Origin of the sequence: Burkholderia sp. Ac-20344, assembly GCF_017104975.1 — a bacterium.
In the GTDB taxonomy this organism is placed as follows: Bacteria; Pseudomonadota; Gammaproteobacteria; order Burkholderiales; family Burkholderiaceae; genus Burkholderia.
In genome coordinates, this window is sequence record NZ_JAAGPP010000032.1 from 1 (window position 1) to 55,918 (window position 55,918).

Sequence of the window (55,918 nt, forward strand, 5' to 3'; positions counted from 1 at the left end):
ACGACGGCGCCGGAGGCGGTCCCCGGTGCGGCGCCGGTGTTCGCGGGCAGCGCGGTCGTCGCGACCGTGCCGTTGCCGACCGGCGTGACGGTCGCGCCCGTGTTCTGCGCGACGGCCGCGCCACTGGCGAAGAGCCCGGCAGCGAGGAGGGCGGCGACGGCTGGCGAGAGGGCGGCCGAAAAGCGCGCGCGCCGGACGTGAATCGTGCGATGCATCCCGTCAGCCTCCGATGAACGCTTCGCGGAACGCGTCGATGGCGACGCGCAGCGAGAGTTGCGGTTGGTCGAGGTAGCTGACGAGCTTGCTGATCTGGTGATCGTTTTGCGCATGGGCGTCGATCCACTCGGGATCGTCGATGTCGATGTTGTGGGCGGCGTAGGTCTGCGGGTCGACGACGCTCAGCAATGTCTTTGCCGACGCGCCGTTGAAGCCGATGATGAGCCGTTCGCGCTCGGCGATCGTGCCGATGAAGATCGCGAGCTCGAAGTCGGCCTGCGCGACGAACGGCGCGATCAGTTCGAGCCAGAACGCGGCGACGAGGCTGCGATAGAACGGATCGACCGGCAACGGCAGCGTGAGGCCGCGCTCGATGTGCGACGAGCCGCTCTGCATCACCGGCCGCAGCAGCGAGCCGAGCGCGAGCATCGCGCCGCGCAGCCGCACGGGATGACCGCTTTCGAGCAGCATCTCCTGCAGGCCGTACAGCGTCTGGTGTTCGACGAAATCGTTGAAGGTGCCGTCATGCGACGTGCCGGGGCCGCCGACGTCGATCGGCACCTGCGTGTCGCCGAGCGCCTGCAGCGCGCCGGGCGGCTCGTCCTTGCCGAGCAGCGGCGGGATCTGCGTGGCGACGCGCGACCACAGCCGCGCGAACGCGAGCGGGCTGCGCGCGAGGAACGCGAGCGGCCGGTCGACCTCGAGCGCGGTTGCCCCGAGGAACGGGAAGCGGCGCATTGACACGTCGTGGCTCGCGACCATGTGGCCCGCGATCGCGAGCTTGCTGCGCGAGCCGAGGAACGCGAAGTGCATCGGCTTCGCATCCTCGTAGACGAGCTTCCAGCGCGGATCTTCCGCGAGCAGTTCGAGCGCCTGCGCGATCCAGCGGTCGAGCGTCTGCAGCAACTGCGGATTGTGCGGGCTCTTCACGAAGTCGCCGCGCGACGGAATCTTGCCGAAGTAGGCGATTTGCGCCTGTACGGTTTGCGTCATTGCGCCCCCTTTGCATTCGTTGCGTTGGCGGCCGCGACGGCCGGCGCTGCGCCCGGCGTGCTCGTGCCGGACTGGGTCGCGTTCTGCGCGGCACCCGCGCTCGCGTCGGCGACCGACGACGGCAGCTGCAGGCCGCGCAGGCTCTGCTGCTGCGGCTGGTCACCGCCACCGCCGGACGGTTGCGACGTGCTGATGATGCGCATCGTCACCGACACGTTCACGCTGCCCTGTGCCCACGTCAGGTCGAAGGTGCCGTCCGGACGGCGCTTGCGTTGCGCCGAGTTGATCAGCTTCTCGAGACCGTAGCGGCCCGGCTCGTTGACGAGCTGCACGGTGCGGCCGTCGAAGGTCGTCGCGGACAGCGTCGCGCCCGGCGAGCCCTGCGGGTTCGGCCACACGAAGTTGGTCCACTGCGGCGGCGTGTTGCGGTAGCGCAGTTGCTGGCCGTCGATCGCGATCGTGTATTCCGTCGTGCCCGTGCTCGGCTGCGGCAGGATCTGGAACACGGTCTGCGGCTCGGACGACGCGGCGGCACTGCCTGCCGCACCGCCGGCGAGCGGCGCGACCCAGCGTGCAAAGCCGCTCGTGAAGTCCGGCGTGAGCCCGATGCCCATGTCGCCCCACGTGCGGGCGGCGAGGGTGTCGCCGCGGCGCACCGCGAGCGGCCCGAGCGTCGTGCCGACGAACTTCGCGATCGAGCCGTCCGGACCGAACACCTGCGCGATTTCACCGGCGCCGGCCTCGACCTTCGCGCTCGCCGCGAACGGGTACTTCGTCGCGAGCGAGTTCTGGAACGGCTGGTAGACCTGCGCGTTCCACACCTTGTTGACTTCGGCGCTGGCCGGCTGGATCACGACCGCGAACGCCTGCATCAGCGGCCGCACGAGCAGCGGACGCAGCGACTTGCGTTGCGAATCGGTGAGCCCCGTCAGCATCTGCTCGTCGACGAGCTTCAGCGAATCGGCGAGTTCCGAACCGTTGCCGTCGAGCGTCTGCTGCATCAGCTGGCGTGCGCCCGGGCCCGGGTCGCCCTGGTTCTTGATCACGTTGAAGCGCGTGCGGACCTTCGACAGCGATTCCATGTAGCCCTTGAGCATCGACGTGCCGTCATGCACCGCGACGATCCGCGCGAGCCCGACGAACTCCTGCCCGATCGGACCCATCGGCACCTCGGCCGGATTGCCGTTGATGTCGATGTTGGCGGCCGCCACCTGGCCGGCCGGCGAGCGCGAGAACAGTTGCTTGACCCAGTTCACGACGCCCGTCTGCGCCTTCTTGATCGTCACGTTCGCGAGCGACGGGTTGTCCCACGACGTCTGGTCGTACGCGGTCTCGAGGATCTTGCGGATCGGCGAATCCTGCGGGTCGCCGAGGCGGTTCATCCCGTCGACGGCCTGGCCGAAGCTGCTGAAGCCCTGTACCGCGATGCCCTGCATGAACTTCTGCCAGTGCTGCGCGTACTCGGTCTTGTACATGCCGACGAGCGTCTTCTGGATCTGCTCGGGGCTGCCCTCGAGCGTCAGGTCGTCCTGCGTCGACGTGTTCAGCACCCAGTCCTTCGCCTGCAGTTCCTTGGTCGCCGCGTCGCGGATCGCCGGCTGCACGTAGTCGAACCACGCTTCGCGCGTGAACGTGCCCGGAATCGCGTAGCTGCCTGCCACGAGCGCCTGGTTGCCGTCGCCGACGATGCGCGCGATGGTCATCGGCGCGAAGCGGGTCGACGCGCGGGCCTTGATTTCCTCGTACACGCGCTGGCGGGCCGGCATCCCGCGCACGACGTGGCGCAGGTTCTCGCGGGTCTGGTCGACGAGCGCGAGGTTCGCGTCGATCATCGGCCAGTCGTCGTCATTCACGCGGGACAGGTAGAACGAGATCATGCGCTCCGCGCTCTTGATCATCTCGTCACGCGGCATGTTGCCGCGATTCGTCTCGAGCCAGCCGCGCCAGAAGCGGGCGAGCTGGTCGGTCAGGTGTGCCTGCTCGACGTGACGCTTGTCGGACAGCATCAGGTACGTCTTGAGCGCGTTGTACGCGTCCTGCACGTTGGTCGGCGACGCGTCGCTGTAGAGCCCACCCTGCGGTGCGGCCGGCTGTTGCGCTGCTGCTGCGGCAGCCGGCGCGGTGCCGGAGGCGGCCAGCGCGGCACCGGCCTGCGGCGCGGCGCCTGCCGCGTTCGTCGACACCGGAATCGCGCCACCCTGCACGGCGCCCGATTCGGGCGGGCGCGTCATCGGCACGAGCTGTTCGGGGTGCGCGTTCACGTCCTTCATGAACGACGCGAGGTTCTGGGACACGGGGGCCAGCAGGACCTGGCGCACGCCGTTGTAATACTCGGTCAGCAGGTGCTGCTCGAGACGGTCGCCCTGGTACAGGCCGAGCGACACCGACAGCGGCTTGTCGCGGCGGAACTGCTCGAGCTGCTCGATCCGGTCCTCGAGGATGTCCATCGCCTGCAGGCGCGACTGCAGGTCGTTGCGGCCCTGCTGCAGGCGCGTGACGTTGTCGAGGTCGGCCTGCACGTTCGCGACGAGCTGCTGGTTGCCGATCGTCGACCAGGTCCAGCCGCCCAGCGCGAGCGCGAGCGCGGCGACGAAGCCGAAGAAGGTCGCGTAGCGCAGCCGCGTCTTGGTCGGGCTCGCGAACTGCCGCACCGTCTGGCGGTCGGCAAAGATCACCTTCGAGAACAGGTCGCGCAGGAAGAAGCCGTTCTTCGAGAACGCACTGTGCGGCTTCGGCAGCGCGGTGCCGTCGAGGCCGAAGCGATGCGCGATGCGCTGCGCGGCCGCGCTGTTGGTTTCGCCTTCCTGCAGCGCGCTGGTGAAGTAGAAGCCGCGGAAGATCGGCTTGTACTGGAACGGGTTGTTCTCGAACAGCGTCGCGAGGAACGCGCGCAGCGACGGCTTGATCGTCGAGAATTCGAGCGGGAAGCTCAACTGGCCCGGCGACAGCTGGTTGCCGCGCGACAGCGACAGTTGCGCGACGCTGATCTCCTTCAGCCCTTCGTAGAGTTCCTCGAAGTGCGTGTCGAACTGCGCGACGACGTCGCGCTTGTCGTCGGGCTCGTAGGGCAGGGTGGCGCCCCACACGCGGTCGTACTCGTGCTTGTCGCTGCTGCTGAAGAATTCGGTGAAGCCGGTGATCAGGTCGGCCTTCGTGAACATCACGTAGACCGGCGCGAACACCTCGAGCTTTTCCGTCAGCTCCTGAACGCGCTGGCGGAGGTTTTTCGCGAGGTTGATCGCGAATTCGGGGCGGTTGCCGGTGAGTTCGGCGATGCTCGCGGTGACGATGATGCCGTTGATCGGCGCCTTCGGGCGATAGCGCTTGAGCAGGCCGAGGAAGCCGAGCCATTCGCTGCGGTCTTCCTCGTGCACCGAATAGCGGCCGGCCGTGTCGAGCAGGATCCCCTCGGTCGTGAAGAACCAGTCGCAGTTACGCGTACCGCCGATGCCGTGGATCACGGCGCTGTTCTTGTCCGCGAACGGGAACTGCAGGCCGGAGTTGAGCACGGCGCTGCTCTTGCCCGCAGCCGGGTTGCCGATCACGATGTACCACGGCAGTTCGTACAGCGCGGAGCCGCCCGATACCTGGCCGATCTTCGACGTCTTGATCGTCTTCACCGCGTCCGACAGGCGCGTGCGCAGCACGTCGAGGTCGGCCGTCTTCGCATCGGGGGCGAGCGCGGCGGCGGCGGGCGCGGCGATCTTGCCGGTTTCCGCCTGCTCTTCCAGCACCTGGCCGAGCTGCTGGTTCGCACGCTTCACGCGCCAGCGGCGCCACAGCGCGACGACGAGCCACAGCGCGAGGATCGCCGCGAACGCGATCGCCGCCCACAGGAGCGGCAACTGCAGCATGTCGGCGACGATGAAGAGGATGGCCGCTAGCGCGACGATCCCGACGATCGAGAGCGTACGCGGATGAGTCAGCACGTTGAGGATGCGTTGCATAGGACGTTCAGGTTCCGGTGCGATTCGGTGAGGCGACGCAGGCGCGCCGAGCGGCAAGGGTGGCGCCGCGATGTGTCGCCATGCTGTCAAACGGGATGAAGGGGGCTGGCATCAATGCGCCCGCGGCATCGGAGAAGGCGCGCGCATTAATGAAAGGACGCTGTGAGATTTAAAACGGAAGCGGCGGCCGGAAAGAATCGCGCACCGGAATGCATGATTTTTTGCGCCGCCCGTATCGTTTCCTGCCGGGATATTAAAAAGCCCCATGCCGCCCTCATTATTTCCTGTCCGGCAGCCCTGGCTAGCTGCCGCGTCCCAGTTTAAAACCGGGTTTATGGTATTCCACGTGCCCGAGATCCATCATTTTCCAGCGGCCCCCCCAGGTCAGGCCAACCTGTTCGGCGACCTGGCCATACAACTGGTAGCCGCGCATCGCCCACGGATCTTTCTCGGAAATGACCAGCTTGCCGTCGCGCAGGAATGCGTTGTCAGCAGCCAGCCCGAATTGGTGATAACTCTGGAAGGCGGCCGCGTTGGTCACATTGCTGCCCATCTGCGCCAGCCGGTTCTGCCGTTCCGGGCTCCGGTAACCTTCCAGCAACGCCATTTCATAACCATATTGTTCGTGCATGATCTTGTAGACCAGCAGCAAACGCGTACGGAAATCCGGATCCAGCAGGTTCCAGTCGCGGCTCGCATCCTTCAGCGCCGGGCGTATCTGCTCGACTTCCTTGGTGGCGAAGACTTCCGGCGGCAGCGGCGGCGGCGGCACGAGTTGCTCACCCTGCAGCAGCGCGGCGATCTTCTCGTCGGGCACGCGCGCCGTGTCGTCGTACTGGAACAATTGCCGGCCGCGTAACGCAATGGCGACCAATGGCGGCGTCGCAAGAATACCTGCCGATACCATAATCATCAAGCGCCGGCGAACCAGTAAATTTTGCACATCGTTTAAAGCGCCGCGTGTCACGCTTGCCGATTTAACAATCTGACTTCGCGTACGCGCGGCGCGATCGTTCGCGCGGCGCGTAAGACGGCCGTGAAACTGGGCGACGGATTCGAAAACGGTCGCCCGGATACCCGGTAAAAGCAACAGTGCCGCAACCGCGACGGCAAGGGCGAAATAGGCGACGAGTGCGACGGCAATCAAAGAAATCCCCGGAAATTGGAATTGATTGTGTTTTGCAATGCTTGCTCTTAGAATCAGGCTGCTTCGAGAGGCCGGGCTATATTATCGCGGTGAATTAAACCAGGATTCAATGAGACGCTGAATGAGTGCGCCGGAAAATTCAAATTCGAAAACTCCGCCCAGCCTGCTGTCCGATACTAAACCGGCAGGCGACGGAGGAGCTCAGCAGTCGCGCATTCTCGCGAATCTGGAAGGACGTGTCACGCCGCCGGCCGAACCGCCGCGCCGTTCGCTGAAGGCGCCGATCGCCGCCGTCGTGGCCCTGGTGGTTGCCGTCGGTGGTTGGGGCGCGTGGCGTATGCAGCATTCGGGCGAGCAGGCTCCCGTCGTCACGGCCGAGGCAGCGCCTGCAGCGGCTGCAGCAGCCGCACCGGCGAAGGCCGCAGCGGCCAGCGACGCCGCCGTGCAGGTCGCGCAGAATGCCGCGTCGGCCGCGTCCGCCGTGCAACCGGCCACGATCGTCAACGACGACGCGGCTTCCCGAACCGTTGCCTCCGCATCGTCCGCGTCCGCAGCGGACAGCAGCCGCCTGTCGCGTGCGCTTGCCAATGGCGCCGACGACGCATCGGGCGCGGCCACGGCCGGCGCGGCGGCCGCTGCGACGACCAAAACCGCGAAGGCCGACGACGCAAAGGGCGCGAAGGTCGCGGCACACGGCAAGACCGACACGAAGGCCGATGCAAAGGCCGACGCCCGCAAGCATCGCAAGGAACAGCAGGCCGAGCTCGCGCAGGCGAAGAAGCATCGCGACGCGACGTCGACCCGTACCGCGAAGGCGGCCGGGAAGGACGATCCGGATGCGGACCTGCTCGCCGCACTCGTCGCGCGAACGAAGCCGGCCGACAAGAAGCTCGCCGCGCAGAAGGGGCAGGCCGTGCCGACCAGGACGGCCGCGACGACCGGCTCGCTGGCGTCGCGCGTGAAGGAGTGTTCGGAGCGCGGTTTCTTCGAGGATCAATTGTGCCGCTGGCGCGTCTGCGAAGGCCACTGGGGCAAGGATCCCGCGTGCCCGAGCGCCGCGCAGTCGGAGACGCGGCAGTAACGCGTCTTGTGTCCGCCGCCATGCCGCACCTGCGCCGCCCGTTGGGCGGCGCGTTGTTTTTGGGGCACGGAATCGGCCGGTATGATGCGGCGTGACGCTGTCACGGGCGCGTCACGCCCGTCGGGCATACGTTTCCTTTCCTTTTCCGGCGCGGGCTCGCGACCCGCTATGCGCGGTGCGCCGCGCGCCGCACGACTTTCGACACGATGGACCTGATCGTACAGACTTACGGCGCCGATACGTCCGGCATGGTGTGCGGATTCCGCTTCGCTCCGGGCGGATCCGGCGCGACGCTCGATGCGGACGCGGCGGCCGCGTGGCTGCGCACGTGCCGCGAGCACGATGCCGCGTCGGACGATTTCGTCTGGCTGCATTTCAATCTCGCGCACGGCGCGAGCGAGCGCTGGATGCGCACGCATCTCGGGCTGCCCGACAGCTTCTTCGAATTCCTCCACGAAGGGTCGCGCTCGACGCGCATCGAGCAGGAAGACGGCGCGTTGCGCGCGATCGTCAACGACGTGATGTTCAACCTCGAGCTGACGCCGTCGGAGATCGCGACGCTGTTCGTCCACGTCGAGCGGCGCATCATGGTTACCGCACGGCTCAAGCCGCTGCGCTCGGTCGATACGCTGCGCGCGTGCGTGCGCGACGGCGAACGGTTCAGGTCGCCCGCGGAACTCCTCGTGCACCTGCTGCGCGACCAGGCCGACCTGCTGATCCAGATCATGCGGCGCACGAGCATCGACGTCGATCGCATCGAGGATCGCTTCCTGTCGCAGCGGCTCACGTCGAGCCGCATCGAGCTCGGCGCGATGCGCCGCACGCTGACGCGCCTGCAGCGCATGCTCGCGCCCGAGCCCGGGTCGATCTTCCGGCTGCTCGCGAAACCGCCCGCGTGGCTGCACATGGAAGACGTGCAGGAGCTGCGCGAGTCGACCGAAGAGTTCTCGCTGGTGCTCGCCGATCTGGCGGGGCTCAACGAGCGGATCAAGCTGTTGCAGGAAGAGATCGGTTCGCGTCTCGACGAGCAGAACAACCGGACACTGTTCACGCTGACGCTCGTGACCGTGATCGCGTTGCCGATCAACATCGTCGCCGGCTTCTTCGGGATGAACGTCGGCGGCGTGCCGTTCTCGGAGAACAAGCACGGCTTCTGGCTGATGGTGCTGCTCGTCGCGGGCTTTACGGCGCTTGCCGCGTGGTGGGCGTTCCGTCGGCGCGACGACCGCTAGCACCGGCGCCGCATCGACGCGTCGGCGCAGCGGCGCGATCGCACGTTCGCCGATCACCCTCCCGAGCAGGCCGACCAGCGCGACGAGCGGCGGGGCCGGCGAGCGCACGCGCGTCGTGGGGCCGACGACGCCGCGTATAAAAAAGGGCCTCGCTCGCGAGGCCCGTCAAAGGTCGGAGAAGCCGGTACGCCGGCCGGCAGCCGCGGGCTGCGCGGCACCGGCCGGGTGCGCACCGTTATTGCGTCACTACCTTGCGCGGCTTGAAGATGCCCTGGTATTGCCGTGCCGGGCGTTCCTTCGTCACCGGCTCGATGCCGCCGAAGGTCGGCGTCTGGCGCAGCTTCATCGCGGCCGGCGAAGCGACCGAGCCGATCGACGTCGAGCGCGATGCCGGCGCGAGGTTGTTCGCGACGAGCAGCGCGGCCTCGCTCTTCAGGTTCGCGAGCAGCACCGGATCGGTCGAGCTGTTGACCTGCGTGAGCAGCCCGCTCCAGGCCGCGTCGCTGTAGTTCACGACGTAGTAGTCGAGCCCGCTCGGATCGGCGACCACGCCCGTGCAGCCGTCGATCCGCGTTTGCGTCTGCGTATCCTTCAGCGCGAGCGTCGTGCGTTTCGCGAGACCCTGGCCGTACGCGAGCGTGATCGGCACCGTCCATTGCAGGCCCGGATACGCGTTCTTGTTCGGGAACGGCTGCTGTTTCAGCGTGATGACGGTCTGGTTCTTCGTCAGGTCGCACTGCGTGTCGAGCGAGATCAGCGGCACGCCGGTCTGACGCACGTAGCTGTCGCCGATCGGGCCGACCGACTGGCCGCTTTCCTTCGACAGTGCATCCCACAGGCGCTTCGGCGTACCGTTGCCGAACGAGTAGTCGACCAGGTACTGCTGCAGGCCCTTGCGCAGCGTCTGCTCGCCGAGATAGTTCTCGAGCGTCTTCAGCACGTGGCCGCCCTTGTCGTACGTGAACGCGCTGGCGCTCAGCACGAAGTCGTTCGACGCCCAGTCGTTGAAGTTCGGCGCGACCGGGAACGCGTTCGGGCCGATGTCGCGATTGATCACGCGGTACTTGTTCTTCACCTGGTCGAGCCAGCTGAACTCGTCGGGGAAGAACTGGATCGTCGTCTTCGTCTCGAAGAACGTCGCAAACGACTCGTTGAGCCACACGTTGTCCCACCAGTCGGTCGTGACGAGATCGCCGAACCACTGGTGCGCGACTTCGTGCGTCAGCACTTCGTTGCCGTAGTGCGACATCGGCTGGCCCGGCTGCGGCAGGATGTCGTCGGCGAACTCGAGGATCGACCCCCAGTTCTCCATCCCGCCGAAGTTCAGGTCCTTCTGCTCCTTGAACGCGTCGTTCGCGGCGACCGTGTCGAACTTCGTGAGCGGCAGCGGGATGCCCGTGTAGCGGTAGTAGTAGTCGAGCGCCTGCTTGGTGCGGTCCATCGCCGGCTTCGCCCAGTCGCTCATGCCCGGCGGCGTGAACACGCGCAGGTGCAGGCCGCCCTTGCCGCCCGGCAGCGGGCTCGAGAAATCGTCCTCGTAGGTGTCGAACAGGCCGCCGCCGAAGAACAGCAGGTACGACGGCATCGGCTGGGTCTTCTCGAACTGCACGAGCTTGTAGCCGCCGCCGACGTTGGTCGACGGCTTCTCGGCCGCGTTCGATACCACGCGCCAGCTCTGCGGCACTTCGGCCGTCACTTCATAGGTCGGGCGGAAGGCCGGCTCGTCCCAGCCCGGGAACCACTGGCGCGACAGGTTGGTTTCGCCCTGCGTGAGGATCGCGCCGCTCGTCTTGCCGTCGGTGCCCTTCAGGTCGACACGGAAGACGCCTTCCGCGGCCGAGCAGCCCGGATACGGATCGTCGCCGCAGCTGCCGCCGGTGTGGTTGACCGGATCGTCATACGACTTGAAGTTGATGATGCCCGACCATTCCATGTGCAGCGAATAGTTGCCCGGCGAGATCGTGCCGCTCACGGGGCGCAACTGGTAGAAGTCGCCCTTGTCCTGCGGCGTCGCGATCAGCTGGATGTTGCCCGGCTGCAGCGTGATGCGGCCGTTCGTGAACTTGATCCGGTGGCCGGCGATCACGATGTTGTTGACCGGCTTCAGCACCTTGATCTCGACGTCGGCGCGGCCGTCGAACGCGTTCAGCGCGTCGTTCGGACGGAACCACAGCCGGTAGTTCACGGGCACCACGGTGTCCGGCAATTCGACAGGCGACACGCTCTTGTCGACGTTGGATGCGGCCGGCGGCGGTGCGCTCGGCGGCGCGGTGACGGCGGGCGACGAGCCCGAATGCGGCGCGCCGGCGGAGCTGAGCGAGGAAGCCGAGCCCACGCCGCCGTCGTCGCCGCCGCACCCGGCGAGCGCGAGTGCGGCGACGAGCGGCAGGTAACGCATCTTGTGAATATTGATCGACATGACTGAAACCTCGATTGTTGAAAGAATCGTTCAGTGCTGCGAAAACGCCGGCAAAAGCAATCCCCTCGCCGTTAATCAACAGCGATGAAAATGCCAATGACGGATTATTCGAAAAGACGGTGGCCGACTACGTGAAGGTAATCATGGTTTACTGCCCCCTCTGGATTTCCGGATGTCGGTTAACTTGCCGGTTCAAAATGGCCGGGCGCGTGTTGTACTGAATTGATTTCGCGCGCACGACACGGGGCCGCACGCCCGGCGCGGGCGCGCAATCCCTTTGAACCGACGACCTACGGGGCTGGCCGGGCCAGTCCGCAGGACGGAAGGAAGGCGTGTCGCCGTCCTGTAAATTCGCCGTCATGCGGCTTCAAGGTTTGTCGGCTTGCTCCAAGGATGCGTAAATATACTTGATGGTTTTGGGTAAAGGAAACGAAAAATTTAGAACGAGCATCTATTGAATTTTCGGTGCTTCATTGAATGCTGGAAGTCATTAATTCGCTTTCCGTTTAGCTGGAGATTTCGTAGTTTTAATCTATTAACGATCTTGGGTGGCTGGAGAAACTACGAAGTCCGGCGTGACGCGGCGCGCTCGGTACAATGCAGCGACGATCCGCTCACCGATTGCCGCGAGGAGGCCCCATGCCACGATCCCTGTTCCGTATCGCGCCGCTTGGCGCCGTGCTGCTGCTGTTCGCCGCCGTGCTCCTGCTCGGCGGTTGCGCAGGGCTGACGCGCGACACCGTGCGCGTGTCGGTCGCCGGACTCGATCCGCTCGTCGGGCAGGGCCTCGAGATGCGTTTCAGCCTGAAGCTGCGCGTGCAGAACCCGAACGACGCGCCGATCGAATACGACGGCATCTCAGTCGCGCTCGACCTGAACGGCACGCCGTTTGCGAGCGGCGTCAGCGATCGCTCGGGCACGGTGCCGCGTTTCGGCGAGGCCGTGCTCGACGTGCCGGTTTCGGTATCGGCCTTTGCCGCCGCGCGGCAGGCGTGGAACCTGCCCGGCGCGGCCGCGAACGGCGAACTGCCGTATGCGCTGCGCGGCAGGCTCGCAGGCGGCGTGCTCGGTACCGTGCACTTCAACGATGCGGGCACGCTGCGCCTGCCCGCGATGCCGGGGTGGGGCAGGTAGGCGGCGCGTGCGCGATACCGGCTGCGATGCCGGACGAAGCGGCGCAATCGCGGTGTCGCCTGACGATTCCTGACGATTGGGTGACGTATGCCTTGCGTTCGCCGCCACGATCGCGTTTAGACTGCTCCAGTCCGGAGGGCCGGGCGACTTTTTCGAGAGGGGCACCATGGCAGCGAAATTCGTCATCAAGAAAGCGAGCGACGGGCAGTTCCTGTTCCACCTGAAGGCCGGCAACGGCGAGATCATCCTGCGCAGCGAGTTGTACAAGACCAAGGCATCGGCGGAAAACGGAGTCGCGTCGGTGCGCAAGAACGCGCCGGACGACGCGCGCTACGAGCGCAAGACCGCGAGCAATGGCCAGTTCATGTTCAACCTGAAGGCCGGCAACCACGAGATCATCGGCACGAGCGAGCTGTACAAGGCTGAGGCGGGTCGCGAGAACGGCATCGCGTCGGTGAAGCAGAACGCGCCCGACGCGGCGCTCGACGACGAAAGCTGACACCGCGCGAGCATCGCGCGGGCGGCGGCACCGACCGCTGCCCGCGCTTTGCTGCGCAGGCAAAGCGCGGTATGGTGTGATCCGCGCGGCGCGACGCCGCCCGTTGAAGCCAACCGTAACCGAGTTCGCGTGACCGATTTCCCTGTTTTCCACTGGACCGACGCCGACGGCGCCGATCATGCCGTGCGCTGGCGCTCCGAAGCCGGCGTGCAACCGCCGAAGCGCGCGGTGCCCGCCGACGACCGCCTCACGGCCGACGCGGCTTACCGCCTTGCATGCGAGGGCACCGCGCTCGTCTGGCAGGGCGATTTCCAGAATGCGCGCCAGCTCGTGCAGGCGATGGCGCGCCGTGTCGAGCGCAAGCCGAAGAAGGCGAAAGCCGCGGCCGGCGTCGACGCATTCAACCTGCATCGTCTCGCGCAGTCGCAGCGCGCCCGCACGCTCGGCCTGCTGCTGATCCCGCTCGATGCCGACTACACGATCCCGCTGCGCCGCGCGCCCGACGTGCGCGCCGCCTGCGAAGAGGCGTACGGGCCCGGCGGCGCGCCGTCGGTCGTGTCGTTGCGCGAACTGCTCGGCCTCGTCGGCGCGCATGAATGGCGCAAGAAGGGTGTGCCGGTCCCGGCGCTCGGCGGCGCGCCGATCCACCCGCACTACGGCGTGTTTTCGCCGGTGCGCGGCGAATACGTCGAACTCGTCGCGCGCGCGCCGCTGCCGGCGACGTCGCTCGCGTTCGACATCGGCACGGGCACCGGCGTGCTGGCGGCCGTGCTTGCATCGCGCGGCGTTGAGCGTGTCGTTGCGACCGACCAGGATCCGCGGGCGCTCGCCTGCGCGCGCGAGAACGTCGAACGGCTTGGCCACGCGAGTCGCGTCGAGGTCGTCGAGGCCGATCTGTTTCCAGCGGGCCGTGCGCCGCTCGTGGTCTGCAACCCGCCGTGGGTGCCGGCCCGGCCGAGCGCACCGATCGAATACGCGGTCTACGATCCGGACAGCCGCATGCTGCGCGGTTTCCTCGCAGGGCTCGCAGCGCACCTCGAGCCGGGCGGCGAGGGCTGGCTGATCCTGTCCGATTTCGCCGAGCATCTCGGCCTGCGGCCGCGCGACACGCTGCTGCAATGGATCGACGAAGCGGGCCTCGTCGTGCTCGGCCGTGACGACATCCGCCCCGCCCACCCGAAGTCGATGGACGCCGACGATCCGCTGCACGCGGCACGCCACGCCGAGGTCACGTCGCTCTGGCGGCTCGGCGCACGAGCCTGACCGCGCATTTTCGGTAAACTATCGCCATTCCTCACGAATTTCCGCCGCCGGGCCGTGGTCGACCGACCGTGGCCCGGCGGCGCTTCACGATGTCGAACAAGACCCACGAAATCCGCCCGGAGCAGTCCGTCGAGCTGCTGAAGGAACTGCACATCCTCACCCGCGACGGGAAGCTGAACCAGGACAGCCGCCGCAAGCTGAAACAGGTCTATCACCTGTTCCAGTTCATCGAGCCGCTGCTCGCCGGCGTGCAGGCCGACCGCGGCAGCGTGACGCTCGTCGATCACGGCGCCGGCAAGTCGTATCTCGGCTTTATCCTGTACGACCTGTTCTTCAAGCAGCAGCCGGGGCACGGCACGCCGGCGTTCGCGTCGCACGTGTACGGGATCGAGACCCGCGAGGAGCTCGTCACGCGTTCGGCCGAGCTCGCCGCGCGGCTCGGGTTCGGCGGCATGTCGTTCCTGAACCTGTTGGTCGCCGATTCGATCACGTCGCCGAAACTGCCCGAAACGGTCGACGTCGTCACCGCGCTGCATGCGTGCGACACGGCCACCGACGACGCGATCCGCTTCGCGCTCGCGAAGCGCGCGCAGCACATCGTGCTGGTGCCGTGCTGCCAGGCGGAAGTCGCGGGCGTGCTGCGCAAGAACAAGGGCAAGTCGCTCGCGAACGCGCTGACGGAAGTGTGGCGGCATCCGCTGCATACGCGCGAATTCGGCAGCCAGATCACCAACGTGCTGCGCTGCCTGCAGCTCGAAGCGCATGGCTACCAGGTCAGCGTGACCGAGCTGGTCGGCTGGGAGCATTCGATGAAGAACGAGCTGATCATCGCGCAGTACAAGAACCTGCCGCGCCGGCGGCCCGGCGAGCGGTTGAACGAGATCCTCGGGATGTTCGGGCTTGCCGAGCTGAACGCACGCTTCTTCGTGCCGGAAGCCGCGGCGGCGGGCGACGAGGCCGTCGAACCGGCCGCTAGCTGACCCGCACGTGCGGGCGTCGGCCGCGCTGCGCGGCGCACGTTGCACACCGCGTCAGACGTCGTCGCCCGGCCGGCGCATCCATTCGCGCCAGCCGTCGTGGCCGAGGCGGCGCAGCGTTTCCTGATTCTTTTCGTAGATCGCGGACGCGTCCGGGAACGCGTCGACCGCGCGCGCAATGCTGTCCTCGCGCAGCAGGTGCAGGATCGGATACGGCGCACGGTTCGTGTAGTTCTCGATGTCGTCGGGCTCGCTGCCTTCGAACCGGTAGTGCGGATGGAAGCTCGCGATCTGCAGCACGCCGTCGAGCCGCAGTTGCCGCACCAGCCGGTCGGCAAAGAACAGCGCGTCGTTGTAGTCGATGAAATCGGCGAACGCATGCGGGAAGATCACGAGTGTCGTGTCGACCTGCTGCGGGTCCGCCGCGTCGAGCGCGCGCAGCTCCGTTTCGAGTTCGGCGAGCGCGTCTTCCAGCGTCGTCGCTTCGCTGATCGCGTAGCGCACCTGATCCTTCACATAGACGCTTTTCGCGAACGGGCACAGATTGAGCCCGATCACCGCGCGCGCGAGCCAGTGCCGCGTGGCGGCGAGGATGTCGTCGTGCGATTCGGGGCGGGTGTCGGTCATCGTGAAACCAGTCGGGCGGAAGGGCGGCGAGGGCCGCATTGTAGCGGGCGCGCCGTCACGCGCATGCGGCTTCGATCAACTGCGTGACGAGCGCGGGGGCGACGCCGATCGGCGTTTCGCCGTGCCGATAGGTCTGGCTGGCCGCGTAGATGCCTTCGATCACCAGCGCGAGCGAATTGGCGAGCGCCTGCGGCTGCCGCGCGCCGGCGTCTTCGCACAATGAGACGAGCCGCTTCATCAGCTGTTCCTTGTTCTGCGCGACGCGCTCGCGCGCCGGGTGCGACGCATCCGGGAATTCGGCGGCGACGTTGACGAACGGGCAGCCGCGGTAATCCTTCTGCGTCGCGCGCTCGGCGAGATCGACGAAATACTGGATCAGTTGCGCTTTCGGCTGGCCCGGGTGCTTGGCAACGCTCGTGTCGAAGCGCTCGAAGAAACACGCATCCATTCGCTCCAGATACGCGAGGATCAGCTCGTCCTTCGACGAGAACTGGCGATACAGGCTCATCTTGTTGACGCCCGCACGCTCCACGACCGCCTCGACGCCCACCGTGCGAACGCCTTCCTTGTAAAACAGCTCCTCGGCGGCGCGCAGCAGGTGCTCCTGCGCGGTGGCGCCGTCGATCGGCCGGCGCGTGCGGCGCGCCGCCGGTTTGGCGATCTCGATGCCCGACATGATGACCCTCGACTGCATATTGGATTGCTTGACATGTTACCGATTGGTCACTACGATCGCAACACACTTGTGACCGGTCGGTAACAAAGCCAACCGGATCGACAGACAAATGCCAAGCATCGGCCCGGGTCAGCCGATGCAGCGTGCGGCGGAGGTGGCCTGGTGGGTGGGGCGGAGCGGGTGCGCAGGCGCCTCGGCCGCCAACTGGAGAACGCGAAGATGAACTGGGTGGTGACACGAATCGGCGGGCGCTTCCACTACGGATGGCTCGCGGCGGCGGTGGTATTCCTGATCCTGCTGGCGGCGGCCGGCACGCGCGCGACGCCGAGCGTGCTGATGGTGCCGCTCGAACGCGAGCTCGGCTGGAGCCGCGCGGCCATTTCGCTGGCGATTTCGGTGAATATCGCGCTGTACGGACTGACAGGCCCGTTCGCGGCCGCCGCGATGCAGCGCTTCGGGCTGCGCCCGACGATTCTCACCGCGCTCGTGACGATGAGCGCGGGCGTTGCGCTGTCGTCGATGATGACGCAGAGCTGGCAGATGGTGGTGATCTGGGGCCTGATGGTCGGCTGCTCGACGGGCGTCGTTGCGCTGACGCTGTCCGCGACCTTCGTCACGCGCTGGTTCCATGCGCGGCGCGGCCTCGTGATGGGGGTCCTGACCGCGAGCACGGCCACCGGCCAACTCGTGTTCCTGCCGATGCTCGCGGCGATCGCGCAGCGCCATGGCTGGCGGCCGGTCGTGCTGGTCGTCGCGGTCGCGGCCGCGATCGTGATTCCGCTGGTTGCGTTCCTGTTGCCCGAACGGCCGGCCGACGTGCAGCTGCGCCCGTACGGCGAGCCGGCCGATGCGCCGCCCGCGTCCGACGCGACGAAGGAGAACCCGCTCGCGGTCGCGTTCCGTACGCTGCTGACGGCGAGCCGTTCGCGCGATTTCTGGCTGCTGTTCTTCAGCTTCTTCATCTGCGGCGCGAGCACCAACGGTTACGTCGGCACGCACCTGATCGCGATGTGCAGCGACTACGGGATGACGGAGGTGCAAGGCGCATCGCTGCTCGCGGCGATGGGCGTGTTCGACCTGTTCGGCACGACGCTGTCGGGCTGGCTGTCCGACCGCTACGACAATCGCGTGCTGCTGTTCTGGTACTACGGGCTGCGCGGGCTGTCGCTGATCTACCTGCCGCACGCGTTCGGGATCGATTTCTTCGGGCTGCCGCTGTTCGCGATGTTCTACGGGCTCGACTGGATCGCGACCGTGCCGCCGACGGTGCGCCTCGCGACCGACGTGTTCGGCAAGGCTGCGGCGCCGGTCGTGTTCGGCTGGATCGTCGCCGGCCACCAGCTCGGCGCGGCGTTCGCGGCGCTCGGCGCGGGGCTGCTGCGCGCGAGCCTCGGCACCTACACGATCGCGTCGATGATCTCGGGCGGGCTGTGCATCGTCGGTGCGCTGATCGTGCTGCGGATCAACCGTGGCCCGTCTCGCGCAGCCGCGCAAGCGGCCTGACCGCCGCAAGCCGGCAGCCCGGCCGGCCGCGCGGCGGGCGGCTGGCCAATGCACACGCGGAGATTTGCATAGCGCGGGAGGATCGGGCGCGCATCGGCTCAAGCGGGTATGCTTGCGGTTCGCCAGGCGTTCGCGCCCCTTCATCGATGTCAGCGAGGATCCGCATGTCCGTCAAACCTGCTCCCACTACTGTTTCGATTCACGATCTGATCGCGGGCCGCTGGAGCCCGCGCGCGTATTCGGATGAACCCATCAGCGCCGACGATCTGCACGCGGTGCTCGAAGCCGCCCGCTGGGCGCCGTCTGCGTACAACGCGCAGCCGTGGCGCTTCATCGTATTCGACCGCACGCAGGACGAAGACGCATTCAAGCGCGCGTTCGCGACGCTGGTGCCGTTCAACCAGGGCTGGAATGCGCCGGCGCCCGTGCTGATCGCGGTGACCGCGCACACGCTCACGCCGAAGGGTGAACCGGCACCGACCGCGCTGTACGACGCGGGCGCGGCTGCGATGTCGCTGGTGCTGCAGGCGCACGCGCTGGGCCTGGCCGCCCACCAGATGAGCGGCTTCGACGGCAAGGCGTTCCGCGACGCGTTCGCGATTCCGGCCGACGTCGCGATTCCGGCGATCATCTCGCTGGGTCACTACGGCAACGTCGACAAGCTCGATCCCGTGCTGCGCGATCGCGAGAAGGCGCCGCGCACGCGTCATGCGATCGGCGAGGTCGTCTATGCGGGGGCGTGGAAGAAGGGCTTCGACGCAGCGGCCTGACCAGCCTGACGGACGGGCTGCATCGCGCAACCCGCCCGCATGTCTCCCCGGCGCGCCAGGCCGCGCGCCCGTCGCCACCGGGGCCCGTTGCGCGGCACTGGTGGCTGGCCCCGGTTGTGATCCCGCGGGCTTCATGTTAAAAAGCCCGTCCTTTCCGTTTTCGCGCCGGCCCTGCTGCGGCAACTTCCCATGACTTACTGCGCGATCGATTTCGGCACGTCCAATTCCGCCGTGGCGCTGCCCGACGGCGACGGCATGCGCCTCGCGCCCGTCGAGGGCGATCACCTGACGCTGCCCACCGCGATTTTCTTCAACAACGACGAAGAGACGGTCGAGTACGGCCGCGCGGCGCTGGCTTCCTACATCGATGGCTTCGACGGCCGGCTGATGCGCTCGATGAAGAGCATCCTCGGCTCGCCGCTCGCGGAAACGACGACCGATCTCGGCGACGGCAGCGCGATCGCGTACACCGAAATCATTGCGCGCTTCCTGACGCACCTGAAGCGCAAGGCCGAAGCCCGCGCGGGTGCGCCGATCGGCCGTGCGGTGCTCGGCCGGCCCGTATTCTTCGTCGACGACGATCCGCGCGCCGACCGCCTCGCACAGGACCAGCTCGAGGCCGCCGCGCGGTCGGTCGGCTTCGCGGACGTTCAATTCCAGTACGAACCGATCGCGGCCGCGTTCGACTACGAATCGCGCCAGCAGGCCGAGCGCCTCGTGCTCGTCGCCGACATCGGTGGCGGTACGTCCGACTTCTCGCTGGTGCGCGTCGGGCCCGAACGGATGGCGCGGCTCGAACGCAAGGACGACGTGCTGGCCCACCATGGCGTGCACGTCGCGGGCACCGACTACGACCGGCGTGTCGAGCTGGCGGCGATCCTGCCCGCATTCGGCTACCGTTCGCTCGACCCCGAAGGGCGCGAGCTGCCGAACAAGATCTACTTCGATCTCGCCACCTGGCACCTGATCAACACGGTGTATACGCCGAAGCGGCTCGGCGAGCTGAAGCTGATGAAGCACCTGTACCGGGATGGGCAGCAGTACGACCGGCTCACGAGCGTGGTCGAGCAGCGGCTCGGGCACGCGCTGATGGCGCGTGCGGAAGAAGCGAAGATCGGCGTCGCGGCGGGCGGGGAGACGATGATCGACCTGAACGACGTGGAAGAGGATCTGCAGATCGCGTTCGATGCCGACCGCCTCGTCGACGCGAGTCACGACGACACCGCGCGCATCGTCGACGCCGCGCGCGAGACGGTGCGGCTCGCGGGCGTGGCGCCGCGCGATGTCGGCGCACTGTATTTCACCGGCGGCTCGACGGGGCTCGCGTTCCTGTCGGGCGCGCTCGCGGGTGCGTTCCCGGATGCGCAGCCGGTGTTCGGCGACCGCCTCGCGAGTGTCGCGACGGGTCTCGGCATTCACGCGCAGCGATTGTTCGGTTGAATGCGAGCGGCTGAAAGGCCGCCATGCCGGGCGACCGGCGCTGAAAAACAAAAAGCCCCGCCGAAGCGGGGCTTTTTTACACGAATTATCGCGCCAAGCTTAGACCGGACGGATGTTCGCAGCTTGCAGACCCTTCGGGCCCGTCTTCACTTCGAATTCAACCTTCTGGTTTTCTTGCAGCGTCTTGAAGCCTTCGACGCGGATTTCCGAGAAGTGCGCGAACAGATCGTCGCCGCCGCCTTCCGGGGTGATGAAGCCGAAGCCCTTTGCGTCATTGAACCACTTGACGGTACCGGTTGCCATGTTACTTGTTCCTAAAAAGATAAAACGGGGCCGAAGCCCATGGGGTGCGGAAAATCAAGGAAGGGGTAATAGGACCACCGGAGTACCGTTGATGGGCGAACTACGAAAGAACCAATTCACTCGCCACTTGAAATCCTGCGAAGTCCTTTATACGGCTTATCACTCGCGTGGTCAACCGGATTTCCATGAACTCAGGGTTATTGCGTAGATCGGGTTTACAAAGCTTGCAAGCGACGCGAATTTTTTGTAGGGGTCGAACGATTTTGGCGCCACGTTTCAGGTGCAACCGTTAAACTACGCGCCGCGTGGACGGGTTGCCCTGATCGGGTGGCTCGCCCCCCCAAAATTGCATGCGCGGTGCTGTCCGAGCCGATCCCGGACTGCGGGCCGACCATGCTTTTTGAGACACAGGAGAGGATGTGAAGAGTTCTATTCAACGGAACATCGGCCCGTTTGCATTGATGCTGACGGGGCTGGGTTCGATTATCGGCTCGGGCTGGCTGTTCGGTGCCTGGAAGGCCGCGAAGATTGCCGGCCCCGCGGCGATCTGCGCATGGATCATCGGCGCTGTCGTGATTCTCGCAATTGCACTGACGTATGCGGAACTGGGCGCGATGTTCCCCGAATCGGGCGGCATGGTGCGCTACGCGCGCTACTCGCATGGTTCGCTGGTCGGCTTCATCAGTGCCTGGGCGAACTGGATCGCGATCGTATCCGTGATCCCGATCGAAGCTGAAGCGTCGATCCAGTATATGAGTACGTGGCCGTATCCGTGGGCGCACGCGCTATTCGTGAACGGCGAGTTGACGGTACCGGGCCTGCTGTTGTCGGCCGTGCTGGTCGTCATCTACTTCATGCTGAACTACTGGGGCGTGAAGGCGTTTGCCCGTGCGAACACTGCGATCACGATCTTCAAGTTCCTGATCCCCGGCCTCACGATCCTCGGCCTGATGCTGACGAGCTACCATCCGGAGAACCTCGGCACCGCATCCAATGCAAGCTTTGCGCCGTACGGCTGGTCGGCGGTGCTGACCGCGGTCGCGACGAGCGGCATCGTGTTCGCGTTCAACGGCTTCCAGAGCCCGGTGAACCTCGCGGGCGAAGCGCGCAACCCGTCGCGCAGCGTGCCGTTCGCGGTGATCACGTCGATCCTGATCGCACTCGTGATCTATGTGCTGCTGCAAATGGCGTACATCGGCTCGGTGAATCCGGCCGACGTCGCGCAGGGCTGGTCGCACTTCAACTTCAAGTCGCCGTTCGCCGAACTGGCGATCGCGCTGAACCTGAACTGGCTTGCGATCCTGCTGTACGTCGACGCGTTCGTCAGCCCGAGCGGCACCGGCACGACCTACATGGCGACCACCACCCGCATGATCTACGCGATGGAGCGCAACAACACGATGCCGAAGATGTTCGGCAACGTGCACCCGCTCTACGGCGTGCCGCGCCAGGCGATGTGGTTCAACCTGCTGGTCTCGTTCATCTTCCTGTTCTTCTTCCGCGGCTGGAGCTCGCTCGCGGCGGTGATCTCGGTCGCGACGGTGATCTCGTACCTGACCGGCCCGATCAGCCTGATGGCGCTGCGCCGCGCGGCGACCGACATCGAGCGTCCGCTGTCGATTCCGCTGATGAAGCTGATCGCTCCGTTCGCGTTCGTCTGCGCGTCGCTGATCCTGTACTGGGCGAAGTGGCCGCTGACGGGCGAGATCATCCTGCTGATGATCGTCGCGCTGCCGGTGTACTTCTACTTCCAGGCGAAGTCGGGCTGGACCGGCTGGGGTGACGACCTGAAGGCCGCATGGTGGCTGGTCGCGTATCTGCCGACGATGGCCGTGCTGTCGCTGATCGGCAGCAAGGAGTTCGGCGGCTACGGCGTGCTGCCGTACGGCTGGGACATGCTGATCGTCGCGGCGATCTCGCTGGTGTTCTACTTCTGGGGTGTGAATACCGGCTACCGGACCAAGTATCTCGACGAGCGTGAATCGCACGACGAGATCCTCGAAGGGGTCGGTGCCTGACGCGTGACCTGTCGCCGGATTCGGCGGCGGCAGCAAGCAGCGGAAAAAAGCCCGCCCGAGCGATGCTCGGGCGGGCTTTTTGTTGGTGGTCGACGGTTGCCGCGCGCCGCTCAGGCGGCCGTGCTCGCGAACACGTAGTTCGTCATCGCGAGCACGCGCTGGTACGTGCCGAGCGACTGGATGCCGAGCTGGTAGTCGTCGTCTGCTGCGCCGAGCGCCGTGAATACCGGCAGCAGGTGTTCGTCGGTCGGATGCATCAGTGCCGCGTGCGGCGCCTGCCGGCGGTAGTCGAGCAGTGCGTCGACGTCGCGCGCGGCCAGCTTCGCCTCGAACCAGTCGGTGAATTCCGCGACGCGCGGGTCCGCATCCTCCGGTGCCGCGCCGAAATCGGCAGCACGCAGGTTGTGCGTGATCTGGCCGGAGCCGATCACCATCACGCCTTCGTCGCGCAGCGGTCGCAGCGCGCGGCCGAGCGCGAAGTGGTGGGCGGCATCCGCGCGCGGCTGGATGGACAACTGCGCCACCGGCACGTCGGCTTCCGGGAACATCAGCAGCATCGGCACCCACGCACCGTGGTCGAGGCCGTGCTCGGTCGTCGCGGTCTCGATGCCGGCCGCATTCAGCAGCCCGGCCGCGCGCTCGGCGACGTCGGGCGCGCCGGGCGCCGGGTAGCGGATGTCGTACAGCGCCTGCGGAAAGCCGTAGAAATCGTGGATCGTTTCCGGGTGCGCGGCGACGCTGGCGACGGGCCGCTGCGTGCCCCAGTGCGCGGACAGCATCAGTACCGCGCGCGGGCGCGGCAATTCGGCGCCGAGGTGCGTGAACGCACCGGACGGCAGCGTCGGGTCGATCGGCAGCGTCGGGGCGCCGTGGGACAGGTAGAGCGAAGGCAAGCGGTTCATGGTAGTGGCCTGCAAAGGGATTTGCCTGTGACTATAGGCGCGCACCGGATATTGATAAATCCGTGTTTCGGAATTTGATTGACGCTTGTTTGTTGGTAATCGGGGCGGCGCAATGCGTTCCAACGCAGGTGGGCGCTGTACTCGCGAAATCGAATGAATTTCCGTGTAAATCGGCGAAGATGCGCGAAGAACGGATCTGCGAAAGTGCGCTTACTGAGCGTGCCGGATGCCGGCCCAGGGCGTCGTCAGCGGCGCGTTGAGCGCAAACAGGTCGAGCACGCGCGTGACGGTCTGGTCGACGAGTTCCTCGATGGTCTTCGGCATCGCGTAGAACGCGGGAAGCGGTGGGAAGACGATGCCGCCCATTTCGGTGACGGCCGTCATGTTGCGCAGATGCGCGAGGTTGAACGGCGTTTCGCGCACCATCAGCACGAGGCGGCGGCGTTCCTTCAGCGTGACGTCGGCTGCGCGCGTGATCAGGTTGTCGGACAGCCCGTGCGCGACGCTCGCGAGCGTCTTCATCGAGCAGGGCGCGATTACCATCCCGTCGGTCGCGAACGACCCCGATGCGATCGTCGCGCCGACGTCGCGCACCGAATGCACGACGTCCGCACGGCTCTCGACATCGGCCTTCGGCAGCTTCAGTTCGTGCTGGATGTTGAGCCAGCCGGCGTTCGAAATCAGCAGGTGCGTTTCGACGCCGCCGGCGGCGCGCAGCAGGTCGAGCAGCCGTATGCCGTAGATCGCGCCGGTGGCGCCGGTGATCGCGACGATCAGCCGGCGTGGCGGCGCGCTGGGAGATGCCATCGAAAGGAGGGGCGTATTACGCGGCGGCGAACAGTTGCTGCAGTTCGCCCGACTGGTACATCTCCATCATGATGTCCGAGCCGCCGATGAATTCGCCCTTCACGTAGAGCTGCGGGATGGTTGGCCAGTTCGAGAATTCCTTGATGCCCTGGCGGATCTCGTCGTCTTCGAGCACGTTGACCGTTTTGAACTGATCGACGCCGCAGGCCTTCAGCACCTGGATGGCGCGGCCCGAGAAGCCGCACATCGGGAATTGCGCGTTGCCCTTCATGAAGAGCACGACCTGGTTTTCGTCGACGATTTGCTTGATACGTTGTTGGGTGTCCATGACTGACCTTGCGTTAGCGGGGCGTTAGATCGAAATGATAGCGGATTTCAACCGGGCGGGCCGGGCATCAGCCCGGCAGGCGGCCGCCCGTCGTGCGTTCGATCGCGGCCAGATCGGAGAGCGATTCGACCGCGACGAAGCCGTGCGTGGCGAGCACGGCGCGCACGGCCTCGGCCTGGTCGTAGCCGTGCTCGATCCAGAGCGTGCCGCCCGGTTTCAGGTAGGTGCCGGCGCCCGCGACGATCGTGCGGATCGCGCTGAGGCCGTCGGCATCGTCGGTGAGTGCACCGCGCGGCTCGAAACGCAGGTCGCCCTGCGTGAGGTGCGGATCGTGCTGCGCGATGTACGGCGGGTTGCTGACGATCGTGTCGAAGGCGAGCGCCGGATCGAGCGCCGCGTACCAGTCGCTCTGCAGCCAGTGCAGCGGGCCGCCGGGGCGGTGCGCGTCGAGCAGCTTGCCGGCGTTGCGTTGCGCGACCGCGAGTGCGGTCGGCGAACGGTCCAGCGCCCACACGCGGGCATCGGGCCGCTCGGCGGCGATCGATACGGCGATAGCGCCGCTGCCCGTGCCGAGATCGAGCACGGCCGGATGCGGCAGCCCGTCGATTGCATCGAGTGCGGCTTCGACGAGCAGTTCGGTTTCAGGGCGCGGGATCAGCACGTCGGGCGTCACGTCGAACGGCCGGCCGAAGAATTCGCGCATTCCGACGAGCTGCGCGACGGGCTCGCCGGCCATGCGGCGTGCCTCGAGCGCACGGTAGCGTTCGACCGCGGCCGCGTCGAGCGGCGCGTCGCCGCGCGTGATCAGTTGCGTGCGGTTCCAGCCGAGCGCGTGCGCGAGCAGCACGCGCGCATCGACTGCGTCGAGCGGCGACGCGCGCAGCAGTTCGTCGGCAGTGGTGTCGGGCATCGCGGCCTCAGTCGGCGTCGCCGAGCGACGCGAGCAGTTCGGCCTGGTGTTCGCTGACCAGCGCGCGGATCAGCTCGTCGAGGTCGCCGTCCATGATCGCCTCGAGCCGGTACAGCGTCAGGTTGATCCGGTGGTCGGTCATCCGGCCCTGTGGGAAGTTGTACGTGCGGATCCGTTCCGAGCGGTCGCCGGAACCGATCAGGCTCTTGCGCGTCGCCGCTTCCTTCGCGTGCTGCTCGTGATACTGCTTGTCCTTGATGCGCGCGGCGAGCACCTTCAGCGCGCGATCCTTGTTCTTGTGCTGCGAACGGTCGTCCTGGCACTCGACGACGATTCCGGTCGGGATGTGCGTGACGCGCACCGCCGAATCGGTCTTGTTGATGTGCTGGCCGCCCGCGCCGGACGCACGGAACGTGTCGATCCGCAGGTCGGCCGGATTGATCTCGACCTCGCCGATTTCGTCGGCTTCCGGCATTACAGCGACCGTGCACGCGGACGTATGGATGCGCCCCTGCGTTTCGGTGGCCGGCACGCGCTGCACGCGATGGCCGCCCGATTCGAACTTCAGGCGCGAATACGCGCCCTGGCCCGCGATCCGCACGATCACTTCCTTGTAGCCGCCCAGATCCGACGCGCTCTCCGACATCATTTCGACCTGCCAGCGCTGGCGTTCCGCGAAGCGCAGGTACATGCGCAGCAGATCGCCCGCGAACAGCGCCGATTCGTCGCCGCCCGTGCCTGCACGGATTTCGACGAAGATGTTGCGCTCGTCGTTCGGATCCTTCGGCAGCAGCATCTTCTGCAACTCGGTCTCGAGGCGGGTCATGCTCTCGCGTGCGCTGCGGATTTCGTCTTCCGCGAAGTCGCGCATCGACAGATCGCCGAGCAGCTCCTGCGCGGCCGTCTCGTCGCTGCGCGACTGGCGCCACAGCGCGTACTGTTCGACCACCGGGCCGAGTTCCGCATGTTCACGCGTGAGTTTGCGGTACTGGTCGAGGTCGGCCGTGACGTTTTCGCGGCTCAGCAGGTCGTTCAGTTCGGCCAGCCGTGTGGACAGCTGGTCGAGCTTGCGTTGCATGCTCGTCTTCATGGTGTGGAGCGGCGCTCCCGGGCAAGGGGTATTCGGAAAGGATAGGCCGGCGCGCGGCCGGCGGCAGGGCGATCGGCCGGCGCTAGTGGCCGGACTGGTCGTTCGAGCGCGGTGCGTGCTGGTAGAAGCCGCGCATCAGGTCGATCAGCGAATCGCGATCGGCGCCGTTCGCGCGGTTGAGCGCGCTCGTCGGGCCGTGGATCAGCTTGTTGGTCAGCGCCTGCGACAGCGCTTCGAGCACGGCGGCCGGATCGTCGCCGCGCGCGAGCAGCTTCTGCGCCTTGTCGACTTCGGCCCGGCGCAGCGCGTCGGCCTGCGTATGCATGTGACGGATCACCGGCACGACGCTGCGCGTGTCGAGCCATTGCATGAAATTCTGCACGCGCGTCTCGATGATCGTTTCGGCCTGTGCGACCGCAGCCTGGCGCGATGCGTTGCCTTCGCGCACGATCGCGCCGAGATCGTCGACGGTGTAGAGGAACACGTCCTTCAGCTTGCCGACTTCGGGCTCGATGTCGCGCGGCACCGCGAGGTCGACCATGAAGATCGGCCGGTGGCGGCGCGCCTTCACCGCGCGCTCGACTGCGCCGAGGCCGATGATCGGCAGCGTCGACGCCGTGCACGACACGATGATGTCGAATTCGTGCATGCGGGTCGGCAGATCCGCGAGCGGCATCGCGCGGCCGCTGAAGCGCTCGGCGAGCCGCTGGCCGCGTTCGGCCGTGCGGTTCGCGACGACGAGTTCGCGCGGGCCTTGCGCGGCGAAGTGCGTCGCGCACAGCTCGATCATCTCGCCGGCGCCGATGAACAGCACGCGCTGATCCGACACTTTTTCGAAGATCCGCTGCGCGAGGCGCACTGCGGCGGCGGCCATCGACACCGACTGCGTGCCGATTTCGGTCGTGCCGCGCACTTCCTTCGCCACCGCAAACGTGCGCTGGAACAGCTGGTTCAGATAGGTGCCGAGCGCGCCGGCTTCCGTCGCGGTGCGGACGGCGTCCTTCATCTGGCCCAGGATCTGCGTTTCGCCCAGCACCATCGAATCGAGGCCGGAGGCGACGCGGAATGCGTGCCGGACCGCTTCCGACTGCGGCAGCGCATAGACGTGCGGCGCGAGCTCGTCGACCGGAATCCGGTGATACTCCGACAGCCAGCGGACCGCACCTTCGCGTGCCGCGCGATCGTCTGTCGCGCAGTACAGTTCGGTACGGTTGCAGGTGGAGAGGATCGCCGCTTCGGGCGTATTGGGCGCCTGGGGGCCGAGAAACACGTTCTTGAACGTGACGAGAGCCGGCTTGATCTGCTCGAGCGGAAACGCCACGCGTTCGCGCAAGGCGACAGGCGCAGTGTGGTGATTGATTCCGATCGTGAGGAGTTGCATATCGAGGGCTATCGTTTAGCCCCATATTATAGCGTTTCAGCGATTTCCTCACTCGCAGCATACCGGGCATCCGCGTGGCGGGGCCGGGAATTTGGGGGCTCGATCGGTACGCGGTCGAGCTGATAGCCGTAGCCGTAGAGCGGCAGCAGCCGGTAGCCGCGCTCCGGGAGCAACTGCAGCTTGCTGCGCAGCCGGGACGCGTGAGTATCGAGCGTGCGCGACTTCATGTCGCGGCGGCGCGCCCACACCGTTTCGAGAATATGGGCGCGCGACACCGGCCGCGACAGGTTCGTGAACAGCAACTGCGCGAACCGGAACTCCTTCGGCGTGAGTGAAACGATTGCGTCGCCGAAACGAACGAGGCAGTGCGTGGCGTCGAAAGCGTATTCCCCATACATTTCGCGCGAGCGGGTGGGTGGCCGGCGCACGCCGGCGCGCCGGCTCAGCGCGTTGACGCGCGCGAGCAGCTCGGGCCCGCTCACCGGGCGCACGAGGCAATCGTCGGCGCCCGCATGCAGGCACGATACGACTTCGCTTTCGCGCGGCAACTGCATCACGGCGATGGCCGGCAGCCCGGGCAGGACCGTCTGCGCGCGCGGAATGACTTCCTCGGCCGGCTGGTCGCCGGCCCAGTGGCCGGTGATCAGCATGTCGCAGGTGTCGGTGGCGAGCCACTCGAAGAAACCCGCGCTGGACGCAAACGCATGGCACACATGACCGCCCGCAAAGAGCAGACGGTTCAGGAGCGCGGCATGGCGCGCGTCCGGATCGATCAGAGCGATTCGCATGAGCATTTCTTCAATACGGCAGCCGGTGCGCGCTTGCCATAACGTCGAGTCGGCCCCTAAACTCGAATGTTCGCGGCACCCGGCTGGTCTCGGGTTCGATGGATGAATCGATGCTAGCCGCTGGCAACGTTCACGCCTATGGGACGAATCTGAATTTATAGAAGGCGTCGAATGAACTGGTTTGGAATCCTTGTCCTGGGAGCGGCCGTCGGGCTGTTCGGCCGATGGCTGCATCCGATGCGGCGCACGGGCCGGCCGGCGTGGTGGATCGCGGTGCTCGCCGGCATCGTCGGCGCGGCCGCGGCCCGCATGGCCGGCAACCTCTCTGGACTGTTTTACGATGGCGAGACGCTCGAATGGCCGGTCTGCACCGGTGTCGCGTTCCTCGTCGTAGCCATGACGGTCGCGCTGTCGGCCCGTCGCTGAATGCTCTCAGGTGAAATCATGAATGCCCGTCTTCCCGAAGTCTCGCCGGTGCCGGCCCGCCTCGCGCTGCTGCGTGGCGCCATGGCCCGCGAGGATCTGGCCGCCTATCTCGTGCCGTCCGCCGATCCCCATCTGTCCGAGTATCTGCCGGAGCGCTGGCAGGCCCGCCGCTGGCTGTCCGGCTTCACGGGCTCGGTCGGCACGCTGGTCGTGACCGCGGATTTTGCGGGGCTGTGGGTCGACAGCCGCTACTGGGTGCAGGCCGACGCCGAACTGGCCGGCACGGGCGTGCAACTGATGAAGATGACGGGCGGGCAGCAGAGCGCGCCGCACGTCGACTGGCTCGCGCAGAACGTGGCGGCGGGTATGACGGTCGGCGTCGACGGCGCCGTGCTCGGCGTCGCGGCCGCACGCGGGCTGACGGGCGCGCTGAACGCGCGCGGCATCGCGCTGCGCACCGACCTCGACCTGCTCGACGCGATCTGGCCCGAGCGGCCGGGGCTGCCCGGCGACGCGGTGTTCGAGCACGTGGCGCCGCAGGCCGACACGACGCGCGCGAGCAAGCTGGCCGAAGTGCGCCGCGCGATGCGCGCGCAGGGTGCGCAGTGGCATTTCGTGTCGACGCTCGACGACCTCGCATGGCTGTTCAACCTGCGCGGCGCCGACGTCAACTTCAACCCCGTGTTCGTTGCGCACGCAATGATCGGAGCCGATCGCGCGACGCTGTTCGTCGCCGACGGCAAGGTGTCGCCGGCCTTGGCCGCGTCGCTCGCACAGGATGGCGTCGACGTTCGAGCGTACGATGCCGCGCGCGCCGCACTCGCGGCGCTGCCTGACGGCGCGACGCTGCTGATCGACCCGCGCCGCGTGACGTTCGGCACGCTCGAGGCCGTGCCGGCCGGCGTGAAGCTCGTCGAGGCCGTGAATCCGTCGACGTTCGCGAAGTCGCGCAAGACGTCCACCGAGATCGAGCACGTTCGCGTGACGATGGAACACGACGGCGCCGCGCTCGCGGAATTCTTCACCTGGTTCGAACAGGCGGTGAACCGCGAGACGATCACCGAGCTGACGATCGAGGAGAAACTCACGGCCGCGCGCGCGCGGCGCCCCGGCTACGTGTCGCCGAGCTTCGCGACGATCGCCGGCTTCAACGCGAACGGCGCGATGCCGCACTACCATGCGACGCCCGCGTCGCATGCGACGATTGCCGGCGACGGGTTGCTGCTGATCGATTCGGGCGGCCAGTACGTGACGGGCACGACCGACATCACGCGCGTCGTGCCGGTCGGCACGGTCAGCGACCTGCAGCGGCGCGATTTCACGATCGTGCTGAAATCGATGATGGCGCTGTCGCGCGCCCGTTTCCCGCGCGGCATCCGCTCGCCGATGCTCGACGCGATCGCGCGTGCGCCGATGTGGGCGGCCGGGCTCGACTACGGCCACGGCACGGGGCATGGCGTCGGCTACTTCCTGAACGTGCACGAGGGCCCGCAGGTCATCTCGCACTACGCGCCGGCCGAGCCGTACACGGCGATGGAAGAGGGCATGATCACGTCGATCGAGCCGGGCGTGTACCGTCCCGGCCAGTGGGGTATCCGGATCGAGAACCTGGTGGTCAACCGTGCGGCCGGACAGACGGAATTCGGCGATTTCCTCGCATTCGAGACGCTGACGCTGTGCCCGATCGACACGCGCTGCGTGCTGATCGAGATGCTGCACGACGACGAGCGCGCGTGGCTGAACACGTATCACGCGACGGTGCGCGAGCGCGTTGGCCGGCACCTGAGCGGCGACGCGAAGGCGTGGCTCGACGCGCGCACGCAGCCGATCTGACGCCACGTGCGATAGCGGCCGGATAACGATCGAACAACGATATCGAGGGCAACAATGGCGGACACTGCAGTGATCGTGGTCGACATGCAGCGCGGGCTGGTGCAGCGGGCGAAGCCCGCGTACCGGCTCGACGACGTCGTGTCGGGCATCAACCGGCTGACGGCGGCGGCGCGCGCGGCGAACGCACCCGTGTGCTTCGTACAGCACGACGGCGATGCGGACGACGACGTCGTGCCCGGCACGCCGGGCTGGGCGCTGCATGCGGGGCTGGTCGTCGGGAACGACGACTGGCATGTGCGCAAGCAAGTGAGCGATTCGTTTCACGACACGCCGCTCGCGGCGCAGCTCGACCGTCACGGTATCCGTTCGGTGCTGATCTGCGGCTATGCGACCGAGTTCTGCGTCGATTCGGCCGCGCGCCGCGCGGCGCTGCTCGGCTACCGGACGACCGTCGTGTCCGACCTGCACACGACGAACGAGCGCACGCACCTGTCGGCCGCGCAGATCGTCGCGCACCATCACTTCGTATGGCAAAACAATTCGCTGTCGGGCAACCCGGTGACGCCGCGCCCGCTCGCGGATGTCCTGGCGACGGAGTTCGCATGACGATCAAGGCCGTGGTGTTCGATTTCGGTGGCGTGCTGATCGACTGGAGCCCCGAGTACCTTTACCGGGAACTGATTCCGGACGACGCGGAGCGCCGCTGGTTCCTCACGCACGTGTGCGCGATGGACTGGGTGATCCGTCAGGACGGCGGGCAGACGATCGAAGAGGGGACGACCGAGCTCGTCGCGAAGTTCCCGGAGCATGAAGCGCTGATCCGCGCGTTCTACGCGCGCTGGCACGAGATGATCGGCGGCGTGCTCGAAGAGGGCGCCGCACTCGTCGACCGGCTGGAGGCGCAGGGGATGCCGCTGTTCGGGCTGACGAACTGGTCTGCGCAGACGTTTCCGTATGCGTGGGACAACTTCCCGGTGCTGCGGCGTTTCCGGGACATCGTCGTGTCGGGCCGGGTGAAGCTCGTGAAACCCGATCCGGCGATCTACCGCGAGATGCATGCGCGGATCGAGCCGCACTTGCCGGGCATCGCGCCGCACGAACTCGTGTTCATCGACGACAACGCGAAGAACGCCGCGGCGGCGACGGCGCTCGGCTGGCACGGCATTCATCACACGAGTGCGGCAACGACCGAGGCGCGGCTGCGCGAACTGGGCGCGCTCGCATAAGCGGCGGGCCAGCAGCCCGCTTTTTTGTTGTGCCGCTCGTGATGCGGCTACCCTCGGCGACCGGCCCCGCGTTGCCGCAGTGCCGGGTGTCCGGGTCGTGCCGGTCAGCGGCTGATCGGCTTGTAGCGCAGACGCTTCGGCTTCGCGGCTTCTTCGCCGAGGCGTGCACGCTTGTCGGCTTCGTACTCCTGGTAGTTGCCGTCGAAGAACGTGACCTGCGAATCGCCTTCGAACGCGAGGATGTGCGTCGCGATCCGGTCGAGGAACCAGCGATCGTGCGAGATCACCATCACCGAGCCCGCGAATTCGAGCAGCGCGTCTTCCAGCGCGCGCAGCGTTTCGACGTCGAGGTCGTTCGACGGTTCGTCGAGCAGCAGCACGTTGCCGCCCGAGATCAGCGTCTTCGCGAGGTGCAGGCGGCCGCGTTCACCGCCGGACAGGTTGCCTACGATCTTCTGCTGGTCGCCGCCCTTGAAGTTGAAGCGGCCGATGTACGCGCGCGACGGCGTTTCGTACTTGCCCACCGTCAGCACGTCGGCGCCGCCCGAGATTTCCTCGAATACCGTCTTCGAGCCGTCGAGCGCGTCGCGGCTCTGGTCGACGTACGCGAGCTTCACGGTCGGTCCCATCACGACTTCGCCCGAATCCGGCTGTTCCTTGCCCGTCAGCATCCGGAACAGCGTCGACTTGCCGGCGCCGTTCGGGCCGATGATGCCGACGATCGCGCCAGCCGGAATCTTCAGGTTCAGGTTGTCGATCAGCAGGCGGTCGCCGAACGCCTTGCTGACGTTCTTGAACTCGATCACTTCGTTGCCGAGGCGGTCGCCGACCGGGATGAAGATTTCCTGCGTTTCGTTGCGCTTCTGGTATTCCTGGCTGTTCAGTTCCTCGAAGCGCGCGATACGTGCCTTCGATTTCGCCTGGCGGCCCTTCGGATTCTGGCGCACCCACTCCAGTTCCTTCTTGATCGCCTTCTGGCGCGCCGATTCCGACGCTTCTTCCTGCTTCAGGCGCTCTTCCTTCTGGTCGAGCCAACTGCTGTAGTTGCCCTTCCACGGAATGCCGTGGCCGCGGTCGAGTTCGAGAATCCACTCGGCTGCGTTGTCGAGGAAGTAGCGATCGTGGGTAACCGCGACGACGGTGCCCGGGAAGCGCACCAGGAACTGCTCGAGCCAGTCGACCGATTCCGCGTCGAGGTGGTTGGTCGGTTCGTCGAGCAGCAGCATGTCGGGCTTTTCGAGCAGCAGCTTGCACAGCGCGACGCGGCGCTTTTCACCGCCCGACAGGTGTTCGATCTTTGCGTCCCACGCCGGCAGGCGCAGTGCGTCGGCGGCCACTTCGAGCTGCTGTTCGGGGCTGCCGCCGTCGCTCGACGCGAGGATTGCTTCGTACTTCGCCTGCTCGGCCGCGAGCGCGTCGAAGTCGGCATCCGGCTCCGCGTATGCCGCGTAGATTTCCTCGAGCTTCTTGTTGGCCTGGAACAGGTCGCCGAGGCCTTCCTCGACGGCTTCGCGCACCGTCTTCGTCGGGTCGAGCTGCGGCTCCTGCGGCAGGTAGCCGATGTTCAGGTTCGGCATCGGCGTCGCTTCGCCTTCGATGTCCTTGTCGACACCCGCCATGATGCGGATCAGCGTCGACTTGCCCGAGCCGTTCAGGCCGAGCACGCCGATCTTCGCGCCGGGAAAGAACGACAGCGAGATGTCCTTCAGGATCTGGCGCTTGGGCGGCACGATCTTGCCGACCCGGTTCATCGTGAAAACGTATTGGGCCATTTGGGTGTGAAAGTCAGAAGTGGTTGAGACTGCCGCGCAGCGCGCTGGCGTGGCGGCGTCGGGTGATTCGGTACGGAGCGTGCCGCGCGCGGCGCGGCGGCGCCGCCGCGTGCCGGCAGCGCGAGCGGGTATTGTACTTCGCCGCCGGCTGCCGCTGGCGCGATGCCGGCCTTTTGGCCAGGGCCGTGCTCACAGCCACGCGGCGACGCCGCCGTGCCCCGAGCACGTGCCGCGCCGGTGACGGCTGAAGCTGTACGTGCCGTCGCGGCAGCGCGCGCTCGCACCGTCGGGCACGCGGCCCGACTTCGAATGCGCGGGTGCGTGCACCGTTTCGCCGTCGCGGTTGCGATACGTGTCGTGACGGTCGAGATCGGCTTCGTTGCCGTAGCCGGGCGGTGCGCGGTACGCGTGCGCCGGAGGGGGCAGCGCGGCGCACGCGACGAAGAGCGCGGCGGACAGGGCCGCGATGCGCGTCGCGCGGCGGAGCAGGGCAGGCATGGTCTCTCTCGGTCTGTTGTTATCGGTGCCGGGCCCGCATGTTAGCCGATCGGCCGAGGATCGGCGTCGCTCGGGGAGTGCCGCTACGCCGCACCCGACATCGATGCCGCGCCGTCGGCGTGCGCGGCGTCGAGGATCCATCGGCGAAAAGCGGCGACCTTCGGCCGTTCCGCGTGATGCGGCGGATAGACGAGGTAGTACGCGAAATCGTCGAGCCACGCGACGTCGGCGAGCTGCACGAGCCGGCCGCTTGCCAGCTCGCCGCGCACCATCGCGGCCGGCAGCAGCCCGGCGCCCTGGCCGGCGACGATCGCTTGCAGCAACAGGCCCGAGTCGTCGAACGCGGGGCCGCGCGGCGGGCCGAAATCGTCGATCCGCTGCGCGCCGAACCAGATGTGCCAGCCCTTGCGCTCGGCATCGTGCAACTGCGGCCAGCCGACGAGCTCGCCCGGCGTCGCCGGCATGCCGAGCCGCGCGACGAGGTCGGGCGACGCGAGCGCGACGATCTCCACTGTCAGCAGGCGCTCGCTGCACAGCCCGATGTAGCGCCCGAGGCCATGACGGATCGCGACGTCGACACCGTCGCGCGAGAAATCCGCGAGTGCGTGGCTCGTGACGACCTGCAGGTCGACGTCCGGGCAAGCCTCCCGGAACCGGGCGAGGCGCGGCACGAGCCACGCGGATGCGAAGAACGGCGTGACGCTCACCGTCAGCACGCCGCTGTCGGCGGCGCCCGACACGCGCTGCGACGCATCGGCGATCTGCCTGAACGCGTTGCGCACCGGCGGCAGGTAGTCGCGGCCGGCGGCCGTGAGCAGGATGCCGCGGTTGATGCGCTCGAACAATTGCACGCCGAGATGCGTCTCGAGCGTGCGGATCATCTGGCTGACCGCGCCGGGCGTGACCGACAACTCCTCGGCGGCCGCCTTCACCGACAGGTGGCGGGCGGCCGCTTCGAATGCGCGCAGCGCGTTGAGAGGCGGCAAGCGGGAACGATTCATTCAGTTTTTCTAAATCGAAAGTCCGACGAAATATCGTTTGAGACGAGGCGTACGCACGAGTACCGTTGACACATCCGATCGTATGCTTCGCGACTGCCGGTCGGCGGTCGATGCGATCAACATAGTTCAACTATATCCATGAGGCAATCCGATCGCCGCCCGGCGACCGGTGGAACCCGAGAGGCGCATCGTCATGAACCGCCCGGGCGCATCGCGCCTTTTCTACGGCTGGTACGTGGTTGCGGCCGCGTTCGCCGTCACGTTCGTCGGTTTCGGCAGCGCGTACACGTTCAGCGCGTTCGTCGAGTCGTTGCAGCGGGATTTCGCCGCGTCGCGCGGGCAGATCTCGCTCGTGTTCTCGCTCGCCGGCTTCCTGTATTTCGGTTTCGGCATCGTCAGCGGGCCGCTTGCCGACCGCTTCGGCTCGCGGCGGCTTGCTGTTGCAGGGATGCTGCTGACCGGCGCCGGGCTCGCGGCTGCCGGAGCCGCGCATACGCTGGTGCAGGTCTATGTCGCGTACGGGCTCGGTGTCGGTCTCGGCGTCGGCTGCGCGTACGTGCCGGCCGTCGGCGCCGTGCAGCGCTGGTTCGTGCGCCGGCGCGGCTTCGCGTCGGGGCTCGCCGTCGCCGGGATCGGCGTCGGCACGCTGGTGATGCCACCGCTCGCGTCCGCGCTGATTGCGCATGCCGGCTGGCGCGGCGCGTATTTCACGCTGGCCGTGATCGCGGTCGTGATCGGTGCGGGCATGTCGCTGCTGATCGAGAACGATCCGCGTGGGCGGGGGCTGCTGCCGGACGGGGAGGCGGCGCATGAACCCGTCGAAGGCGGCGGCGCGAAAGTCGCCGGGCGCGATGCGGGGGCTTCGGTGTCTGCCGCAGCCGCGGGTCGCAAGCCGGCCGCCGCTTCGGCGCCTGCCGGCGCGACGGTGCGCGAAGCCGTCACGTCGCGTCCGTTCGCGAGCCTCTATGCGGCATGCCTCATCTGCTCGTTCGGTGTGTTCGTCCCGTTCGTTCACCTCGTGCCGTACGCGCTCGATCATGGCGTCGCGTCGTCGACGGCCGTGCTGCTGCTCGGCGCGATCGGCGTCGGCAGCACGGCCGGCCGGTTCTTCCTCGGTGGCCTCGCCGACCGCTTCGGCCGCCGCACATCGCTGCTCGCGATGTTCGCGGGCATGGCCGTCGCGCTCGTCGCGTGGGCCGGTGCCGGCACCGTCGCGACGCTTGCCGCGTTCGCACTCGTGTTCGGCGTGTTCTACGGCGGCTGGGTTGCCGTGCTGCCGGCGGTCGCGATGGACTACTTCGGCGGCCGCAACGTGAGCGGGATCATCGGCGTGCTTTATACGAGCGTCGCATTCGGCACGCTGATCGGGCCGACCGCGGCCGGTTTCATCTACGACGCAGGTGGCGGCTATCTCGTGCCGATCCTGGTCAGCGCCGCCGCAAATGCGATCGCCTTCGCGATCGTCGCGACGACGGGGCGTGCGTCGACGGCCGCACGTGCGGCGCGCGGATAGGCGCGCTTCGGCCGGCGCGCCTTCGCGCATTCCGGTAGGGTGGCCGGATCGTGAACCGAAGGCATGCAGCCGGGAGGCCTCATGACATTCGATGACGTCCGGCAGATCGCACTGGCATGGCGCGGCGTCGAGGAAGGTACGTCGTACGGCACGCCCGCACTCAGGGTGACGGGCAAGATGCTCGCGCGGCTGCGCGAGGACGGCGACACGCTTGTCGTGAAAGGTGTCGGCCCCGACGAGCGCGCGTGGCTGATCGAATCGGAACCCGACGTGTATTACGTGACGGATCACTACGTCGGCTGGCCGATCGTGCTGGTGCGGCTGTCGGCGGCCCGTCCGGACGCCGTGAAAAACCTGCTTCTGCGAGAATGGCAGGCTGTCGTCCCCGCCAAATGGCGCGACGAGATCGCGCGCGGCACGAACTGACGCACCGGTTGCGGCTGGCTGCCCGACGTCGCCGGGTGCCTTCGACGCGCTCGCGAGCCGCCACGGACGGGTACAAGCGTTGCATCGATCGATGTCGATGCAACAAGTGGTTCCATCGAAATTCTTCAATTGGTTCTCAGTGAAGAACCGTTTGATGCTTACACTCCTTCGCTTCGAAGGCAGCTGACGAACGCCGACGGAAAGGGCGCACGCGATGCGCCGGCGCCCTGCGCGCCGCATCGCACCCGCAGCTTCGCAGACTGCGTCGCGCACCGTTCCGGAACGGCCCCCGACCCGGCTGAGCGCCTGCATCCCGTGCAGGTGCCGCATCCGGCCCGGCTCAAGAACCACAATCCCTCGTGCTGCCTTCACGCGCTACCCGGCCATACCGGAACCGTTTTTTGGAGAGAGACAGATGAGTGGAAGCAACACGGGCCTCGGTACGGGCCTGAAGCAGCGGCACGTGACGATGATGTCGATTGCCGGCGTGATCGGCGCGGGCCTGTTCGTCGGCTCCGGCCACGCGATCGCGGAAGCCGGCCCGGCGTCGATCCTCGCGTATGCGATCGCGGGTGTGCTGGTCGTGCTGGTGATGCGCATGCTCGGCGAGATGGCCGTCGCGCATCCGGACAGCGGTTCGTTCTCCACCTATGCCGATCGCGCGATCGGCCACTGGGCCGGTTTCTCGATCGGCTGGCTGTACTGGTGGTTCTGGGTGCTCGTGATCCCGATCGAGGCGACCGCCGCCGCGACCATCCTCAATGCGTGGTTCCCCGGCGTCGCGACCTGGGTCTTCGCGCTCGGCATCACGCTGGTGCTGACTGTGACCAACCTCTTCTCGGTCAAGAACTACGGCGAATTCGAATTCTGGTTCGCGCTGATCAAGGTCGTCGCGATCGTCGTGTTCCTGTGCATCGGCGGTGCGGCGATCGTCGGCATCATTCCGGCGCCGGCCGTGTCGGGCGTGTCGAACCTGTTCGTGCACGACGGCTTCATGCCGCACGGCGCCGGCGCGGTGCTCGCGGCGATGCTGACGACGATGTTCTCGTTCCTCGGTACCGAGATCGTGACGATCGCGGCTGCCGAATCGGACAACCCGCAACGCCAGATCGTGCGCGCGACCAACTCGGTGATCTGGCGTATCACGCTGTTCTATCTCGGCTCGATCCTCGTCGTCGCGGCCATCGTGCCGTGGAACGACCCGCTGCTGCCGAAGCACGGCTCGTATCAGCGCGCGATGGAGCTGATCGGCATCCCGAACGCGAAGGCGATCATCGACGTGATCGTGCTCGTGTCGGTTGCGAGCTGCCTGAATTCGGCGCTGTACACCGCGTCGCGGATGCTGTTCTCGCTGTCCAGGCGCAAGGATGCACCCGCGTTCCTGCACCGCACCGATTCGACCGGTACGCCGCGCGCGGCCGTGCTCGCGTCGACCGCGTTCGGCTTCCTGACCGTGATCGCGAACTACCTGATGCCGGAACAGGTGTTCGGCTTCCTGCTTGCGACGTCGGGCGCGATCGCGCTGCTCGTGTATCTCGTGATCGCGATCTCGCAGTTGCGGATGCGCAGGACGCTCGAATCGAGCGGCGCGGACCTGACGCTGCGGATGTGGCTGTTCCCGTGGCTGACGTGGGCCGTGATCCTGTTCATCTGCGGCACGCTCACCGTGATGTTCGTGAGCGAGGATCACCGGATGGAAGTGGGCGCGACGGCCGTGCTGGCGTTGATCGTGTTGCTGGCGTCGTGGCTGAACAAGCGCGGCCGCGATGCGCAGGCGAGTGAAGGGCGGCGCGTGTCGGCGACCTGATCGCGTGAAGTGACGGCGGGCGGGAACGCCCCTTCATGAAAAATGGCCCGATCGGCGAATGCCGGTCGGGCCATTTTTTGTGCCGGAGCACGCGTTGCGTGATGCCATGCGTATCGCACGGCATCGGCCGATGCAGGTGTCAAACGTTGAACAGGAAGTTCATCACGTCGCCGTCGTGCACGACATATTCCTTCCCTTCTGCGCGCATCTTGCCGGCTTCCTTCGCGCCTTGCTCGCCCTTGTACGTGACGTAGTCGTCGAACGCGATCGTCTGCGCGCGGATGAAGCCACGCTCGAAGTCGGTGTGGATCACGCCGGCCGCCTGCGGCGCCGTGTCGCCGATATGGATCGTCCACGCGCGCACTTCCTTCACGCCCGCGGTGAAGTAGGTCTGCAGGCCGAGCAGCTTGAAGCCCGCGCGGATCACGCGGTCGAGGCCCGGCTCTTCCATGCCCATGTCGGCGAGGAACGCTTCCTTGTCCGCATCGTCGAGATCGGCGATTTCCGCCTCGATCGCCGCGCACACGGCCACGACCGGCGCGTTCTCGCTTTCCGCGTACTTGCGGACCGCGTCGAGGTGCGGGTTGTTCTCGAAACCATCGTCCTTCACGTTGGCCACGTACATCGCCGGCTTCGCGGTGATCAGGCAGAACGGCTTGAGCAGCGCCTCTTCGTCGTCCGACAGCGCGAGGCCGCGCACGGCCTTGCCCTGGTCGAGCTGCGCGCGCACCTTCTCGAGCACCGCGACGAGCTTCGCCGCTTCCTTGTCGTTGCCCGACTTCGCAGCCTTCGAATAGCGCGTGAGCGCCTTCTCGACCGTGCCGAGGTCGGCGAGCGCGAGTTCGGTGTTGATTACTTCGATGTCGTCGATCGGGCTGACCTTGCCGGCGACGTGAATGACGTTGTCGTCTTCGAAGCAGCGCACGACGTGCGTGATCGCATCGGTTTCGCGGATGTTCGCGAGGAACTGGTTGCCGAGGCCTTCACCCTTGCTCGCGCCAGCGACGAGGCCCGCGATGTCGACGAATTCGACGACGGCCGGCACGACACGCTCCGGCTTGATGATCTCGGAGAGTGCCTTCAGGCGCGTATCGGGCACTTCGACGATACCGACGTTCGGCTCGATCGTGCAGAACGGGTAGTTCTCGGCGGCGATGCCGGCCTTGGTCAGCGCATTGAACAGAGTGGACTTGCCGACGTTGGGCAAGCCGACGATGCCGCATTTGAGACTCATGGAATCCTTCGGACGGGTAAGGCGGCGCGGCCGGACAGGGCACGGCGGCGCGGGAAAAAAGGGCGGCCGGCGCTTGGGGCGCGGCGGGCCGACGGTCAAAGGCGCTATTGTACCGTGCCGACGCCCCGGTTTCCGGGCTGGCGCCGAACGGCCGATGCGACGGGCCGCCGCGCCGCCGCATCGGCCTGCGATTCTGCTGATTTCCCGCAAAGTCCGGCCGCGTAAGGGTTTGGCCCCGCGGCTATAATGCCCGCCATGACTGCCCACCACACCTTCGACGTCGCCGTGGTCGGCGGCGGGCTCGTCGGCAAGACGGCCGCGCTCGCGCTGACCCAGTCCGGCTACAAGACTGCCTTGCTCGCCCAGCCGGCCACGCCGCGTCCCGCCGATCTCGCATTCGACACGCGCGTCTACGCGCTGTCCTCCAGTTCGCAGGCGCTGCTTGAGCGACTGCGGGTCTGGCAGGCGCTCGATCACAGCCGGCTCGCCCCGGTCTACGACATGCGCGTGTACGGCGATGCGCACGCGGAACTGCATTTCTCCGCGTACCAGGCCTCCGTGCCCCAGCTCGCGTGGATCGCCGAATCGTCGCTGGTCGAGGCGTCGCTCGACGCCGCGCTGCGGTTCCAGCCGAACCTCACGTGGTTCGATGCGCGCGCGCAGGGCTTCGACGTGCGCGACGACGCGGCCGTGCTCACGCTGTCGTCCGGGCAGGTGCTGGAAGCCGATCTCGTCGTCGGCGCCGATGGCGCGCATTCGTGGGTGCGCTCGCAAATGGGGGCCAAAGTCGAACGACGCGACTATCGGCAGACGGGCGTCGTCGCGAATTTCAAAGCGTCGCTGCCGCACCGCGAGACGGCCTACCAGTGGTTCCACGAAGGCGAGATCGTCGCGCTGCTGCCGCTGCCGGACGGCCATGTGTCGCTCGTCTGGTCTGCGCACACCGCGCATGCGGACGAATTGCTCGCGCTCGATCCGGCGCAGCTCGCGGCCGAAGTCGAGCGCGTGTCTCACGGCCAGGTCGGCACGCTCGACTGCGTGACGCCGGCCGCCGGCTTCCCGCTGGCACTGCAGACGGTCGACAAGCTGATCGCGCCGCGCGTCGCGCTCGTCGGCGATGCCGCACACCTGATCCACCCGCTCGCGGGGCAGGGGATGAACCTCGGGCTGCGCGACGTCGCGGCGCTGGCCGATGCAATCGCGGGCAAGGAAAGCTTCCGCAACCTCGGCGATACGGTGCTGCTGCGCCGCTACGAGCGTTCGCGCCGCGAGGACATCCGCGCGCTGATGGTCGCGACCGACGGGCTGCAGCGGCTGTTCGCGGTGCCGGGGTCGCTCGCGAAGGCCGTGCGCAACGCGGGCATGGCCTTCGTCGGCGCGCAGCCGCTCGTGAAGCGCTGGCTCGTGTCGGCCGCGCTCGGCTGATCGAACCTTCGGCCGCTTCGCCGGTCGGACACGGTTCCGTTACGGCGTACACTGTGCCGTGCACTCCGATTGAGCTGAAGGAAGATTTCGATGAAAAAAACGATCCGCATCGCGTCGCTGGCGCTGGCCGTCACGATGGCGACGCTTGGCTGCACCGCGCAGGCCGACCAGACCACCGACAAGCTGAAAGCCACGCTGCAGACCCGCCTCGGCAACGACGCGCCGATCAAGAGCGTGTCGAAATCGCCGGTCGCGGGCCTTTACGAAGTGAACCTCGGCTCGCAGATCATCTATAGCGATGCGGCGGGCGACTACGTGCTGCTCGGCGATCTCGTCGACGCCAAGACGCACAAGAACCTGACCGACGCACGCCTGTCCGAAATCAACAAGATCGACTTCGCGAGCCTGCCGTTCGCGAATGCGATCAAGGTTGTCAAGGGCAACGGCGCTCGCAAGATCGCGGTGTTCTCCGACCCGAACTGCCCGTACTGCAAGAAGCTCGAGACGACGCTGCAGTCGGTCGACAACGTGACCGTCTACACGTTCCTGTACCCGGTGCTGTCGCCGGATTCGACCGCGAAGTCGAAGGCGATCTGGTGTGCGACCGACCGCGCGAAAACGTGGCAGAGCTGGATGCTCGACCATCGCGCACCGTCCGGTGCCGGCACTTGCGATACCACCGCGCTCGACAAGAACCTCGCGCTCGGCCGCGGGATGAACGTGACGGGCACGCCGACGATCTTCCTGCCGGACGGCCGCCGCCTGCCGGGCGCCGTGTCGGCCGACCAGCTCAACCAGGCGCTCGCCTCGAGCAAGTAACCGACTACACGCCGGGCCGTATGGCCTGGCCAGCGAGGGGCGCCCGCATCTGCCGGCGCCTCTCTTCGTTTCCGCCGCCGTATTTGACCGACCGATTGCCACGATGACCCAGCCGATCCACTATTCGATTGTCCCGAAAGATCTTGCCGCGCACCTGTTCGAAGTGTCGGTGACGGTCGCCGATCCCGACCCCGAAGGCCAGCGCTTTTCGTTGCCGGTGTGGATTCCGGGCAGCTACCTCGTGCGCGAGTTCGCGCGCAACATCGTGACGCTCGGTGCATTCAACGACGCGGGCCGCAAGGTGCGGATCGCGAAGACCGACAAGCACACGTGGCAGGCCGCACCCGTGAACGGCGCGTTGACGCTGCGCTACGACGTGTATGCGTGGGACCTGTCGGTGCGCTCCGCGTATCTCGACGAATCGGGCGGCTTCTTCAACGCGACGGCCGTGTTCCTGAGCGTCGCCGGCCGCGAGAACGCGCCGTGTGAAGTCGACATCGCGAAGCCGGCCGGCGCGGCGTTCCGCGCGTGGCGCGTCGGCACCGCGCTGCCCGAGGCGCGCGGCACGAAGCGCTACGGATTCGGCGCGTACCGCGCGTCGAACTACGACGAGCTCTCCGACCATCCGGTGACGATCGGCGAATTCGCGCTTGCGACGTTCGACGCGCACGGCGTGCCGCACGACATCGTGATCGCGGGGCGTGTGACACAGCTCGACATGGAGCGCCTGCGCACCGACCTGAAGCGCGTGTGCGAAGCGCAGATCGCGCTGTTCGAGCCGAAATCGAAGAAAGCGCCGATGGACCGCTACGTGTTCATGACGCTGGCGGTCAGCGACGGCTACGGCGGCCTCGAGCATCGCGCGTCGACCGCGCTGATCTGCAACCGCACCGACCTGCCGGTGAAGGGGCGGCCCGACACGACGGAAGGCTATCGCACGTATCTCGGTCTCTGCAGCCACGAATACTTCCACACGTGGAACGTGAAGCGCATCAAGCCGGCGGCGTTCGTGCCGTACGACCTGACGAAGGAAAACTACACGTCGCTGCTGTGGCTGTTCGAAGGCTTCACGTCGTATTACGACGACCTGATGCTCGTGCGCAGCGGACTGATGTCGCAGGACGAATATTTCGCGGCGCTCGGCCGTACGGTCGGCGGCGTGCTGCGCGGCACGGGCCGGCTCAAGCAGAGCGTCGCGGAGAGCTCGTTCGACGCGTGGATCAAGTACTACCGCCAGGACGAGAACGCGACCAACGCGATCGTCAGCTACTACACGAAGGGTTCGCTCGTCGCGCTCGCCTTCGATCTCGCGATCCGCGCGCAGACGCGCAACAAGAAGTCGCTCGACGACGTGATGCGCCTGCTGTGGCAACGCTACGGCCGCGACTTCTACCGCGGCAAGCAGGCGGGCGTCGAGGAAAACGAAGTCGAGGCGCTGATCGAAGAGGCGACGGGCGTCGCGCTCGGGCGCCTGTTCGCCGATGCCGTGCACGGTACGCGCGATCTGCCGCTCGCCGATTTGCTCGCACCGTTCGGCGTGACGCTCGCGCCCGATGTCGCGAACGGCGCGGCCGCGAAGCCGACGATCGGCGCGCGCCTGCGCGGCGGCGCGGACTGCACGTTCGCGGCCGTCTACGAAGGCGGCGCCGCACATCGCGCGGGGCTGTCGGCTGGCGACACGCTGATCGCAGTCGACGGGCTGCGCGTCACGGGCACCAACCTCGACGCACTGCTCGCGCGCTACCGGCCGGGCGACAAGGTCGAGGTTCACGCATTCCGCCGCGATGAACTGCGCACCGCGAAACTGAAGCTCGACGGCCCGGAAGTCACGCGCTACCGGCTGACTGCGGCCGCAAAGCCGGCAGCGGTCTCGAAGGCCCGGGAAGCCTGGCTGAAGGGTTGAACATACTGAAGCGGGTATCGGGGCGCGATCGGGGATTGTTTCGCTGTTGCAACGATCCGTCGCCCTGAACCCGCTTTTTCGCGGTAATGTGGCCACGCACAATGGCGTCACTCGCGCTACCGAAGCGCAATCCTACTGGAGCCTGACATGACGACCATTCTGCAAATCAATTCCGCGGCACGTTCGCAAGGTGCGCAATCCACGCTGCTGGCCAACGAACTGACGGCAAAGCTGCAACAATCGAACCCCGGCGCGAAGGTCGTGGTTCGTGACCTCCTGGCCGATGCGCTGCCGCACCTCGACGAATCGGTGCTCGGCGCGTTCTTCACGCCGGCCGACCAGCGCACCGCGGAACAGAATGCGATCGTCGCGAAGAGCGATGCATTGATCGCCGAACTGCAAGCCGCCGACATCATCGTGATCGGCGCACCGATGTACAACTTCGGCATCTCGTCGCAACTGAAGACGTACTTCGACTGGATCGCACGTGCAGGCGTCACGTTCCGCTACACCGAGAACGGTCCGGAAGGCCTGATCAAGGGCAAGAAGGTTTACGTGGTGACGGCCCGTGGCGGCAAGTACGCCGGTACGCCGAACGACAGCCAGACCCCGTACCTGCGCACGTTCCTCGGCTTCGTCGGCATGACCGACGTGAGCTTCATCTTCGCGGAAGGCCTGAACCTCGGGCCGGATGCGCAGAGCGCCGCGCTCGCCAGCGCTCGCGAAGCGATCGCTGCTGCGTAAGGTCGATGCGGGTGCGCTGCACCCGCTGCATCGTCCGATAAAAAAACGCCGCGCCCCTTTCGGGACGCGGCGTTTTTGCATGCCGGCTGGCGAAAGAATCGCCGGCGCGGCCGTCAAGCGAGCGTTTCGGCCACTTCCGGCAGGCGCCAGTCGATCGGTTCGCGACCGGCATCGACCAGATAGTCGTTCGCGAGCGCAAAATGGCGGCAGCCGAGGAAACCGCGGTGCGCGGACAGCGGCGACGGATGCGGCGCTTCGAGCACGCAGTGCGCGCTTGCGTCGAACAGTGCGCGCTTCGCCTGCGCGTGTGCGCCCCACAGCATGAAGACGAGCCCGCGATGGCGGCCGGCGAGTTCGCGGATCAGCGTGTCCGTGCACTGTTCCCAGCCGCGCTTCGCATGGCTCGCGGCTGCACCACGCTCCACCGTCAGCACCGTGTTGAGCAGCAGCACGCCCTGGCGCGCCCAGGTGTCGAGGCAGCCGTGGCGCGGCGTGTCATGACCGAAGTTCGCGGCGATTTCCTTGAAGATGTTGCGCAGCGACGGCGGCGTGCGCACGGCCGGCGGCACCGAGAACGCGAGCCCGTGCGCCTGCGGCGTGCCGCGATCGTCGCCGTGGTAAGGATCCTGGCCGAGGATCACGACTTTTACGTCGTCCGGGCTTGTCAGGCGCAGCGCGCGGAACACGTCGGTCGGATAGACCGCCTTGCCGGCCGCACGCTCGTCATCGACGAAGCGGCACAGCGGCGCGTACGCGTCGCTGTCGGTAAAGGGTTTCAGCACGTCGCGCCAGACCGTCGGCAGCGCGTCGAATTGCGCGGCGAGGTGCGGAACGTTGGCGGTAACGGGCGGCGTTGCTGCGACGACCGGAGACGGCGCAGCAGTTTTCTTCGCGGGTTTGCGTCCGGCTGCGGGCGCTTCGGGTGCCGGGGACGGAATATCGGCCGGCGCCGTTTCCGGCACGGGATCGTCGAACAGCGACGCCTGTTGCGGCGCGCGGGAAGTCTTGCGGGTTGCCATGCGTGATGCGTGTTATTGCGCGCGCAGCCGGTAGCCGCGCTGCGCCTTGCTGATGTTTTCGGGAGCGAGGCCCGGCAGCACCTGCTGCAGTTCGGCGGCGAGCGTTGCGAGCGCCGCTTCCGGGCCGTCGATCAGTTCGAGTTCGATTTCGCTGATCGGTTCGCGGCGCGTTTCGCGTTCCGCCTGGACGACGATCTCGCCGAGGTCCACCGCGGCTTCGACGGTTGCGCCGCCGATTGCGATGCGCCACAGCGTACGCGAAAAATCCGTGCGGAACAGCGCCGACAACGTGCCGGCCGCGTCATTGAGCGCGGCGGCGGCTTCCGGCACGTCGCAGGCCGCGACGAGCGCATCGATCTCGAGCGCGTCGCCGGCGACCGGCAGTTCCCATTCGTGGCGGCGATGCAGGCCGCCTTCCGCGTTGCCGACCGTCTTGAACGTCTGCAGCCAGCCGTGCGGCGCGTGGCGCACGCGTACCGCGCTCTTCGAGCGGGCCAGCGCGAGATCGGGCGTGTCGTAATAGACGTTCGCGAGCGTGATGTCGTGACCGGGTTCGCCGGTCAGCGTCTCGAAGAAGCGTCGCGCGGCCTCGGCCTGGCCGGCCGGCAGCGCGAGCTTGATTTCCTTTTCGATCGCCATCAGAAGAACATCCGTGCGAGTTCCTCGCCCGGCTGGTCGGCGCGCATGAACGCTTCGCCGACGAGGAACGTGTTCACGTTCGCCGCGCGCATCGTGTCGACGTCGGTGCGCGACAGGATGCCCGATTCGGTCACGACGATGCGATCCGCGGGAATCATGTCGAGCATGTCGAGCGTGGTCTGGATCGACGTCTCGAATGTGCGCAGGTTGCGGTTGTTGACGCCGAGCAGCGGCGTCTTGAGCGTCAGCGCCTGTTCCATCTCGTTGCGGTCGTGCACTTCGACCAGCACCGCGAGGCCGAGCGAGTGCGCATACGCTTCGAGATCCTGCATCAGCGGCGTGTCGAGCGCGGCGGCGATCAGCAGGATCGCGTCGGCGCCCATCGCGCGCGCTTCCATGATCTGGTACGCGTCGACGATGAAGTCCTTGCGCAGCACCGGCAGCGTGCAGGCCGCGCGCGCTTCCTCGAGATAGCGGACGCTGCCCTGGAAGAACTGCTCGTCGGTCAGCACCGACAGGCACGCAGCGCCGTGCGCTGCATACGAACGCGCGATGTCGGCCGGCACGAAATGCTCGCGCAGCACGCCCTTCGACGGGCTCGCCTTCTTGATTTCGGAAATCACGGCCGCGTCGCCGGCCATATGCTTCACGCGCAGTGCGCCGACGAAGTCGCGCAGGTCGCGCGCGGATGCTTCCAGTTTCAGTGCCTCGAGCGGCGCGCTGCGCATGGCTGCCGCGACTTCTTCGCGCTTGACGGCGATGATTCGGTCGAGAATGTCGCTCATGTGGATTCCTGCTTGATTCGTAAGGGGAGTCAGCGTTTGAACTGCTGCGTGAAGCGCACGAGTTCGTCGACCTTCGCGCGGGCCTTGCCGCTCGCGATCGCTTCGCGGGCGAGCTGGATGCCGTCCGCGATCGATTCGGCGATGTTCGCCGCATAGAGCGCGGTGCCCGCGTTCAGCGTCACGATCTCGCGCGCGACGCCCGGCTGGTTGTCCAGCGCGCCGAGCAGCATCGTGCGCGATTCGTCGGCATTTTCCACCTTCAGCGTGCGGTTCGACACCATCTGCAGGCCGAAGTCTTCCGGGTGGATCTCGTATTCCTGCACCTTGCCGTCGCGCAGTTCGCCGACGAGCGTCGCTGCGCCGAGCGATACCTCGTCCATCCCGTCCTTTCCGTACACGACGAGCACGTGCTGCGCGCCGAGACGCTGCATCACGCGCACCTGGATGCCGACCAGGTCGGCGTGGAACACGCCCATCAGCTGGTTCGGTGCGCCTGCCGGATTGGTCAGCGGGCCGAGGATGTTGAAGATCGTGCGTACGCCGAGCTCGCGGCGCACGGCTGCGATGTTCTTCATCGCCGGGTGGTGGTTCGGCGCGAACATGAAGCCCATGCCCGTTTCGGCGATCGACGCGGCAACCTGGTCGGATTGCAGGTCGATGTTCACGCCGAGCGCCTCGAGCACGTCGGCGCTGCCGGACTTGCTCGACACGCCGCGGTTGCCGTGCTTCGCGACTTTCGCGCCGGCCGCGGCCGTGACGAACATCGACGCGGTCGAGATGTTGAACGTGTGCGAGCCGTCGCCGCCGGTGCCGACGATGTCGACGAAGTTCGAGTTGTCCTGCACCTCGACGTGGTTCGCAAATTCGCGCATCACGGTCGCGGCGGCGGCGATCTCGCCGATCGTCTCCTTCTTCACGCGCAGCCCGGTGATGATCGCGGCCGCCATCACGGGCGACATGTCGCCGCGCATGATGAGCCGCATCAGATGCAGCATCTCGTCGTGGAAGATCTCGCGGTGTTCGATCGTGCGCTGCAGCGCTTCCTGCGGGGTAATCGTCATCGTGAGGCTCCCGTCAGGCGGCTTGCGCGGCCGCGGCGCGGGCCTGTTTCAGGAAATTCTCGAGCAGCGCATGGCCATGCTCGGACAGGATCGATTCCGGGTGGAACTGCACGCCTTCGACCGGCAGCGTCTTGTGGCGCACGCCCATGATTTCGCCGTCGTCGGTCCAGGCGGACACCTCGAGGCAGTCGGGCAGCGATTCGCGCTCGATCGCGAGCGAGTGATAGCGCGTGACGTCGAAGTGCTTCGGCAGGTCGGCGAACACGCCGCGGCAGTCGGTTTCGATCTTGCTCACCTTGCCGTGCATGATGGTTTTCGCGCGCACGACGCGGCCGCCGAACGCCTCGCCGATCGCCTGATGGCCGAGGCAGACGCCGAGGATCGGCTTCTTGCCCGCGAATTCCTTCAGCACGTCGAGCGTGATGCCCGCATGCTGCGGGTTGCTCGGGCCGGGCGACAGGCAGATCGCATCGGGATTCAGCCGCGCGATCCCGTCGAGCGTGATTTCGTCGTTGCGGTAGGTGTGTACGTCCTCGCCGAGTTCACCGAAGTACTGGACCAGGTTGTAGGTAAACGAGTCGTAGTTGTCGATCATGAGCAGCATGGTCAGTCTCCGGTCAGAAGTCGCTATCGAGGCCGTCCTGGACCTGTTCGGCCGCACGCAGCACCGCGCGCGCCTTGTTCTCGGTCTCTTGCCATTCGGATTCGGGTACCGAATCCGCGACGACGCCGGCCGCCGCTTGCACATATAGGTTGCCGTTGTGGATCAGGCCCGTGCGGATCGCGATCGCGAGGTCCATCTCGCCCGAGAACGACAGGTAGCCGACGGCGCCGCCGTACAGCCCGCGCTTGACCGGCTCGAGTTCGTCGATCAGTTCCATCGCACGTACCTTCGGCGCGCCGGACAGCGTGCCGGCCGGGAACGTCGCGCGCAGCACGTCGTAGTTCGTCATGCCGGGCTTCAGCTTGCCTTCGACCGAGCTGACGATGTGCTGCACGTGCGAGTATTTCTCGATGACCATCTTGTCGGTCACCTGCACCGAGCCGATTTCCGCGATGCGGCCGACGTCGTTGCGCGCGAGGTCGATCAGCATCACGTGCTCGGCGATCTCCTTCGGATCGTTGAGCAGTTCGGTCGCGAGTTCCGCATCGCGCTCGGGCGTGTTGCCGCGCGGGCGCGTGCCGGCGAGCGGGCGAATCGTGACGATCTGGTCTTCGCCGCGCTTTTCCTGGCGCACGAGGATTTCCGGCGATGCGCCGACCACGTGGAAATCGCCGAAGTTGTAGTAGTACATGTACGGCGACGGGTTCAGCGAACGCAGCGCGCGATACAGCGACAACGGATTGTCGCGGTATGGTTTCGTCAGGCGCTGGCCGACCTGGATCTGCATCAGCTCGCCGGCCGCGATGTATTCCTTCGCCTGGCGCACGGCGGCCAGATAATCGTCCTTCTTGAACTCGCGGAACGTCTCGGTGCGCACGCTTGCCGACGTGACGGGCGGCTGCACGGTCGTGCGCAGGCGCTGCTTCAGTTCGCGCAGGCGCTGTTTCGCCTTCGTATAGGCTTCGGCCTGGCTCGGGTCCGCGTAGATGATCAGATACAGCTTGCCGGCGAGGTTGTCGATCACTGCGACTTCCTCGGTCAGCAGCAGCTGGATGTCGGGCAGGCCGAGATCGTCGCGCGGCGCGGTGTTCGCGAGCTTCTTCTCGATGTAGCGCACCGCGTCGTAGCCGAAGTAGCCGGCGAGACCGCCGCAGAAGCGCGGCAGGCCCGGGCGCTGCGCCACCTTGAAGCGGGCCTGGAACGATTCGATGAACTGGAACGGGTCGCCGTCATGCGTCTCGACGACCTGGCCGTCGCGCACGACGTCCGACACGCCGTTGCGGGTACGCACGAGCGTACGGGCGGGCAGGCCGATGAACGAATAGCGGCCGAAGCGTTCGCCGCCAACCACCGATTCGAGCAGGAACGAGTTGGCGCCCGAGCGTTCGGGCTGGGCCAGCTTCAGGTAGAGGGACAGCGGCGTTTCGAGATCGGCGAGGGCTTCCGCGATCAGCGGGATGCGGTTGTAGCCTTCGTTCGCGAGCGATTGAAATTCGAGTTCGGTCATGTTCCGGTCCTGTTCGGGACGAGCGGCGCGTGCGCCAGGGATCACTTGACGCTGCGCGGGTTGCCGTCGGCGAAAGGGCGGTCGATCGAGAAGTGCCTGTTGCCGGCCGGCAATCCGGGCGTGAACGTCGCGAGCCTGCGGCCGAGCCTGAACGCAAGCGTTCGGACGCGGTAGAACTCGAGGTGGTGCGACGATCGGCGCGCGGATGCGCAGCGAGATAAAAAACGGCGCTGAAGACGTGCTTCAGCGTACCTCATCGAAGAGGTTAGCGCGACCAGCGACGCCAGGGCCAGGCTCCCCGGTCGATGCTGCTCAGACTCCGTTTTTTATTCAGAAACATGCAGATGGAAGAAATGATCAGAGGGTTGGCCGGCCGGCGTTGTGCGCGGTGATCGCGCGAGCTGCGACCAGCAACGAATCGACTATACCATCCGAATTTATCGTTTGTATAGCTTTGCCGTGGTTGTAGCCGTACGGCACCGTCAGCGTCGCCATCCCGGCCGCGCGGCCCGCCAGCGCATCGTTTTCCGAGTCGCCGATCGCGACCGCGGCATCCGGTGCGACGCCGAGCGCGTTGCAGGCCGTCAGCATCGGCAGCGGATCGGGCTTCTTGCGCGCGACGCTGTCGCCGCCGAGCACGATGCCGAAGCTATCGGCCAGCCCGTACTGCTCGAGCAGCTCGACCGCGAAGCGGTGCGGCTTGTTCGTCACGCACGCGAGCCGGATGCCGGCCGCGCGCAGCGCGTCGAGGCCGGCGGCCATGTCCGGATAGAGGCGCGTGTGGCGGCCGTTGATCTTCGCGTATTCGGTCTGATAGATCGCCAGCGCGTCGTCGAAGCGCGCGTGCGCTTCGTCGGCCGGGAAGCGCGGCTTCAGCACGCTCTGGATCAGGTGTTCGGAGCCCTTGCCGACGTAGCCGATCACCTCGTCGCGCGACGTGGCCGGCGCGCCGAGCTGCGCGAGCATCCCGTTCAGGCCGGCCGTGAAATCGTCGGCCGTATCGACCATCGTGCCGTCGAGATCGATCAGCGCCGCGTCGATGCGCGGCGTGGCGAAGCGGATCGGGGCGGCGTCCGTTGCGGCCCCGGCCGGCGCATGGCCGGCGAGCGACGATTCGGCCACGGCGTCAGCTCCGCTCGACGGTGGCGAGCGCGGCGCGCATCTCGTCGATCACCTTGCGGTAGTCGGGCTTGCCGAAGATCGCCGAACCCGCGACGAAGGTGTCGGCGCCGGCCGCCGCGATTTCCGCGATGTTGTCGGTCTTCACGCCGCCGTCGACTTCGAGCAGGATCTCGCGGCCGGTGCGCTCGGTGTACGCGTCGATGCGTGCGCGTGCTTCGCGCAGCTTGTTCAGCGTTTCCGGAATGAACGACTGGCCGCCGAAGCCCGGGTTGACCGACATCAGCAGCACGAAGTCGAGGCGGTCCATCACGTGGTCGAGGTAGTTCAGCGGCGTGGCCGGATTGAACACGAGGCCGGCCTTGCAGCCGTGGTCGCGGATCAGCGACAGCGTGCGGTCGATGTGATCGGAGCCTTCCGGGTGGAAGCTGATCAGGTTTGCACCGGCCTTTGCGAAATCGGGCACGATCCGGTCGACCGGGCGCACCATCAGATGCACGTCGATCGGCACCTGCACGTGCGGGCGGATCGCTTCGCAGACGAGCGGGCCGATGGTCAGATTCGGCACATAATGGTTGTCCATCACGTCGAAGTGGATCCAGTCGGCGCCGGCGGCGACCACGTTGCGGACTTCTTCACCGAGCCGAGCGAAATCGGCCGACAGGATGCTGGGAGCGATGCGGAATTGGGTCATGGCAGGGGAGCGGGGACGTTGCGGCGCAAAACCGTCATTCTACCGTCCGGCGACCCGGTGCGCGGTGGCGGGCCGTGCGGCTGAGGCCCGATTGCGCATAGAATGCCGAACCAATGCGGCGCGCCCGCGGCCCTGTGCCCATGCCGGCACGGACAGTCATCTTCCAGCGGAAACACCATGAGTCAGTATCAGTTCACCGTTTCGGTGAAAACCAGCTACTTGCCGGAACAATCCGACCCCGATCGCCGTCAATACGCATTCGCGTACACGCTGACGATTCGCAACACGGGGCAGGTCGCGGCGCAGCTGATCGCGCGTCACTGGATCATCACGGACAGTGAGAACCACGTGCAGGAAGTGAAGGGGCTCGGCGTCGTCGGGCACCAGCCGCTGCTGCAGCCGGGCGAGCACTTCGAATACACGAGCTGGGCCGTGATCGCGACCCCGGTCGGCACGATGCGTGGCGAGTACTTCTGCGTGGCGGAAGACGGCGAGCGCTTCGAGGCGCCGGTCGACGAGTTCGCACTGCACATGCCGCGCACGCTGCATTGAGCGTGCGGAGCGCGTCAGCGCGGCTGGCGGTCGTTGTTGCGGGCGTGCTTCTTCCTGCCCGACGACGTCCACACGACGATGAAGATCAGCAGGGCAAGCGCTACGAAGGCTTCGAGCGCGAAGATGAGCATCGGATATTGGTCGAGAAAATCTGACATGGCGGTTTCCATCAAGAACGGACATTGTATGTGGTTTGGGCCCCGGGTGGCCGGGTGGGTTGCGGCCGCTGCGGCTGCGGCGTTGCTTGCGGCGTGCGGCGGCGCGCCGACGCGAACTTCGTCGTTGAAGCCGCCGACCGGCGCGGCGATCGTGCCGGGTCAGGTCGCCGCGAAGCGGCTCACGCCGGTCGCGTGGCAGCAGGTGCCGGGCTGGCAGGACGATGCGCTGATCGGCGCGACGGCCGCGCTGCGGCAGAACTGCGTGCGGCTCGCACGCCAGCCGGCCTGGCAGCGTGCTTGCGCGGCTGCCGACCGGCTCGACGAGCTTGACGTCAGCAGTGCACGGACGTTCTTCGAAACGTATTTCACGCCGTTCCAGCTCGCGAACACCGACGGTACGCTCGACGGGCTCGTGACCGGCTATTACGAGCCGCTGCTGCATGGTTCGCGCGTGCGTCGCGGTCCATATCAGTACGCGCTCTACCGCTGGCCGGCCGGTTATCGTGCGGGCGCCGCGCTGCCGGCACGCGCGCAGCTCGAGCGCGCCGGCATCCTGAGCGGCAACGAACTCGTGTGGGTCGACGACCCGATCGAAGCGTTCTTCCTGCAGGTGCAGGGCTCGGGGCGCGTGCTGCTCGACGACGGTTCGGTGATGCGGGTCGGCTTCGGCGGCACCAACAACCAGCCGTACCGCTCGATCGGCAAGTGGCTGCTCGATCGCGGCGAGCTGACGCCCGCTCAGGCGACGATGCAGGGCATCAAGGCCTGGGCGAAGGCGAACCCGACCCGCGTCGACGCGTTGCTCGACACGAACCCGCGGTTCGTGTTCTTCCGCGACATGCCGACCAAGGAAGATGCACCGCACGGCGGCGCGGACGGCCCGATCGGCGCGCTTGGCGTGCCGCTGACGCCGGAGCGTTCGATCGCCGTCGATCCATCGTCGATCCCGCTCGGCACGCCTGTGTTCCTGCAGACGACGCGCCCGCTGACGAATACGCCGATGAACCGGCTCGTGTTCGCGCAGGATACGGGCTCCGCGATCAAGGGCGGCGTGCGGGCCGACTATTTCTGGGGGCTCGGCGACGACGCGGGCGATCAGGCCGGGCGAATGAAGCAGGTCGGCCGGATGTGGTTGCTGTTCCCGAATTCGTGATGTGAGGCGGCGCGGGTTGCGCGGGGCGCCGCCGATGCATCAGGCGCGGCATTCGTGGGCGCGATGGTGTGCGTGGGGTGCGTCGCTCTGATCGCAAAGGCGCTAGTGCGGTGTAAGTTTCCGTGATGCGCCTGTCGCGTCGATGGGGGCCCCAACGGTGTCCCTGAATGAAACAGCCCGATCGGCGTTGGCCGATCGGGCTGTTTCATTTGCAGCCGCGGATTCACCGCGCGTCATGCATGAGCAGCGACTGCCGTCAGCCCTTGCGCTTGTCGACGACGCGTCGCGCCTTGCCGACCGAGCGCTCGATCCCGTTCACGGGCAGCACGTCGATCACGGCCGTTACACCGATCAGCGACTTGATGTCGTGCGCGAGCGCCTGTTTTGCTGCATGGATCGCCGCCGTATCCGGCGCGGTTTCCGGACAGGGCTCGACGTTGAGCGTCAGCACGTCGAGCGGGCCTTCCTTCGTCAGCACGATCTGATAGTGCGGTGCGAGCGCGCGCTGCTTGAGCAACTGCTCCTCGATTTGCGTCGGGAACACGTTGACGCCGCGCACGATCATCATGTCGTCCGAACGACCCGTGATCTTCTCCATCCGCCGCATCGTGCGGGCAGTGCCGGGCAACAACCGCGTGAGGTCGCGGGTCCGGTAGCGGATAATCGGCAGCGCCTCTTTCGTGAGCGACGTGAACACGAGCTCGCCGAGTTCGCCGTCCGGAAGCACTTCACCGGTTTCAGGATCGATGATTTCCGGATAGAAGTGGTCTTCCCAGATGGTCGGGCCATCCTTGGTCTCGACGCATTCGGACGCGACGCCGGGGCCCATCACTTCGGACAGCCCATAAATGTCGACCGCGTCGATGCCCATCCGCTGCTCGATCGCGACGCGCATGTCGTTGGTCCACGGCTCCGCGCCGAAGATGCCGATGCGCAGCGAACTTTGCACGGGATCGAGGCCCTGGCGCTCGATTTCGTCGGCGATCGACAGCATGTAGCTCGGCGTCACCATGATGATGTCGGGCCGGAAATCCTGGATCAGCTGCACCTGCTTTTCGGTCTGGCCGCCGCCGAACGGGATCACGGTCAGCCCCGCGCGTTCGGCGCCGTAGTGCGCGCCGAGCCCGCCCGTGAACAAGCCGTAGCCGTAGCTGACGTGTACCTTGTCGCCGCGGCGCGCACCGGCGGCGCGGATCGAGCGCGCGACGAGATTCGCCCAAGTGTCGATGTCGCCGGCCGTATAGCCGACGACCGTCGGCTTGCCGGTCGTGCCCGACGACGCATGAATGCGCGAGATCTGGTCCTGCGGCACCGCGAACATCCCGAACGGATAACTGTCGCGCAGGTCGCTCTTCGTCGTGAACGGGAAACGCGTAAGGTCGGCGAGCGTCTTCAGGTTGTCCGGGTGGACGCCCGCATCGTCGAACTTGCGACGATAGACGGGAGAGTGGTCATACGCATGCCGGAGCGACCACTTGAGGCGTTCGAGCTGCAGCGCGGTCAGCTCGTCGCGTGAGGCGGTCTCGATCGGCTCGAGCGGTAGCGGGGT

Annotated in this window: 51 protein-coding genes and 2 pseudogenes (1 of these 53 cut by a window edge); 23 read left to right on the forward strand and 30 right to left on the reverse strand. The window is 66.8% G+C overall.

The window, feature by feature from the left end:
- The 4 genes and pseudogenes from G3N64_RS12915 to G3N64_RS12930 form a co-directional block, all read right to left on the reverse strand.
- Window positions 1-215 (reverse strand): annotated as a pseudogene (locus tag G3N64_RS12915) (cell envelope biogenesis protein OmpA); the annotation flags it as partial.
- A 4-nt stretch (window positions 216-219) separates the two neighbouring features.
- Window positions 220-1,209, reverse strand: coding sequence for a type VI secretion system-associated protein TagF (gene tagF / locus G3N64_RS12920; RefSeq protein ID WP_205784310.1), 990 nt, complete (start codon window positions 1,207-1,209; stop codon window positions 220-222).
- Entirely contained in the window at window positions 1,206-5,156 is a 3,951-nt protein-coding gene (gene tssM / locus G3N64_RS12925) for a type VI secretion system membrane subunit TssM (protein WP_205784311.1), read from the reverse strand. The genes tagF and tssM overlap by 4 nt, the downstream gene beginning before the upstream one ends.
- Window positions 5,157-5,457: 301 nt before the next feature.
- Window positions 5,458-6,303: a M15 family metallopeptidase gene (locus G3N64_RS12930; RefSeq protein WP_205784312.1), complete on the reverse strand. Its 846-nt coding sequence runs from the start codon at window positions 6,301-6,303 to the stop codon at window positions 5,458-5,460.
- Window positions 6,304-6,424: 121 nt separating this feature from the next.
- On the opposite strand from G3N64_RS12930, the gene G3N64_RS12935 reads away from it, so the two are divergent.
- On the forward strand, window positions 6,425-7,384 hold the full coding sequence (locus G3N64_RS12935; protein WP_205784313.1) for a phage tail protein: 960 nt from the start codon (window positions 6,425-6,427) through the stop codon (window positions 7,382-7,384).
- A gap of 206 nt (window positions 7,385-7,590) precedes the next feature.
- Complete coding sequence (locus G3N64_RS12940; protein WP_205784314.1) at window positions 7,591-8,616, forward strand: transporter; 1,026 nt, start codon at window positions 7,591-7,593, stop codon at window positions 8,614-8,616.
- Window positions 8,617-8,628: 12 nt separating this feature from the next.
- Here G3N64_RS12940 and G3N64_RS40185 read toward each other — a convergent pair.
- Together G3N64_RS40185 and G3N64_RS12950 are read right to left on the reverse strand one after the other, a co-directional pair.
- A pseudogene (locus G3N64_RS40185) lies at window positions 8,629-8,754 on the reverse strand (DUF1427 family protein); the annotation flags it as partial.
- A 97-nt stretch (window positions 8,755-8,851) separates the two neighbouring features.
- Entirely contained in the window at window positions 8,852-11,035 is a 2,184-nt protein-coding gene (locus G3N64_RS12950; RefSeq protein ID WP_205784315.1) for a M1 family metallopeptidase, read from the reverse strand.
- A gap of 639 nt (window positions 11,036-11,674) precedes the next feature.
- Here G3N64_RS12950 and G3N64_RS12955 point away from each other — a divergent pair.
- The 4 genes from G3N64_RS12955 (at window position 11,675) to G3N64_RS12970 (ending at window position 14,911) form a co-directional block, all read left to right on the forward strand.
- Complete coding sequence (locus G3N64_RS12955; protein ID WP_205784316.1) at window positions 11,675-12,169, forward strand: LEA type 2 family protein; 495 nt, start codon at window positions 11,675-11,677, stop codon at window positions 12,167-12,169.
- 166 nt (window positions 12,170-12,335) lie between these two features.
- Window positions 12,336-12,668, forward strand: a complete 333-nt coding sequence (locus tag G3N64_RS12960; RefSeq protein ID WP_174917403.1) for a YegP family protein — start codon at window positions 12,336-12,338, stop codon at window positions 12,666-12,668.
- A 129-nt stretch (window positions 12,669-12,797) separates the two neighbouring features.
- A complete protein-coding gene (locus tag G3N64_RS12965) occupies window positions 12,798-13,931 on the forward strand; it encodes a class I SAM-dependent methyltransferase (RefSeq protein ID WP_205784317.1) in 1,134 nt (377 codons plus the stop codon).
- A gap of 89 nt (window positions 13,932-14,020) precedes the next feature.
- Window positions 14,021-14,911, forward strand: coding sequence for an SAM-dependent methyltransferase (locus G3N64_RS12970; protein ID WP_205784318.1), 891 nt, complete (start codon window positions 14,021-14,023; stop codon window positions 14,909-14,911).
- A gap of 51 nt (window positions 14,912-14,962) precedes the next feature.
- Here G3N64_RS12970 and G3N64_RS12975 read toward each other — a convergent pair whose 3' ends face one another.
- Window positions 14,963-15,535, reverse strand: coding sequence for a DUF1415 domain-containing protein (locus tag G3N64_RS12975; RefSeq protein ID WP_205784319.1), 573 nt, complete (start codon window positions 15,533-15,535; stop codon window positions 14,963-14,965).
- A gap of 55 nt (window positions 15,536-15,590) precedes the next feature.
- Window positions 15,591-16,211 carry a TetR/AcrR family transcriptional regulator gene (locus G3N64_RS12980; protein ID WP_205784356.1) on the reverse strand — a complete coding sequence of 207 codons (621 nt, stop codon included), beginning with the start codon at window positions 16,209-16,211 and terminating at the stop codon, window positions 15,591-15,593.
- 219 nt (window positions 16,212-16,430) lie between these two features.
- Here G3N64_RS12980 and G3N64_RS12985 point away from each other — a divergent pair, with 219 nt between their 5' ends.
- From G3N64_RS12985 to G3N64_RS12995, 3 genes are all read left to right on the forward strand, one after another.
- Window positions 16,431-17,714 (forward strand): MFS transporter, encoded by a 1,284-nt coding sequence (locus G3N64_RS12985; RefSeq protein ID WP_205784320.1) that lies wholly within the window; start codon window positions 16,431-16,433, stop codon window positions 17,712-17,714.
- 164 nt (window positions 17,715-17,878) lie between these two features.
- A complete protein-coding gene (locus G3N64_RS12990; RefSeq protein WP_205784321.1) occupies window positions 17,879-18,484 on the forward strand; it encodes a nitroreductase family protein in 606 nt (201 codons plus the stop codon).
- Between the two features lie 189 nt (window positions 18,485-18,673).
- Window positions 18,674-19,924, forward strand: a complete 1,251-nt coding sequence (locus G3N64_RS12995; protein ID WP_205784322.1) for an Hsp70 family protein — start codon at window positions 18,674-18,676, stop codon at window positions 19,922-19,924.
- A 99-nt stretch (window positions 19,925-20,023) separates the two neighbouring features.
- On the opposite strand, the gene G3N64_RS13000 is transcribed toward G3N64_RS12995, so the two are convergent.
- Window positions 20,024-20,227 (reverse strand): cold-shock protein, encoded by a 204-nt coding sequence (locus tag G3N64_RS13000; RefSeq protein ID WP_006477070.1) that lies wholly within the window; start codon window positions 20,225-20,227, stop codon window positions 20,024-20,026.
- A gap of 419 nt (window positions 20,228-20,646) precedes the next feature.
- Between G3N64_RS13000 and G3N64_RS13005 the strand changes: the two genes are divergently transcribed.
- The gene (locus G3N64_RS13005) at window positions 20,647-22,245 is read left to right on the forward strand and encodes an APC family permease (protein WP_205784323.1); all 1,599 of its coding nucleotides are present in this window, start codon (window positions 20,647-20,649) and stop codon (window positions 22,243-22,245) included.
- Window positions 22,246-22,355: 110 nt separating this feature from the next.
- Here G3N64_RS13005 and G3N64_RS13010 read toward each other — a convergent pair whose 3' ends face one another.
- The 7 genes from G3N64_RS13010 to G3N64_RS13040 form a co-directional block, all read right to left on the reverse strand.
- A complete protein-coding gene (locus G3N64_RS13010) occupies window positions 22,356-23,147 on the reverse strand; it encodes a class III extradiol ring-cleavage dioxygenase (protein ID WP_205784324.1) in 792 nt (263 codons plus the stop codon).
- 210 nt (window positions 23,148-23,357) lie between these two features.
- Window positions 23,358-23,954 (reverse strand): UbiX family flavin prenyltransferase, encoded by a 597-nt coding sequence (locus G3N64_RS13015; RefSeq protein ID WP_205784325.1) that lies wholly within the window; start codon window positions 23,952-23,954, stop codon window positions 23,358-23,360.
- Between the two features lie 16 nt (window positions 23,955-23,970).
- Complete coding sequence (grxD, locus tag G3N64_RS13020) at window positions 23,971-24,282, reverse strand: Grx4 family monothiol glutaredoxin (RefSeq protein WP_021161789.1); 312 nt, start codon at window positions 24,280-24,282, stop codon at window positions 23,971-23,973.
- 67 nt (window positions 24,283-24,349) lie between these two features.
- Window positions 24,350-25,192 carry a peptide chain release factor N(5)-glutamine methyltransferase gene (prmC, locus tag G3N64_RS13025; protein WP_205784326.1) on the reverse strand — a complete coding sequence of 281 codons (843 nt, stop codon included), beginning with the start codon at window positions 25,190-25,192 and terminating at the stop codon, window positions 24,350-24,352.
- Between the two features lie 7 nt (window positions 25,193-25,199).
- Window positions 25,200-26,282 (reverse strand): peptide chain release factor 1, encoded by a 1,083-nt coding sequence (gene prfA, locus G3N64_RS13030; RefSeq protein ID WP_205784327.1) that lies wholly within the window; start codon window positions 26,280-26,282, stop codon window positions 25,200-25,202.
- A gap of 82 nt (window positions 26,283-26,364) precedes the next feature.
- A complete protein-coding gene (gene hemA, locus G3N64_RS13035; RefSeq protein ID WP_205784328.1) occupies window positions 26,365-27,663 on the reverse strand; it encodes a glutamyl-tRNA reductase in 1,299 nt (432 codons plus the stop codon).
- A 26-nt stretch (window positions 27,664-27,689) separates the two neighbouring features.
- Entirely contained in the window at window positions 27,690-28,451 is a 762-nt protein-coding gene (locus G3N64_RS13040) for a response regulator transcription factor (protein WP_205784329.1), read from the reverse strand.
- A gap of 171 nt (window positions 28,452-28,622) precedes the next feature.
- Between G3N64_RS13040 and G3N64_RS13045 the strand changes: the two genes are divergently transcribed.
- The 4 genes from G3N64_RS13045 to G3N64_RS13060 are packed head-to-tail and all read left to right on the forward strand — an operon-like array spanning window position 28,623 to window position 31,936.
- Window positions 28,623-28,877, forward strand: a complete 255-nt coding sequence (locus tag G3N64_RS13045) for a hypothetical protein (protein WP_205784330.1) — start codon at window positions 28,623-28,625, stop codon at window positions 28,875-28,877.
- A gap of 18 nt (window positions 28,878-28,895) precedes the next feature.
- Complete coding sequence (locus G3N64_RS13050; protein ID WP_205784331.1) at window positions 28,896-30,710, forward strand: aminopeptidase P family protein; 1,815 nt, start codon at window positions 28,896-28,898, stop codon at window positions 30,708-30,710.
- A gap of 54 nt (window positions 30,711-30,764) precedes the next feature.
- Window positions 30,765-31,316: an isochorismatase family protein gene (locus G3N64_RS13055; protein WP_205784332.1), complete on the forward strand. Its 552-nt coding sequence runs from the start codon at window positions 30,765-30,767 to the stop codon at window positions 31,314-31,316.
- Entirely contained in the window at window positions 31,313-31,936 is a 624-nt protein-coding gene (locus G3N64_RS13060; protein ID WP_205784333.1) for an HAD-IA family hydrolase, read from the forward strand. Before G3N64_RS13055 ends, G3N64_RS13060 begins: the two co-directional genes overlap by 4 nt.
- A gap of 104 nt (window positions 31,937-32,040) precedes the next feature.
- Here G3N64_RS13060 and ettA read toward each other — a convergent pair whose 3' ends face one another.
- The 3 genes from ettA to gcvA form a co-directional block, all read right to left on the reverse strand.
- Window positions 32,041-33,708, reverse strand: a complete 1,668-nt coding sequence (ettA, locus tag G3N64_RS13065) for an energy-dependent translational throttle protein EttA (RefSeq protein ID WP_006752677.1) — start codon at window positions 33,706-33,708, stop codon at window positions 32,041-32,043.
- A 189-nt stretch (window positions 33,709-33,897) separates the two neighbouring features.
- Complete coding sequence (locus tag G3N64_RS13070; protein ID WP_205784334.1) at window positions 33,898-34,206, reverse strand: DUF3761 domain-containing protein; 309 nt, start codon at window positions 34,204-34,206, stop codon at window positions 33,898-33,900.
- 83 nt (window positions 34,207-34,289) lie between these two features.
- Window positions 34,290-35,207, reverse strand: coding sequence for a transcriptional regulator GcvA (gcvA, locus tag G3N64_RS13075; protein WP_205784335.1), 918 nt, complete (start codon window positions 35,205-35,207; stop codon window positions 34,290-34,292).
- Window positions 35,208-35,400: 193 nt separating this feature from the next.
- Here gcvA and G3N64_RS13080 point away from each other — a divergent pair, with 193 nt between their 5' ends.
- The 3 genes from G3N64_RS13080 to gabP all read left to right on the forward strand — a co-directional run bounded on the left by G3N64_RS13080 (window position 35,401) and on the right by gabP (window position 38,953).
- Window positions 35,401-36,720, forward strand: coding sequence for an MFS transporter (locus G3N64_RS13080; RefSeq protein ID WP_205784336.1), 1,320 nt, complete (start codon window positions 35,401-35,403; stop codon window positions 36,718-36,720).
- A gap of 81 nt (window positions 36,721-36,801) precedes the next feature.
- Entirely contained in the window at window positions 36,802-37,146 is a 345-nt protein-coding gene (locus G3N64_RS13085) for an MmcQ/YjbR family DNA-binding protein (protein ID WP_205784337.1), read from the forward strand.
- A 415-nt stretch (window positions 37,147-37,561) separates the two neighbouring features.
- Window positions 37,562-38,953, forward strand: coding sequence for a GABA permease (gene gabP, locus G3N64_RS13090; protein WP_205784338.1), 1,392 nt, complete (start codon window positions 37,562-37,564; stop codon window positions 38,951-38,953).
- Between the two features lie 139 nt (window positions 38,954-39,092).
- On the opposite strand, the gene ychF is transcribed toward gabP, so the two are convergent.
- Window positions 39,093-40,187 (reverse strand): redox-regulated ATPase YchF, encoded by a 1,095-nt coding sequence (gene ychF, locus G3N64_RS13095; RefSeq protein WP_205784339.1) that lies wholly within the window; start codon window positions 40,185-40,187, stop codon window positions 39,093-39,095.
- A 246-nt stretch (window positions 40,188-40,433) separates the two neighbouring features.
- Here ychF and G3N64_RS13100 point away from each other — a divergent pair, with 246 nt between their 5' ends.
- The 4 genes from G3N64_RS13100 (at window position 40,434) to G3N64_RS13115 (ending at window position 45,078) form a co-directional block, all read left to right on the forward strand.
- Window positions 40,434-41,612, forward strand: a complete 1,179-nt coding sequence (locus tag G3N64_RS13100) for a UbiH/UbiF family hydroxylase (protein ID WP_089424390.1) — start codon at window positions 40,434-40,436, stop codon at window positions 41,610-41,612.
- Window positions 41,613-41,702: 90 nt separating this feature from the next.
- Window positions 41,703-42,431 (forward strand): DsbC family protein, encoded by a 729-nt coding sequence (locus tag G3N64_RS13105; RefSeq protein ID WP_205784340.1) that lies wholly within the window; start codon window positions 41,703-41,705, stop codon window positions 42,429-42,431.
- Window positions 42,432-42,534: 103 nt separating this feature from the next.
- Complete coding sequence (locus tag G3N64_RS13110; protein ID WP_205784341.1) at window positions 42,535-44,334, forward strand: PDZ domain-containing protein; 1,800 nt, start codon at window positions 42,535-42,537, stop codon at window positions 44,332-44,334.
- A gap of 147 nt (window positions 44,335-44,481) precedes the next feature.
- Window positions 44,482-45,078 (forward strand): NAD(P)H-dependent oxidoreductase, encoded by a 597-nt coding sequence (locus G3N64_RS13115; protein WP_205784342.1) that lies wholly within the window; start codon window positions 44,482-44,484, stop codon window positions 45,076-45,078.
- Window positions 45,079-45,191: 113 nt separating this feature from the next.
- Here G3N64_RS13115 and G3N64_RS13120 read toward each other — a convergent pair whose 3' ends face one another.
- From G3N64_RS13120 to rpe, 8 genes are all read right to left on the reverse strand, one after another.
- Window positions 45,192-46,097 (reverse strand): uracil-DNA glycosylase, encoded by a 906-nt coding sequence (locus G3N64_RS13120; RefSeq protein WP_205784343.1) that lies wholly within the window; start codon window positions 46,095-46,097, stop codon window positions 45,192-45,194.
- Window positions 46,098-46,109: 12 nt separating this feature from the next.
- Window positions 46,110-46,736: a CYTH domain-containing protein gene (locus G3N64_RS13125; protein ID WP_205784344.1), complete on the reverse strand. Its 627-nt coding sequence runs from the start codon at window positions 46,734-46,736 to the stop codon at window positions 46,110-46,112.
- Complete coding sequence (gene trpC / locus G3N64_RS13130; RefSeq protein ID WP_205784345.1) at window positions 46,736-47,521, reverse strand: indole-3-glycerol phosphate synthase TrpC; 786 nt, start codon at window positions 47,519-47,521, stop codon at window positions 46,736-46,738. Before trpC ends, G3N64_RS13125 begins: the two co-directional genes overlap by 1 nt.
- Before the next feature lie 29 nt (window positions 47,522-47,550).
- Window positions 47,551-48,582, reverse strand: coding sequence for an anthranilate phosphoribosyltransferase (gene trpD / locus G3N64_RS13135; protein WP_205784346.1), 1,032 nt, complete (start codon window positions 48,580-48,582; stop codon window positions 47,551-47,553).
- Window positions 48,583-48,595: 13 nt separating this feature from the next.
- Window positions 48,596-49,186, reverse strand: a complete 591-nt coding sequence (locus G3N64_RS13140) for an aminodeoxychorismate/anthranilate synthase component II (protein ID WP_205784347.1) — start codon at window positions 49,184-49,186, stop codon at window positions 48,596-48,598.
- Window positions 49,187-49,199: 13 nt separating this feature from the next.
- The gene (trpE, locus tag G3N64_RS13145) at window positions 49,200-50,693 is read right to left on the reverse strand and encodes an anthranilate synthase component I (RefSeq protein ID WP_205784348.1); all 1,494 of its coding nucleotides are present in this window, start codon (window positions 50,691-50,693) and stop codon (window positions 49,200-49,202) included.
- A 357-nt stretch (window positions 50,694-51,050) separates the two neighbouring features.
- Complete coding sequence (locus G3N64_RS13150) at window positions 51,051-51,815, reverse strand: phosphoglycolate phosphatase (RefSeq protein WP_205784349.1); 765 nt, start codon at window positions 51,813-51,815, stop codon at window positions 51,051-51,053.
- 4 nt (window positions 51,816-51,819) lie between these two features.
- Window positions 51,820-52,506: a ribulose-phosphate 3-epimerase gene (gene rpe, locus G3N64_RS13155; RefSeq protein ID WP_011883156.1), complete on the reverse strand. Its 687-nt coding sequence runs from the start codon at window positions 52,504-52,506 to the stop codon at window positions 51,820-51,822.
- 177 nt (window positions 52,507-52,683) lie between these two features.
- Between rpe and apaG the strand changes: the two genes are divergently transcribed.
- The gene (apaG, locus tag G3N64_RS13160; RefSeq protein WP_122944377.1) at window positions 52,684-53,058 is read left to right on the forward strand and encodes a Co2+/Mg2+ efflux protein ApaG; all 375 of its coding nucleotides are present in this window, start codon (window positions 52,684-52,686) and stop codon (window positions 53,056-53,058) included.
- Between the two features lie 14 nt (window positions 53,059-53,072).
- On the opposite strand, the gene G3N64_RS39720 is transcribed toward apaG, so the two are convergent.
- Window positions 53,073-53,216 (reverse strand): hypothetical protein, encoded by a 144-nt coding sequence (locus G3N64_RS39720; RefSeq protein WP_014898203.1) that lies wholly within the window; start codon window positions 53,214-53,216, stop codon window positions 53,073-53,075.
- Window positions 53,217-53,244: 28 nt separating this feature from the next.
- Between G3N64_RS39720 and G3N64_RS13165 the strand changes: the two genes are divergently transcribed.
- Entirely contained in the window at window positions 53,245-54,369 is a 1,125-nt protein-coding gene (locus G3N64_RS13165; RefSeq protein WP_241020933.1) for an MltA domain-containing protein, read from the forward strand.
- A gap of 256 nt (window positions 54,370-54,625) precedes the next feature.
- Here the strand turns inward: G3N64_RS13165 and paaK are convergent, their stop codons facing one another.
- Window positions 54,626-55,918, reverse strand: the 3' portion of a protein-coding gene (paaK, locus tag G3N64_RS13170; RefSeq protein ID WP_205784351.1) for a phenylacetate--CoA ligase PaaK. Its footprint extends 6 nt past the window's final position; only the last 1,293 of its 1,299 coding nucleotides appear in the window; the start codon falls outside the window, past its right edge; the stop codon is at window positions 54,626-54,628.

What these genes read in the sequence shown, in the direction of transcription:
- G3N64_RS12985 (WP_205784320.1), top strand. Translation starts at nt 16,431, where the DNA reads ATGAACTGGGTGGTGACACGAATCGGCGGGCGCTTCCACTACGGATGG.
- G3N64_RS12990 (WP_205784321.1), top strand. Translation starts at nt 17,879, where the DNA reads ATGTCCGTCAAACCTGCTCCCACTACTGTTTCGATTCACGATCTGATC.
- G3N64_RS13120 (WP_205784343.1), bottom strand. Translation starts at nt 46,097, where the DNA reads ATGGCAACCCGCAAGACTTCCCGCGCGCCGCAACAGGCGTCGCTGTTC.
- tssM (WP_205784311.1), bottom strand. Translation starts at nt 5,156, where the DNA reads ATGCAACGCATCCTCAACGTGCTGACTCATCCGCGTACGCTCTCGATC.
- G3N64_RS12995 (WP_205784322.1), top strand. Translation starts at nt 18,674, where the DNA reads ATGACTTACTGCGCGATCGATTTCGGCACGTCCAATTCCGCCGTGGCG.
- G3N64_RS12970 (WP_205784318.1), top strand. Translation starts at nt 14,021, where the DNA reads ATGTCGAACAAGACCCACGAAATCCGCCCGGAGCAGTCCGTCGAGCTG.
- G3N64_RS12950 (WP_205784315.1), bottom strand. Translation starts at nt 11,035, where the DNA reads ATGTCGATCAATATTCACAAGATGCGTTACCTGCCGCTCGTCGCCGCA.
- G3N64_RS13115 (WP_205784342.1), top strand. Translation starts at nt 44,482, where the DNA reads ATGACGACCATTCTGCAAATCAATTCCGCGGCACGTTCGCAAGGTGCG.
- hemA (WP_205784328.1), bottom strand. Translation starts at nt 27,663, where the DNA reads ATGCAACTCCTCACGATCGGAATCAATCACCACACTGCGCCTGTCGCC.
- G3N64_RS13070 (WP_205784334.1), bottom strand. Translation starts at nt 34,206, where the DNA reads ATGCCTGCCCTGCTCCGCCGCGCGACGCGCATCGCGGCCCTGTCCGCC.
- G3N64_RS13080 (WP_205784336.1), top strand. Translation starts at nt 35,401, where the DNA reads ATGAACCGCCCGGGCGCATCGCGCCTTTTCTACGGCTGGTACGTGGTT.
- gcvA (WP_205784335.1), bottom strand. Translation starts at nt 35,207, where the DNA reads ATGAATCGTTCCCGCTTGCCGCCTCTCAACGCGCTGCGCGCATTCGAA.
- G3N64_RS13045 (WP_205784330.1), top strand. Translation starts at nt 28,623, where the DNA reads ATGAACTGGTTTGGAATCCTTGTCCTGGGAGCGGCCGTCGGGCTGTTC.
- G3N64_RS13040 (WP_205784329.1), bottom strand. Translation starts at nt 28,451, where the DNA reads ATGCGAATCGCTCTGATCGATCCGGACGCGCGCCATGCCGCGCTCCTG.
- apaG (WP_122944377.1), top strand. Translation starts at nt 52,684, where the DNA reads ATGAGTCAGTATCAGTTCACCGTTTCGGTGAAAACCAGCTACTTGCCG.
- ettA (WP_006752677.1), bottom strand. Translation starts at nt 33,708, where the DNA reads ATGGCCCAATACGTTTTCACGATGAACCGGGTCGGCAAGATCGTGCCG.
- G3N64_RS12955 (WP_205784316.1), top strand. Translation starts at nt 11,675, where the DNA reads ATGCCACGATCCCTGTTCCGTATCGCGCCGCTTGGCGCCGTGCTGCTG.
- G3N64_RS12935 (WP_205784313.1), top strand. Translation starts at nt 6,425, where the DNA reads ATGAGTGCGCCGGAAAATTCAAATTCGAAAACTCCGCCCAGCCTGCTG.
- G3N64_RS13140 (WP_205784347.1), bottom strand. Translation starts at nt 49,186, where the DNA reads ATGCTGCTCATGATCGACAACTACGACTCGTTTACCTACAACCTGGTC.
- G3N64_RS13060 (WP_205784333.1), top strand. Translation starts at nt 31,313, where the DNA reads ATGACGATCAAGGCCGTGGTGTTCGATTTCGGTGGCGTGCTGATCGAC.
- ychF (WP_205784339.1), bottom strand. Translation starts at nt 40,187, where the DNA reads ATGAGTCTCAAATGCGGCATCGTCGGCTTGCCCAACGTCGGCAAGTCC.
- G3N64_RS13000 (WP_006477070.1), bottom strand. Translation starts at nt 20,227, where the DNA reads ATGGCAACCGGTACCGTCAAGTGGTTCAATGACGCAAAGGGCTTCGGC.
- trpE (WP_205784348.1), bottom strand. Translation starts at nt 50,693, where the DNA reads ATGACCGAACTCGAATTTCAATCGCTCGCGAACGAAGGCTACAACCGC.
- G3N64_RS13015 (WP_205784325.1), bottom strand. Translation starts at nt 23,954, where the DNA reads ATGGCATCTCCCAGCGCGCCGCCACGCCGGCTGATCGTCGCGATCACC.
- tagF (WP_205784310.1), bottom strand. Translation starts at nt 1,209, where the DNA reads ATGACGCAAACCGTACAGGCGCAAATCGCCTACTTCGGCAAGATTCCG.
- rpe (WP_011883156.1), bottom strand. Translation starts at nt 52,506, where the DNA reads ATGACCCAATTCCGCATCGCTCCCAGCATCCTGTCGGCCGATTTCGCT.
- G3N64_RS13085 (WP_205784337.1), top strand. Translation starts at nt 36,802, where the DNA reads ATGACATTCGATGACGTCCGGCAGATCGCACTGGCATGGCGCGGCGTC.
- prmC (WP_205784326.1), bottom strand. Translation starts at nt 25,192, where the DNA reads ATGCCCGACACCACTGCCGACGAACTGCTGCGCGCGTCGCCGCTCGAC.
- G3N64_RS13125 (WP_205784344.1), bottom strand. Translation starts at nt 46,736, where the DNA reads ATGGCGATCGAAAAGGAAATCAAGCTCGCGCTGCCGGCCGGCCAGGCC.
- G3N64_RS13165 (WP_241020933.1), top strand. Translation starts at nt 53,245, where the DNA reads ATGTGGTTTGGGCCCCGGGTGGCCGGGTGGGTTGCGGCCGCTGCGGCT.
- G3N64_RS12940 (WP_205784314.1), top strand. Translation starts at nt 7,591, where the DNA reads ATGGACCTGATCGTACAGACTTACGGCGCCGATACGTCCGGCATGGTG.
- G3N64_RS13010 (WP_205784324.1), bottom strand. Translation starts at nt 23,147, where the DNA reads ATGAACCGCTTGCCTTCGCTCTACCTGTCCCACGGCGCCCCGACGCTG.
- G3N64_RS12980 (WP_205784356.1), bottom strand. Translation starts at nt 16,211, where the DNA reads ATGTCGGGCATCGAGATCGCCAAACCGGCGGCGCGCCGCACGCGCCGG.
- G3N64_RS13110 (WP_205784341.1), top strand. Translation starts at nt 42,535, where the DNA reads ATGACCCAGCCGATCCACTATTCGATTGTCCCGAAAGATCTTGCCGCG.
- G3N64_RS13105 (WP_205784340.1), top strand. Translation starts at nt 41,703, where the DNA reads ATGAAAAAAACGATCCGCATCGCGTCGCTGGCGCTGGCCGTCACGATG.
- gabP (WP_205784338.1), top strand. Translation starts at nt 37,562, where the DNA reads ATGAGTGGAAGCAACACGGGCCTCGGTACGGGCCTGAAGCAGCGGCAC.
- trpD (WP_205784346.1), bottom strand. Translation starts at nt 48,582, where the DNA reads ATGACGATTACCCCGCAGGAAGCGCTGCAGCGCACGATCGAACACCGC.
- G3N64_RS13055 (WP_205784332.1), top strand. Translation starts at nt 30,765, where the DNA reads ATGGCGGACACTGCAGTGATCGTGGTCGACATGCAGCGCGGGCTGGTG.
- trpC (WP_205784345.1), bottom strand. Translation starts at nt 47,521, where the DNA reads ATGAGCGACATTCTCGACCGAATCATCGCCGTCAAGCGCGAAGAAGTC.
- G3N64_RS13050 (WP_205784331.1), top strand. Translation starts at nt 28,896, where the DNA reads ATGAATGCCCGTCTTCCCGAAGTCTCGCCGGTGCCGGCCCGCCTCGCG.
- prfA (WP_205784327.1), bottom strand. Translation starts at nt 26,282, where the DNA reads ATGAAGACGAGCATGCAACGCAAGCTCGACCAGCTGTCCACACGGCTG.
- G3N64_RS39720 (WP_014898203.1), bottom strand. Translation starts at nt 53,216, where the DNA reads ATGTCAGATTTTCTCGACCAATATCCGATGCTCATCTTCGCGCTCGAA.
- G3N64_RS13100 (WP_089424390.1), top strand. Translation starts at nt 40,434, where the DNA reads ATGCCCGCCATGACTGCCCACCACACCTTCGACGTCGCCGTGGTCGGC.
- G3N64_RS12960 (WP_174917403.1), top strand. Translation starts at nt 12,336, where the DNA reads ATGGCAGCGAAATTCGTCATCAAGAAAGCGAGCGACGGGCAGTTCCTG.
- G3N64_RS12975 (WP_205784319.1), bottom strand. Translation starts at nt 15,535, where the DNA reads ATGACCGACACCCGCCCCGAATCGCACGACGACATCCTCGCCGCCACG.
- grxD (WP_021161789.1), bottom strand. Translation starts at nt 24,282, where the DNA reads ATGGACACCCAACAACGTATCAAGCAAATCGTCGACGAAAACCAGGTC.